Raw genomic sequence first — 55788 nt, forward strand, 5'->3', positions numbered from 1 at the left:
GGCATGTCGGTGCAGCGTCCGGTGGCGGAACGGTGGCTCTCCATGACGGGTTGCCCGATTACCGAGGGATACGGCCTTTCGGAAACCTCGCCGGTTGCCACGGCGAACCGCTGCAACAATCGCGAATTTTCCGGCATGATCGGCCTGCCGATCTCCTCGACGGACCTCGCCATCCGCGACGATGACGGCAACGACGTCGAACTGGGTGGCGTTGGCGAAATCTGCATCCGTGGCCCGCAGGTCATGGCCGGTTACTGGAACAGGCCCGACGAGACCGCAAAGGTGATGACGGCGGACGGCTTTTTCCGCACCGGCGACATGGGTTACATGGATGCGCGCGGTTATACCAAGATCGTCGACCGCAAGAAGGACATGATCCTGGTTTCCGGCTTCAATGTTTATCCCAACGAGGTCGAGGAAGTGGTCGCCATGCATCCCGGCGTGTTGGAATGCGCAGCGGTCGGCGTGGTCGACGAGCATTCCGGCGAAGCGGTGAAAATCTTCGTGGTGAAGAAGGACCCGAACCTGACGGAAGCGGACGTGAAGGCGCATTGCATCACCAACCTCACCAACTACAAGCGGCCGCGTTTCATCGAGTTTCGAACGGAATTGCCGAAATCGAATGTGGGCAAGATTCTGCGGCGCATGCTGCGGGAGTGACAGGTCGAACGACTTGGGTAGGCTGAAACCGCGTTGCATCACTGCGACACCGCTGAACCAAGTCCAACCGGCGCATGCCCAAAACAATGGACGCACGCACCAAGGTGAACTAGCTGTAGCCCTTGGCTGGCAACGTGGAGCGTGCGTGCGTATCACCCCTTATCATCGGATCATTGCCGTCGCGGCAGTGCTCGGCGTTCTTTCGAGCTGCGCCGGCCGGCCTGAAGGCGTGCTGATCCCGACGGCTGCCGCATCCGTTTCCGGCACCTCCAAGGTCGATGTTCTGGTCGCCACCACTCGCCGCCCATCGGAAACGCCCGGCGTGCTTTATTCCGGTGAGCGCGGTGCCGAACCGGCCATTACCGAAATCGCCGTTTCCATTCCGCCCGACAGCGCGCGTGAAGTCGGCCAGGTTCAGTGGCCGAAAAAACTGCCTGCCAACCCGGACAAGGAATTCGCCACCCTTTCGGTGACCCCGATGCAGAAACCGCAGGCGCATCGCTGGCTGCACGATCACCTGCCCAAAAGCAAACGAGTGATGGTGTTCGTTCACGGTTTCAACAACCGGTATGAAGATGCCATCTATCGTTATGCGCAGATCGTGCATGACAGTGGCGCAGACGTGGCGCCGATCCTGTTCACCTGGCCATCGCGCGGCAGCATCTTTGCTTACAATTACGACAAGGAAAGCACCAATTTTTCGCGCGATGCGCTGGAAGACATGTTGCGCACCATTGCCCGCAACCCGGAAGTGGGTGAAGTCGTCGTGATGGCGCATTCGATGGGGTCGTGGCTGACGGTGGAGGCCTTGCGCCAGATGGCCATCCGCGATGGCAGAGTGTCACCGAAAATCCAGAACGTCATCCTCGCCTCGCCCGATCTGGACGTCGATGTTTTTGGTCGCCAGATTGCCGAAATCGGCCCCAAGGGTCCACATTTCACCCTGTTCGTTTCGCGTGATGACCGCGCACTAGGCTTGTCGCGCCGTATTTCCGGCAATATCGACAGGCTCGGGCAGGTCGATCCGACAGTCGAGCCTTATCGATCCGAATTCGAGAAACAGGGCATTGTCGTTCTCGACCTGACAGCCTTGAAGGGCGGTGATCGCCTCAACCACGGCAAGTTCGCCGAAAGCCCGGAAGTGGTCAAACTGCTGGGCAACCGCCTGATCGCCGGTCAGACGGTGACCGACAACGATGTCGGGCTTGGTGACCGGATCGGTGCCGTGGCGCTTGGTACCGCCCAGACGGTGGGCGGGGCGGCAAGCGTTGCCGTCAATGCGCCGATCTCGATCTTCGATCCGGCCACACGCCGCAATTACGGCGATCAGGTCGATCGCCTCGGCCGCTCCGTCGGCAATACGGTTGAGACCGCCGTCGGCCGCTGATCGATATCTTTTATCCGGCTCATTAAACGCGCCCGCTTAGGTCACCTTGGCGGGCGCGACAAGGCTTGATTTGCCCGGCAAAGCGAATAGGTTCCCGTTCGTCCTATCCGTACCTCCCATTCCGCACTCCCCGTGCGCACCGTCAGGAGCAAGCCCATGCAGGCGATCGTCGAAAAACTGAAATCCACCGCTGCCGCCACCAAGGCCACCGATATCCGTGCGGCCTTCGCGGCCGATCCGCAGCGTTTCGAGAAATTCAGCGTTTCCGCCGAAGACCTCACCATGGATTTTTCAAAGACTGCGGTGAATGCCGAAATCCTGGCGCTTCTGGTCGAACTGGCGGAAGCCGGCGGCGTGGCCGAGAAGCGTGAAGACATGTTCTCCGGCGTTGCCATCAATTTCACCGAGGACCGCGCCGTCCTCCACACCGCGCTGCGTAACCGCACCAACAATCCTGTTCTGGTCGACGGCAAGGATGTGATGCCGGACGTCAATGTCGTGCTGGCCGCCATGGGCGAGTTTGCCGACGGCATCCGCTCCGGTTCGCTGAAGGGCGCCACCGGCAAGGCGATCACCGATGTGGTCAATATCGGCATCGGCGGCTCCGACCTCGGCCCGGTCATGGCGACGCTGGCGCTTGCCCCGTTCCATGATGGCCCACGCGCCCATTTCGTCTCCAATATCGATGGCGCCCACATTGCCGACACGCTGAAACTGGTCGAGCCGGAAACGACGCTGTTCATCGTCGCTTCCAAGACTTTTACCACCATCGAAACGATGACCAATGCCCAGACGGCCCGCAAATTCGTGGCCGACGCCCTGGGCGACGACGCCGTTCAGCATCATTTCTGCGCCGTTTCCACAGCGCTCGACAAGGTTGCCGCCTTCGGCATCGATCAGGAGCGAGTATTCGGCTTCTGGGACTGGGTTGGCGGTCGTTACTCGATCTGGTCGGCCATCGGCCTGCCGCTGATGCTTGCCATCGGCCCGGAAAATTTTGGGCATTTCCTCGACGGCGCGCATGCGATGGACACGCATTTCCGCACCGCGCCGACGGAAAAGAACCTGCCGATGCTGCTCGGCCTGATTGGTTTTTATCATCGCAATGCGCTGGGATACCCGACCCGCGCCATCCTGCCCTATGACCAGCGCCTGTCGCGTTTCCCGGCCTATCTGCAGCAGCTCGACATGGAATCCAACGGCAAGGGCGTCACCATCGACGGTACACCAGTCGAGGGTGAGTCCGGCCCAGTTGTCTGGGGCGAACCCGGCACCAATGGCCAGCATGCCTTCTACCAGCTGATCCACCAGGGCACGAGCATCATCCCGGCCGAGTTCATGATCGCTGCCAACAGCTTTGAGCCGGAACTGCGCCATCAGCACGATCTACTGATCGCCAATGTGCTGGCGCAGTCGGAAGCACTGATGAAGGGCCGCACCTTCGAGGAAGCCAAAAAGCAGCTGACCGACAAGGGCATGGACGACAAGAAGGCCGACTTCATCGCGCCGCACCGCGTGTTTACCGGCAACCGCCCGTCGATTACCTTTGTCTACGACAAGCTGACGCCGTTCGCCTTCGGCCGTCTGGTGGCGCTCTACGAACACCGCGTCTTCGTGGAAGGCGTGCTGTTCCGCATCAACTCCTTCGACCAGTGGGGCGTGGAGCTCGGCAAGGAACTGGCAACCGGTCTGCTGCCGGTGGTGGAAGGCAAGGAAAGTGCTGCCGGCCATGATTCCTCGACGCAAGGTCTGGTGAAGACGCTGGCAGGGCTGAAGAAGTAAGCGATACAAAATCGCTTTTATGCTTAGATGGTCCCGTCAGGTCAAATATCGGGCGGGATCATCATGAAATTTTGGGGCAAGGCATTCGCTGTGCTGACGGCTCCAGCCCGCAAACTTGGGCGGTGGATCGAGAGTGAATTGATCGGCGGCTCTGCACTTGAACAGCCGACACTCATCCGTAACGAAATACTGAAACTTCGAGCATCTGCGGCCGACAGGCTTTCAACAGCCTGCTTTTCTGTCGGTGCGGCAGGTGTTGTCGCGCCACTATTCGCTCCCATATTTCAGAACGGGCCGACGATTCCCAAGACCTATACGGAAATGGTGTTGATTTTCGGCGCCACCCTGATTTGGCTGACAATGGGCTTCGTGCTACATATGATCGGCGAAGCTTTTCTGCTCAAGCTCGGAGACAAGTGAATGGATGCACTCACGCTTTATGCCGGCAGCGGAGCGGTGCTTTTAGTCATTGCACTGCTCGTTCTCTATCGCCTGCGTCATAGCTGACGCAGGCGTCTGGGCCTGATCTTACAACCCGATTTCCTCCGCAAACGGCGGATTGGCGCCTGCCCGCGAGACGGTGACGGCAGCAGCCTTTGCACCCAGCGCCAGCGCGCTCGCAATCTGGTCTTCGGTCAGGCTCGCCACCTGCATCTTGGTCAGCAGGTTCTGCATCTTCAGCGAGGCAAGGATGCCAGCGTCAAACGTGTCGCCTGCACCGACCGTATCGACCACCGTCACGCGTTCGCTCGGCACCGTGACCTTGTGGGCGGCTGTGTAACCGACAGCGCCTTCAGCACCACGGGTGACGACAACCAGCTTTGCGCCGTGATGCAGCCAATGGCGGGCGAGCGTATCCTCGTCGCCTTCCATGCCGAACCAGGCAAGGTCCTCGTCGGAGAATTTGACGATGTCCGACATCGCCGCCATGCGATTGATGCGGGCGAGATGGGCAGGCTTGTCCTTGATGAAGCCGGGGCGGATGTTGGGATCGAGGGAGATGACGCGCGTTTCATGTTCGCGCTTCATCAGCGCTTCGTAGGTCGAACCGCAGGGTTCCGGGATCAGGCTGATCGCGCCAAAATGCAGCGCTTCGCAATCGTCGCCGAGTGCCGGCAAATCGGCTTCGGTGATCATGCGGCCGGCCGTGCCTTCGTCATAAAAGGCATAAGTCGCGTGACCGTCGACCAGTTTCACAAAGGCGATCGTCGAGGGGCGGGATGCCAGTGCGCAATAGCTGAAATCGACATTGCTCTTGCGCAGCGTGTCGCGAAGAATGTCACCCATCATGTCGTCGGCGAGGCCGGTGAAAAACCCGGTATCAACGCCGAGGCGGCCTAGCGCGATTGCCGTATTGAACACGGCACCACCGGCATAGGGCGAAAACGCCGGTTCGCCGAGCGTCGTTTCACGCGGAAGCATGTCGATAAGGGCTTCGCCGCAGCACAAGATCATGGATTTCCCTCCCGAGGAATAACCTGTTTGGCACAGGAATAAGCGAGCTTTTGACAATTGACCAGAGCAAAAGCTCGCTTTGAGTATGCATGTTAGCGTGGCAGTTCGCTGATGCCGCCGTTGCGGGCGGACCATGCCAGCGGCGCATCAAGAAACGCTTCGACTTCCGACAGCGTCTTTTCGTCGAACAGCTTCTGGTCACGCGCAACGGCGAGAACATTGCGCCAGGTGGCGATGTGGTGGAACTGCACCTTGCCATCGGCAAAGCGCAGCGCGCCTTCATCGAAGATGCCGTAATAGAACAGCGCCATGCCGTGATCGACGACGCCGCCGGCTGCGCGAATGGCGTCGATGAACTTGAACATCGAACCGCCGGCCGTGGTCAGGTCCTCGATGACGAGAACGCGCGAACCTTCCGGCATGTTGCCTTCGATCTGGGCATTGCGGCCGTGGCCCTTCGGCTGTTTGCGGACATAGATCATCGGAAGGCCGAGACGGTCCGCCAGCAGTGCCGCGAAGGGAATGCCAGCCGTTTCGCCACCGGCAATACAATCGAACTTTTCAAAACCGGCATCACGCAGCAGCGTGGCGACCGCAAAATCCATGATGGTGGAACGAACACGCGGATAGGAAAGCAGCTTGCGGCAGTCGATATAGACCGGGCTCATCATGCCAGAGGCAAACTTGTAATGCTTTTCCGCATTGAAATGCACCGCCCCGATTTCCCACAGCATCTTTGCCATGAGTTCTGCCATGACCGTGCGATCGGTAAATGTGGTGTGCATGTCTCGTGCTCCGTTAGATCCGTTGCGGCGGCATAGCAGCAAGAAGGCCGCGCTTCCAGTGAAACGCGGCCTTCAGAACCTAAAACTGCTGGGAACGTCAGGCGCTGGTGCGGACCTCATCGAGATCAATCGCATGCAGGAAGCCCGCGACCTCCACCCGATTTCGGCCGGCACGTTTGGCTTCGTAAAGCGCGCCGTCGGCGAGATTGAGCACGGCATCGAAGCTGCGGCCTTCAGCGGCGCCAAAAGCAACGCCGGCACTGGCGGTGCAGGACACGGACTTTTCGCCGACCGCAATCATCCGTTCGGCAAAACCGCGGCGGATCCGCTCGGCAATCCGTTCGGCACGCCCCGGCAGGACATTTCGGACGATGACCACGAATTCCTCGCCACCGAGACGCGCAACGGTATCCCGCTCGGCCTTCACCTTCATCTCCTCGGCAAAGGCGCGGATGACCATATCGCCTGCCGCATGGCCGTGCTGGTCATTGATCGATTTGAACCGGTCGATATCGAAGACGATGACGGCAGTGGACTGGTCGATCCGGACGGTACCAAATTCCTCGAACACGGCACGGCGATTGAGCAGCCCGGTCAGGGGATCGGTCAGGGCTTCACGGCGATGGAAGGCAGCGAGACGCCACTGGTGCAACGCCAGCGAAAACGCACCGACGCCGGTCATGCTGGCAATGCAGATGGCGATATTGAGCTTTTCCGCCCAGTTCTGCGGCGCATGGCCGATCACCCATTGCTGGTCGCGGATCAGCACGAAGGCGCAAAGGGCGAAGGAAACACCAGCCGTCGCATATAAAGAGGCCATGCCGACCAGCGGACCCGGCGCTTCGTGCCGAACGAGCCAGTATTCGCGTGCCGCGGCGGTCAGGAGAACAGCGGTGGTGACATTCATCACGATGATCGAAATGCCGTCATATCCCATCAGCATGGCCGGCAGGCCCAGCAGCATGACGATGGAGCCTGCAACCAGAGAGACGCGCAACGGCGAACGCCCGGAGCGGAATTGGCAGCCGGCTGCATACATGACGGAAAAGCCCGCCATGATGAAGAAATAGGAGATGGCGCCGATGACCAGCCCAGCCTCCAGCGTATAGGCGCTGTAGCAAAAAATGCCGACGATGGTTAGCGCCAGACTGACCACCCAGGTGAGCATGAAGCTGTCACTACGACGCGATGCCCAGGTCGCGAAAAGCGCCACCAGCAGGCAGATCGCCGAGAATCCCAGCGCAAGCAGAAGTGAATTGTAATCGAGCATCATGCCTCGCCGTGTCCCCGACGGGCATCATGACCCGCCATTCCCCAAGGCGAATATCCGCCCTCACGTTGGGCGGTAACTTAGGACCTGATTCATGATCAAAATATTACCGGCATTGCTAAAATGCCTGTCATTTTCAACCATTACTGGGGGGATTTCTACCCTATCTTACACAACCGCCCAGTGTATCGGGAACATCGGATCAAACACGGTCACCGGCCCGGCGCCTGTTTCGATCTTGGCGGGAAAGGAAACCGGCTCGGCCTGCTTTTCCAGCGTGATGCGATCTTCGTTCGGCGCAAGGCCGTACCATGCCGGTCCATTCAGCGAGGCAAACGCTTCGAGTTGATCGAGCGCACCATCCTCTTCGAACACATGCGCAAGGCAGCTCATGGTGTTGATCGAAGTGTAGATGCCGGCGCAGCCGCAACCGCATTCCTTCAGCGGATCGACATGCGGCGCCGAATCTGTGCCCAGGAAGAAACGGCTGTCGCCCGAGGTGGCTGCAGCACGCAGGGCAAGGCGATGGCTTTCGCGCTTGGCAACCGGCAGGCAGTAATAATGCGGACGAATGCCACCGACCAGAATGGCGTTGCGGTTGATGATCAGGTGGTGGGTGGTGATGGAGCCTGCCAGATTGCTCGCAGCGGACTTGATGTAATCGATACCGTTGGAGGTAGTGACATGCTCCATGGTGATCTTCAGTTCGGGTAAGCGCTTGCGCAGCGGATCGAGCACGGTTTCGATAAACACGGCTTCACGGTCGAAGATATCAACCTCCGGCGTGGTAACTTCGCCATGTACGCAGAGTGGCAGGCCGATCTTTGCCATACGCTCCAGCACCGGCATGGCCTTGTCCATGTCGCGCACACCGCCATGCGAATTGGTGGTGGCACCGGCGGGATAAAGTTTGACCGCATGAATAAGGCAGCTGGCCTTGCCCGCCTCGACATCGTCGGCATCGGTATGCTCGGTCAGATAAAGCGTCATCAGCGGCTCGAAACGATCGCCGGCCGGCAGGGCCGACATGATGCGCTGGCGATAGGCTTCTGCGTCCTTGGTCGTCACCACTGGCGGAACGAGGTTCGGCATGATGATGGCGCGGGCAAAATGCCGGCTGCTATCGCCAATCACGCCTTTCAGCATATCGCCGTCACGCAGATGCAGGTGCCAATCATCGGGGCGGCGGATGCTGATGCGGGTCATGGGAAGCGGCCTTTTTCGTGAAGATCACCTTCGCCATACCACCGAAAGCTAGAGCGAAACAACCACGCACCAAAGCGTGATTAAAATTCTCGACTACGAAGAAAACGAAGTCATTTCATACCGCTAACCAGCGTTTTTAGCCCGTTTCACCTCGATTCGCTTTAACATACGCAATGAAATCCGCGCCTCTCGGCGGAACCGACGCCCAATTTCGACGTTCGTTCATCAATCTTTAAGTGATGACAGGTCGGAGGCGAGGATGAATTCCCGTTCCAATAAAATCAATAGAATGATTATGCTGACCACAGGAAGTGCGGTCGCATTGTGCATGCTGACCGTCTCCCTGAACGCGGAGCAACGCGCCAAGGTCGAACACACGGCCGCTCTACAGAGCGATTGTGACCGCATGGCAGGCAGCGCCTACGACAAGGACCGAAACGCTACATTTGCACCTGTCGATGTCAACGATATCGATGTGCAGGCAGTCGGTGTTTGTCGCACTGCCTTCGAGGCAACTGGCAATCCGCGTTTCGCTTACCAGCTCGGTCGCGCGCTGAACAAGACGCAGGAGCCGGATGAAGCCATGGCAGCCTATGAAGCCGCCGTCGATGGTGGATATTCCGCTGCTAAGGTCAATTTTGGCATGCTGATGGGACGCCTTGGCGATGCGCAATCCGAATTCCGCCTTTACAACGAGGCTGCCGCCAGCGGCAATGTGCTCGCACAGTATAATCTTGGTGTGGCCTATCGCGACGGGATCGGTACGCAGGTGAGCGGCGAGCAGGCCCTGCACTGGTTCGAAGAAGCTGCCGTCGGCGGCGATGATACCGCCGCCTTCAACATCGGCTCCATCTATGATGAGGGCAAGCTTGTGCCGGAAGACAACCAGACGGCTATCGCATGGTACGATCTGGCGGCACAGCGCGGTTCCACGGACGGCATGATCAATCTCGGCCTGATGTACGAAAACGGCGAAGGCATTGCAGCCAACCCTGAACGTGCTGCCGAAATGTTCCGAGCCGCTGCCGACAAGGGTGATGTGTTCGGCGCCTACAAGCTGGCGCAGTTGCAAGATCACGGCGTGACGCCGCCTGTTCCACAGCAGCCTGATCAACTGGGCGAAAGCGTCAGCACGCTTGTTCTCAAGCAGGGCGATGTCGAGCCTTTTGGCGCCAAGCCCAAGGATATCTAAAGGCCCCGGAGCGCTGCCCGCTCCATCCCGGGCCCAAGCGTTCCAAGAGCCCGGACCGGTCATGCCGGTCCGGGCTTCTCTCTATTTACGCGTCTGGTATATCGCCCGCGGAAGGCCCCCACACATCGGTCATGGCAAAACCCGCGCTGAGCGGATCGAATGGATCGAGCGCCACCTGATGTAGCCCGAAGGTGAAACCCCGGCCAGCGATGGTCGGCACGATGGCGGGCTTGCCGGCGATCGTGGTTTCCCGCTCGAGACCGACCTCGAATTCCGAGCCGATGATCGAGCGCGACGTGAAGACGTCGCCGACCTTGACCTTGCCGCGCGCATGCAGTGCTGCAAGATTTGCAGAATTTCCGGTGCCGCAAGGAGAGCGATCCGCTCTGCCCGGCCACATGGTGGTGCAGGTGCGCACGGCGCCATCGGCATCCACATCGCGGAACATCACATAAGCGATGCCCGAAATGGCGGGAATTTCCGGATGGACGACCGGCAACGCGTCATTGGCGAGCTGCTTGATGACCATGCCGGCGCTGACGAGTGCCGCCGCATTGCCCTTGGAAATGGTGAGCCCGATCTGGCCGACATCCACAAGCGCGTAAAAAATGCCGCCGTAACAGACGTCGAGGCTGATCTCGCCCCATTCAGGCGTCGAGAGCTTCTGGTCAAGCACGTGCACGAAGGACGGCACCATGGTGAGCTTGACCTTTTCGCAGCGACCATCTCGGCAAGTGGCAACGGCCCGCACAAGCCCGGCCGCCGTTTCCAACGTCACAACGGTTTCCGGCTCCTGCATCTCGACAATACCGGATTCCAGAAGCGCGGTCGTCACGCAGATCGAGTTCGAACCCGAGCTTGCATGCGCCTGATCCGGTTGCAGGATGACAAAGGCGGCATCGGCGGCGGGGTCGGTTGGTGGCAGAAGAAGATTGACGGAGCCGAGTGGCATGCCGCGCGGTTCGAGGCAAAGAAAACGGCGCAGTTCCTGTCCCTTGGGATCGCTGTTGAGCCATGCCAGCTTGGCGGCTGTCGTCTCGCCCGGGATCTTTGGCACGCCGCCGATCGCCACGCGACCTATTTCACCTTCGCAGTGGACGTCCAGCAGCTGGATCGTACGCTTCCACCTCATTTACGTCTTCCTTATATGAGCAGGTCTATTTTGCCATTGTCTGCATCGCTGATCGGGTGCAGTAGTGCGGATAGTTCTAGACCGGTCCAGCAACGCAAATCGAGGGAAAAGCGTCGGATGCTCGCCATATTCGGAAAAGCCGCCTTGTCTGCAGGCGCTGCTATTCTCGATGTCTATCGCAATGGCATGGACGTCTCGCTGAAAGCCGATGCGAGCCCGGTGACGCAGGCCGATGAAATCGCGGAGGAGATCATCGTTGCGGCGTTGAGCGAGGCTTTTCCGAACATCCCGGTGATCGCCGAAGAGGCGGTTGCTGCCGGCCATGCGCCCGAAATCGATGATCGCTTCTTTCTGGTCGATCCTCTGGATGGAACGAAAGAATTCATCACCAAGAATAGCGATTTCACCGTCAATATCGCCCTGATCGACGGGGGCGTGCCGGTGGCCGGCGTCGTTTATGCGCCGGCACTTGGCGTTGCCTATGCCGGCGAAGGCGACAGAGCTTGGAAAATGGCTGTTTCGGACGAAGGCCAGGTGACCATTCGTGTGCCGATCACAAGCCGCACGGTGGTGAGCCCGCCTGTCGGACTGATCAGCCGCTCGCATTGCGATGCGAAAACCCATGCTTTCGTTGCCGAACATGCGGTCAAGGAATGTCGCAGCATCGGTTCGTCGCTGAAATTCTGCATGCTCGCCGAGGGTGGCGCTGACGTCTATCCGCGCTTCACCCGCACGATGGAATGGGACACCGCGGCAGGCGATGCCGTCTTGAGGGCAGCAGGCGGCAGAACGCTGGGGCTGGACGGCAAGCCGCTCCTCTACGGCAAGCGCAACCAGGCGCATGACAGCGACTTCGCCAACCCCTCCTTCATCGCCTGGGGAAGAGCCGCCGAAACGGCCTGACCCTCACACGGCAACGGAATGACGTGCCGCGCCCTGCCCGAGATAACGGTCGAAACGTGATGCAATGGTACGCACGAAGGCCTGCCCCTCCGGCGTGACCGAAAATAGGTCTCCATCAAATGCTGTCATGCCGTCACCATCCTGCTGGTGCACCTGAGCCGCCTCCGGCCGCAGCACCGAGGCCGCAGGGCCGAAACGTCGCTCCAGATCGCTGACGGAAAAGGCATAGGCGCACATCAGGTCCTCAATGGCGGCGCCGACGACACGGTCGATATCCGTCAACTCCTTGCCCCTCAGGACCGGAAGGCGGCTTTCCTTCACAGAACGCATATATTCGCCGGTCGCCACGATGTTCTGCACATATCCGCGACCGACCTTGCCGATGGAAGACGCGCCAAGCCCGACGAGGCCGGGGGCGGCATCCGTGGTATAACCCTGGAAATTGCGATGAACCTCGCCGGCTTCCAGCGCTGCCGCAAGGCTGTCGCCGGGTTTTGCGAAATGGTCGATACCCACCGCCAGATATCCGGCCTGCGCCAAGCGCTCACTGACGAGGCCTGCCATGGCGAAACGATCCTGCACACCCGGCAGCGCCTGCTCATCGATCAGCGTCTGGTGCTTTTTCATCCACGGCACATGCGCATAACCAAAAATGGCAAAACGATCCGGCTTCATGGCAAGCGACAATTCAATGGTGCGCTCAACGCTTTCCATCGTCTGGTTCGGCAGGCCATAGACGATATCGAGATTAACGCCGCCGATGCCGAGCTCGCGGAGCGTCCCGACGACAAAGGCCGTCTGCTCGAAGCTTTGAGGGCGATTTATAGCCTTCTGCACCGCTTCATCGAAATCCTGCACACCGATGCTGGCGCGGGTGACGCCGAAATCGCGCCATGCGGTGAGTTTTTCCTCATCAACGAAACCGGGATCGATCTCGACGCTGATTTCGCAATTTCCGATGATATCGAAATGCTCATCGAGCGCCTCGCGAAGGCGCTGCAAATCCTTGGGCGCAATCATGGTCGGGGAGCCGCCGCCAAAATGGATGGCGATCACTTCACGCCGCTCTTTTAATGCCGCTGCTACGAGGCCAATCTCCAGAAGCAGCGCATCGAGATAGGCCGCGAGCGGATCGTAGCGCTTCACCTGCTTGGTGTGACAGCCGCAATACCAACAGAGTCGATCGCAGAAGGGCATATGCAGATAAAGGGAGAGCGGGCCATCATGTTCGCCAAGCCAGACCGCATAGTCGTCCGGACCGATGCCTGCATGGAAATGCGGCGCCGTGGGATAGCTGGTGTAACGGGGTACGGGTGCGGCATAGCGGGCAACGAGATCCGGGTGCATGAAGGGCTCCTTTTCAGCCCTAAAATTATGCCACCCTTGCGGACAATTCCTTGACTTCGATCAAGTCTACGCCGCCATCCCCAAACCGCCCGCGATGATGTAAGCTTTGTGGTCCAGTCAAGGTTCGCCAATTGTGCGGCACATTCGAATCGGAGTTTCGCAATGTCTTTGATTCAGGAACCACTTTTGCCGGCGCCACGACCTCATCCCGAAGAAATCAGGTCGGATTTCGAAATGCGATTCGGAAAACACATCACCATGCAGGCCAGCGCGCGAATCACGCCTGCCGGGGTGATCAGCGCAGGTATCGCGGTGGCGGTGATGACATTGGCGCTGGGATATGTCGCCGGTTCGGCATGGCGTAGAAAATAACAAGCCAACCGACGTTGAGCGCAACAGGGCGCTTCTTTGGTTACGACTTCAGCGTTATTTCAAGAGAAGTGAAATGGCGCACCCGAAGAGATTCGAACTCCTGACCCCCAGATTCGTAGTCTGGTGCTCTATCCAGCTGAGCTACGGGTGCGTCTGTCGGCGGTGTGTCCCGCCTCGTCAGCGGCGTGTTCCGCTGGCGTGGCGATCCTCTAAAACGTCCCGGAAACGAATGCAAGCGATTTTGCCGCCCGATTTGTCATTTTATCGACATAAGTCGTGCGTAGCATTGAATTCATTACGAAAAACGTATCAGGCCCGGGCCCGATAGTCTTCGAAGGAAACCGGGCGATCCGGAATCTCGATACGGAACTGGGTTCCCGGTCCCGGCTTTTCCACCAGACCGATCGTACCGCCATGGGCCAGAACCAGTTCGCGGGCAATCACGAGGCCAAGGCCAGTGCCGCCGGAGCGGGCCGAACCGCGAAATGCGGAGAACAGATTTTCCCGAGCCTTGCGCGGCATGCCGGGACCGGTATCGTCGATTGTAATCCCCACCACACTGCCGACACGCTGCGCCGTGACGCTTACGCGGCGACCGAGAAGCGGATCGACGTCATCGGACTGGGCGAGCGCCTGCACGGCGTTACGGCAGAGATTGTGAATGACGCGGAACATTTGCTCGCTGTCGGCATCCACTTCGAGGTCAGCGGGGATCTGGTCGAGATATTCGATATCGCCATCTGGATCGAGCGCCAGCATATCGCGCACTTCCTGACACAGGCCACCGAGACGAATACGACGACGTTTTGGCGCGGCTTCGCGCGCCTGGCCGTAAGCCAGAACCTCGGTCGAATACTCGACGGCGCGGTCGATCGTGCGCAGAAGTTTTGGCGCAAAACTGCGCACCATCGGATCCTCCACATCCACCAACCTGTCCGACATCAGCTGTGCGGAGGCGAGGATGTTGCGCATGTCGTGATTGATCTTGGAAACGGCCAGACCAAGGTCGGCGAGGTTCTTCTGCTGTTTCAGCGTGCGCTGCAACTCGACCTGCATGCTGGTCAAATGGCGGCCGGCAACCGCAAGCTCGCCCTTTTCCTTGCCTGGACTGAACAGGCGCCCCGGATCCTCCGGGTGTTCGGAAAAAATCTGCATGCCGCGTGTCAGTCGCCGAATCGGCTTGATCATCATGCGATTGATGGAAACGTAGATCAGGAAGGCGGTGATCAGCGAGATCATCAGCGACAGGATGAACATGTCGCGGGAAAAGCTCAGCATAGCCTTGTGCAAGGCTTTGTCGCTCATCACCAGTTCGATGATCATGTCGCTTTCGCCGATCGGCCCGTAAACGCGCATGATGCGGTTACCGCCGAAGACCAGTGTTTCGAGCGAGTCACGCATGGAGATGAGTGGCGTCTGGGCGGCAAGGTCGATCTGTTCATCGACCTGGGGCGGCACGTCGATGGCCGCCAGAAGACGCGAGGTCCCGTCCTTGCGCAACGCGATGACCTTGGTGCCGGTCGCCAGCAGCGTATCATCCTGCACCGCGCGCGGCAGTTCGGCAGGCTGCAGGCCGTCGATGACGATGCCGGCAGCGGCTGCCGTATCCAGCCTGTCACGCAGCCAGCCATCACGCATATTGGCGACGGTCGGCACAAAGATCAGGATTTCGGCGAGCATGACGAAAATGACCGTGAGCCACAGAAGGCGCCCCGACAGGCCGCCGAAGACGCGCGGCATCGGATCCAGCGGCAAATCGGCCGCCGATCGCGTCTCGCCTTCCCGAGGCAGAACAGCCGCGTCGTCTGTCATGCAATTCTCCATGGCATGCAAATCGGCGAAAATCATTGCGCCGCAGAGGCCGCATATTAGCGGCACGGCGCGACTTTTCCAATCCTTTGCCCAAACACGTTGCGCAAAGCAAAAACGGCGGCCGTTATATCGGCCGCCGTGGTTTTCTCACATGGATATTTTACACTCAGAACTCTTCCCAACTGTCTCCTGACGGGGCCGCGACTGCCGCGGCAGAACCGCCGCCACCGAAAGCACGGGCAAGCGTGCCGACCATCTTGCGGGCCGGAGAAACACGTGGGGCCGAATGACCATCGGTGGCCACGGCACGGACGGCGCCTGAGACTGCGGCACGCGGCGCAGATGTCGCAGCCGAACCGGCTCCCGTGCCGATATCGAAGCGGGAAACGAGACCGAACAGATGGCTGGCTTCGGACGAAAGCTTGTGAGTTGCGGCAGAGGTTTCCTCCACCATGGCAGCATTCTTCTGGGTCACCTGATCCATCTGGTTGACGGCCGTGTTGACCTCCTGAAGACCCGTTGCCTGCTCGCGGGCAGCCGTGGCAATCGAGTGGATATGATCGTTGATGCGATGGACACGGCTTTCGATCTCGGTCAGCGACTCTCCGGTTTTCTGCACCAGCGTCACGCCGCTCGACACTTCCTGGCCGGATTTGGTGATCAACGACTTGATATCCTTGGCGGCATTGGCCGAGCGCTGTGCAAGTTCGCGGACTTCCTGGGCCACGACGGCAAACCCCTTGCCCGCTTCACCTGCGCGCGCCGCTTCCACACCCGCATTCAAGGCCAGAAGATTGGTCTGGAAGGCGATCTCGTCAATGACGTTGATGATCTGGCTGATTTCACCGGATGCCTGCTCGATGCGGCCCATGGCTTCGACGGCACTGCGCACGACCGTGCCGGACTGGGCAGCACTCTGCTTGGCTTCCGTCACCATGGTGCTGGCTTCCTGGGCGCGTTCGGCGGAGTTGCGCACCACGGCCATGATCTCGTCCAGCGCGGCAGAGGTTTGTTCCAGCGCCGCCGCCTGCTGTTCGGTGCGCTTGGAAAGGTCGTCGGTTGCCGCACGCAATTCGTTTGAATTGTCGTTGATCGAGGTCGTGGCGCTCCGCACGTCCTTCATCGTGGTGCGCAGGTTGCCCATGGCGCCATCGACATTCTGCTGCAGTTCCGCAAAGTTGCCCCGGAATTCGCCGCGCATGGATTGCGTCAGATCACCTTCAGCTAGACTTGCGACGACACGGCGGACTTCCGACACGCCGGTATCGACACTGCCGACCAGCTGATCGACATCACGACCAAAGGCATCGAGACCCTGATCGCCGAAGGAATGATTGATGCGGCGGGTAAAATCGCCACCCACGGCGGCGGTCACAACCTCGGCCATGCGCCGGCGGAATTCTTCGTTCTTGCCACGCATATCCGCCTCGCTGGCATTCATGCGCGATACTTCGAGGCCGTTACGCTTGAACACTTCGACGGCGGCGGCCATGTCGCCGATTTCGTCCTTGCGGCCGACGGATGGCACCTGCGTGTTGAAATCGCCATCTGCGATGCGGGTCATTGCGCCCGTCAGCTCGACGATCGGGTTACTGAGGTGGCGGCGACCGGTAATCAGACCAAATGCCGCGCCGATCAGGACGCCCAGCATGGTGACGACGGAGACGAGGATGAGAACCGTCTCGCTGAACATGTGCAGGCCTTCACCGATGGCGGTCAGCTCTGCCTGATCCGCTGCAACGACCTTGTCGATGCTTGCTTGAAAAGCCTTGCGGTTTGCGCGGTTGGCTTCGTTGTTACCTTGTACTGCGGCGGCGGCCGGTCCCTGCTCACGCACAAGACGGACCGTTTCGGAACGGAATTGTACGAACCCGCGCGACTGAGCGGCGATCGCGTCGAAGTCCGCACGCTGTGCAGCGGGAACAAGCGACTGCCATTCCGTGATGACCTTGGCCATTTCGTCGAGATTGGTAAGCAACCCTTTCGCAAAAGGCTCGGCGCTGGCGGCGCTGTCTGCGGCGTAGATGCCGCGCGCTTCCATGACGACGGCGGTCACGACACGGTTCAGATGCTCGCCATGATAAACACGGTCAGAAGCCGCCTCGGAGATATCCACGCGATTTTGATATTCCAGGATTGCGAACAGCGACAGGCCGCCGATTGCAAAGGCAACGAGGCTCATCAGGCCTACAAGTAGATTAATTCTGCCACGAATTTTCATGGAACCTCCCCCACAAGGCACGACGGTTACGGAAAGGCACAGAACAAATCTGGGCAACTCGAACCTGAGACAGCAGGTTTATCATCGGCAATTTAATAAAAACTTTCGCGAATAAATAAATCGACAGGATATATTCTTTAATATCAAATACATCCCAAGATATACTTGAACTCAAAAATCAACCCTGAAGAGAAAATATTGCTTCGCACAACAAAACCGCAAAAACCTGCTGCAGCGCAATATCTGATCATGCTCTTCACAAGTGTGCTTTAAGCCCTTCGGCAATTGACTTTCGAGCGCCTCTGCCCTTATAAGCCCGCCAACGTCCGGCCAAACGGTCTCGCGTAACAGCGAGCCTGTGCCAGAACGTTTCTTTCGCAACGCTCTTGCTCTTAGAAGCAAACCCAAGAAGGGCCGCACACCGCGGTATTAAAAAAATGAAGCGTACCTACCAGCCGTCCAAGCTTGTTCGCAAGCGTCGTCACGGTTTCCGCTCGCGCATGGCCACCAATGGCGGCCAGAAGGTTCTGGCAGCTCGCCGCGCACGCGGCCGCAAGCGTCTTTCGGCCTAAGGCCGGCTGCCCGATGACAAACCGGGCGACCAAAGACGACAAACCTCAGAAAAATGCTGTCGGGCGGCTGAAAAGCCGTCCGCAGTTTCTGCGTGTCCGGGAGGGAGAGCGCCGCAAGGGCAAATTCTTTCTTCTGGAAGTACTCGATCGCCAGGAACCGGATACCGGTGCGCGCGTCGGGTTCACCGTCACCAAGAAGCATGGCAACGCGGTCGAGCGAAACCGCATGCGCCGCAGGCTGAAGGCAGCCGTTGGGCACAGTGCCGCAATTGCAATGAAAGACGGACACGATTATGTCATTGTCGCCCGACGCGAAGTGCTGACGGCGAAATTTGCCGATCTGGAGGCCGCGCTTTCCCAGCGCATCGAGAGCCGCCCGAGACATGGCACCCCTAGGAACTCCGCCCCAGGAAAGCATGATGGAAAAAAACCGTAATTACTTCATCGCGATCGGCCTATCGGTCGTGATCGTCCTTGCCTGGCAGTTCCTATACATGGGCCCACGGATGGAAGCCCAGCAGCGCGCTGAAGAAGCCCGTTTGGCTCAGCAGGCGCAGCAGCAGACCATCACTTCGGAAAGCCCGGGCGCGACCTCGCCGACGACCGGCCTTCCGGGCGCAACACAGGCACAGGCGACCGCCACCCGCGAAGAATCGCTTGCAAAGTCGCCGCGCGTCGCCATCGACACGCCTGCTCTTTCCGGCTCGATCAACCTGACAGGCGCGCGCTTCGACGACCTGAAGCTGCGCGAGTACCACGAGACCGTGGATGACTCGAGCCCGCTGATCACCCTCTTCTCCCCGGCGGACACGAAGGACGGCTATTACTCTGAAATTGGCTTCGTCAGCACAGAGGCCGGCACCGTACCGAACGACAAGACACAGTGGACCGTCGCCAGCGGCGACAAGCTGACCGTTCAGACGCCGGTGACGCTCACCTGGACCAACGACAAGGGCGTTGTCTTCACCCGCAAGATTTCCGTCGACGAGCATTACATGCTGACGATCGACGACAAGATCGACAACCCGACCACGGATGCCGTCAACATCGGTTCCTACGGCCGCGTCACCCGCTACAACAAGCCGGCAACACCTTCCGTCTGGGTCATCCACGAAGGTTTCCTCGGCGTTGCAGGCGCTGACGGCAGCTTGTCCGAAAACACCTATTCCAACATCGAAAAAGAAAACGTCACGCATCCGAAGGCGACCGGCGGCTGGCTCGGCATTACTGACAAGTATTGGGCTTCCGCTCTCGTGCCGCCTCAGGGCGTTCCATACGAGTCGCGTTTCTCGCATTTCACCGATGGTCAGCCGCGTTATCAGGCCGACTTCAAGACCGACAGCGTCACCATCCAGCCGAATGGCTCGACCGAGTTGAAGAACCTGGTTTTCGCCGGCGCCAAGGAAGTGCCGTTGATTGCGCAGTATGAAACGCAGTTCTCGATCCCGCTGTTCGACCGCATGATCGACTGGGGCTGGTTCTGGTTCTTCACCAAGCCGATGTTCCAGCTGATGGACTTCTTCTTCCGTCACGTCGGCAATTTTGGCGTCGCCATCCTGCTCACCACCATTGTCGTCAAGGCGATCTTCTTCCCGCTGGCCAGCAAACAGTATGCTTCGATGGCCAACATGAAGCGTGTTCAGCCGCGGATGGAAGAACTGAAGGCGAAGCACGGCGACGACCGCATGGCCCTTCAGAAGGGCATGATGGAGCTGTACAAGGAAGAAAAGATCAATCCGATCGCCGGTTGCTGGCCGGTTCTTCTGCAGATCCCGGTGTTCTTCGCGCTCTACAAGGTCATCTACGTGACCATCGAAATGCGCCACGCACCGTTCTTCGGCTGGATTCAGGACCTTTCCGCTCCGGACCCGACCTCGCTGTTCAACCTGTTCGGCCTCCTGCCGTACGATGTGCCGCACGCGCTGATGATCGGCGTCTGGCCTCTGATCATGGGTGTCACCATGTTCGTGCAGATGCGCATGAACCCGACCCCGCCGGATCCGACGCAGGCAATGATCTTCACCTGGATGCCGGTCGTGTTCACCTTCATGCTGGCAAGCTTCCCGGCTGGTCTCGTCATCTACTGGGCATGGAACAACACGCTCTCGGTGACCCAGCAGGCGATCATCATGAAGCGTCACGGCGCCAAGATCGAACTGTTCGGAAATCTGGCGAGTATTTTCAAGAAAAAGCCCGCCGAGGAGAAACCGGCGGAAGACAAGAAATAAAATCGACAAACCCCGCTTCGGCGGGGTTTTTCTTTGAGCGTTAAAGACTGCCCCTCCCCCGCAAAACTTGACATTGCCCGCCAAAACCACCAAGCCCGGACCTTCAGATCAAAGACAGGACACCAAGACCAATGCCCGCAGACGGAAACATGGACGCCAAGCCACTGTTCGGCCGCCCCTGGATTTTCATCCGTGGCGTGCCCTCGATGGATTTCCTGCCGCCGGAAGGCCCGCTGGAAGTGGCCTTTGCCGGCCGCTCGAATGTCGGTAAGTCTTCGCTGATCAATGCGCTGGTGGCCAAGAAGGGGCTTGCCCGCACATCGAACACGCCGGGCCGTACGCAGGAACTCAACTATTTCGTTCCCGACGGCTATTCCGGCCAGGAGGGCGACATGCCGCCGATGGCGATCGTCGACATGCCCGGCTATGGCTACGCGCAGGCTCCTAAGGAACTGGTCGATAACTGGACAAAGCTGGTGTTCGATTATCTGCGTGGCCGCTCCACGCTGAAACGCGTCTATGTGCTGATCGACAGCCGCCACGGCATCAAGAAAAACGACGATGAAGTGCTGGATCTGCTCGACAAGGCAGCGGTGTCCTATCAGGTCGTTCTGACCAAGACGGACAAGATCAAGGAAGCCGGCGTGCGCCGCTTGCTTGAGGAAACGACGGAGAAGATTCGCAAGCGTCCTGCAGCCTTCCCGGAGGTTCTGGCAACCTCTTCGGAAAAGGCGGGTGGCATTGACGATCTTCGTCGCGCCATTGGTGTTGCCGTGGGGAAACCGGCCTGACGGTTTGCTGTGGGGACGGCAGGGGGAATACCGTCAGACCGGTTGAACGGCCGAGTTCGGGGCAGAAGCGGCCGTTATTCTGGTGACATGGCAGGTGCGCCTCACGGCCCCCGCCATGCCAAATATCTCAGTTACATTTTCTTCGGCAGAAGCACCGCGTCGATGACGTGAATGACGCCGTTCGACTGCTTGACGTCGGCGATGGTGACATGGGCAACGCCGCCGTTTTCATCGGTCAGCGTGATCTTGCCCATGGACTGCTTGGCCTTCAGCACGCAGCCGCCGACGGTCTTGACGTCATGCGTGCCCTTGTCGTCCTTGATCATCTTTTCGATGGCCATGGACATGGCATTGGCGGCAACGACATGGCAGGTTAGGATCTTGGTGAGCTGCGCCTTGTTTTCCGGCTTCAGCAGCGTGTCGACCGTGCCCTTGGGCAGCTTTGCGAAGGCTTCGTTCGTCGGTGCGAAGACGGTGAAAGGACCCTTGCCCGAAAGCGTATCGACCAGACCGGCAGCCTTGACGGCAGCAACCAGCGTGGTGTGATCCTTCGAATTGACTGCGTTTTCGACGATGTTCTTGTTTTCATACATGGCGGCGCCACCGACCATGGGGTTCTTGGCCTGCGCCGCGCCAGCAGCAGCCACCACGCCGACAATTGCCAGCGCGCGAATAACGGATTTCAGCATTTCAGAAGTCCTCTTCCACAATTGATCCGGCGGTCGCGGCGGGCTGCCGGAGCGCTGGTTCCTCATCCTCGGAACATAAGAAGAGACGGACAGGACGTGAAAAGAGTTTCATCCAGAACGAGTGCTTCAAACAAAAAATCCGGCGATTGCGCGCCGGATTTTTCAACTGCGTAAGCGAGACGTTAACGCGTCAGGGAACGCGCGTCTGGCCGGCTGCGATGACCGGGCCGGTTGCCGTGCCCGTCGGCGAACCACCGTAGGGTTCGAGGCTGACCGCGAGCGTCACGCCTGCCGCGATGCGACTGCGCATGGTTTCCGGTATCTCGATCTCGCCGTCGCCGTTCTGCGGCAGAACGCCCAGAGATACAGCCGGATCGTTGCCGGAAATCATCCAGAGTTCGAGCGATTTCTGGTCGCTGGGACCAGCAGCCACCGGCGTCACTGAAAGACGGCCACTATCGGCCTGATAGCTGGCGACGAGGCTGATGGCATTACCCTCACCCGACATCTGCGCCACAAGCGGCTGACCCGGCGCTTGGCGGCCGAACGGCGCGTTTTGCAGCACAACCGTACCGGCCAGAAGGATGATGGAAAGCACTGTCATCGAACGCCACAGCGTCACCGAACTCCAGATGCCGGCAAAACCAGCCTTCGCGGGCTTCGGAAACAGCCGCGCCTCGATACGGGGATAGACGCCCGCACGCGGGTTCGACAATTCGTATTCGTCATTGAAGCTCGACAGGTTTTCCGACCACCGGCCAACCATGGCTGCAAAAGCCGTGTCGCGCGACATGCGCGCCTCGACGTTGCGACGCTCCTCCAGCGACAATACGCCGAGCACATATTCCCCGGCAATCACCTGGTCGCGGGCTCTATCACCTTCGCTCTGGTCGCGCGTTGTCATCTGTCCAAGCACTCTCTCAGCTTCAATAGGCTCCGCCGCAGCCAGGTGCGCATCGTATTGAGCGGCACGGCGTGGCGGTCTGCCAGTTCCTGGTAACTCAAACCCTCCACATAGGCGCTTCGAACGGCGCCTGCGCGGTCAGATTCCAACTCTTCCATGCACGTGTCAATGCGCTTGCCTTCGCCTTTCAGCACAGCAGCCTGTTCGGGATCGGCACCGCTGTCGGCAATGTCCCACCCTTCTTCATCGATATTGCTGGCCACCGGTTTGCGGGCGCGCAGCAGATCGATCGAATGGTTGCGGGCAATCGCCATCAGCCAGCCAAGCGGATTGATACCGCTCGACGCAAAACGATCGGCGCGGTGCCAGATCTTGACGAAGATTTCCTGAAGGGCGTCTTCGGCATCGGTTCTGTCTTTGAGAATACGAAGGCAGACGGAAAAAAGTTTCGGCGAGGTTGCACTATAAAGCGCCGAAAACGCCGCCCTGTCGCCAAGGCTTACGCGCGAAATCATCCCCGCGAGGTCTTCACCCGCCATGCTTGCATCCCCTTTGCGTCCCTATCCCGCAAAGGTTGGCCAATGGTGCACAATGTCAATATACCCAATCGCTAAATCTGCGCAGGAATTGTTTTCACCGTCAAAAACATGCGTTAAAAGGCGGCACTTCACATGTAGGGAAATTTTCCATGACGGCTTCCGAAAGCGAACTCCAGGCTCAGTTGCTTGCACAGGCTTTGCCCTACATGCAGCGATACGAGAACAAGACCATCGTCGTGAAATACGGCGGCCATGCCATGGGCGACAACGCGCTGGGCAAGGCCTTTGCTGCCGATATCGCCTTACTGAAACAGTCGGGTGTCAACCCCATCGTCGTTCATGGCGGCGGCCCGCAGATCGGCGCGATGCTGACCAAGATGGGCATCGAATCGAAATTCGAAGGCGGCCTTCGCGTTACCGATGCCAAGACGGTCGAGATCGTCGAAATGGTTCTCGCCGGTTCGATCAACAAGGAAATCGTCGCGCTGATCAACCAGACCGGCGAATGGGCGATCGGCCTTTGCGGCAAGGACGGCAACATGGTGTTTGCCGAGAAGGCCAAGAAGACCGTGATCGATCCCGACAGCAATATCGAGCGCGTGCTCGATCTTGGTTTCGTCGGCGAAGTGGTCGAAGTCGATCGCACGCTGCTCGACCTGCTGGCCAAGTCCGAGATGATCCCGGTCATCGCACCGGTCGCTCCAGGTCGTGACGGCGCCACCTACAACATCAATGCCGATACGTTTGCCGGCGCAATCGCCGGTGCGCTGCATGCCACCCGCCTTCTCTTCCTCACCGATGTTCCGGGCGTGCTCGATCGCGACAAGAACCTGATCAAGGAACTGACCGTGGCGCAGGCGCAGGCCCTGATCAAGGACGGCACGATTTCCGGCGGCATGATCCCCAAGGTCGAGACCTGCATCGATGCCATCCGCTCCGGCGTTCAGGGCGTCGTCATCCTCAACGGCAAGACCGCCCATTCTGTGCTCTTGGAAATCTTCACCGAGCACGGCGCCGGCACGCTGATCGTTCCCTGATCATCCCATAGGTCACGACAGGGCGAATAGCCCGACCGGCCGCATATCGCCTTCGTGGCGCAGGAGCCATTTCTTGCGCCACAGACCACCACCGAACCCGGTCAGCGAGCCATCCGAACCGATGCACCGGTGGCACGGAATGACAACCGGGATGCGGTTGGCATTGTTGGCCTGAGCCACCGCCCGAAACGCCGTCGGCTCTCCGATCGCGCGGGCCAGATCGCCGTAAGAACAGGTTTCTCCTAGCTGCACGTCCTGAAGAGCCTGCCACACGCGCCGTTCGAATTCCGTGCCTTCGTAGTGAAGCGGCACGCGGAAATCGAAGTTTTTGCCCGCAAGATAGTCTGTAAATTCCTGCGAAAACTGCTCAAGCGCATTGCTGCTGCCCGGAATAATGTGCGCATTCAGCTTGCGCTCCAGCCGTGACAGCGCATTGACCCGCGTTTTCTCGTCATGGAATTCGACAGCGTAGAGATGCGTCTCGCTGGTGGCGGCGAGGATTGGGCCGATCGGCGTTTCGAACCATTTTGCAAACAGGCCGATCTCTTCCATCCCGTCGCTTCTCCCGCCTTTTCGCGCTGGCCTTTATTTCAGCGGCAGTGCATAACCGCGCCATGCCTCACCTGAAGACAGTTCCCGACGCCGCCGATTTCGCCCATGTCACCGAATGGGTGTTCGATCTCGACAATACGCTCTATCCGCATCACATCAATCTGTTCGCACAGATCGATACCAACATGACCGCCTTCGTGGCGGAACTGCTGAAGATGGAACCGGCGGAAGCAAAGCTGCTTCAGAAGAAATATTACCACGAACACGGCACGACGCTGAAAGGCCTGATGCTCAATCATGCCGTCGATCCGGCTGCCTTTCTGGAGCGCGCGCATGCCATCGATTATTCGCTACTGCAGCCGCACCCGGAACTGGGCGATGCGATCAAGGCGTTGCCGGGCCGCAAATTCATCCTCACCAACGGTACCGTCCCGCATGCGGAAGCGGCTGCCGGTGCGATGGGCATTCTCGACCAGTTCGACGACATCTTTGATATCGTCGCGGCCGACTACCTGCCGAAGCCGGCCAGCGCCACCTATGACAAGTTCGCGGCGCTGAACAAGGTCGATACGAAGCATGCGGCCATGTTCGAGGACCTGCCGCGCAACCTCATCGCACCAAAGGCACTCGGCATGCGCACCGTGCTATTGGCCCCTGAGGTGACAGCCGATATCGTGATCGAACGCTGGGAAAAGATCAGCGACGAAGACGTGCATATCGATTATCTGACGCAGGATCTGACGGGCTTCCTACAGGCGCTTCAACAGAAGTGAAGGCTGGCGGGCAGCGACCCGCCCCTTGGGCACCTTACCGAAAGTTCATCCACCTTACCGATGTTTAAGTGGTTCTCCCCGGAGCCGGCCCCTATCTTGAAGCTGTAAGAAGCAATCAGGAAGGAAACATCATGAACGCCAAGAAGATCGCACTTGCTGCCCTTGGAGCCGCTTTTGTGTTCGGCGCCACCGCTCCCGCAAGCTTTGCGGCTCCGGGCGATCGCGGCCCGAATGGCCATGGCCCGCGCCATGAAATGGGCGGCCCGATGATGAAGGAACGCGCCTTCATCTACCTCCTGAAAAACGCCGATGCTGACAAGGACGGCAAGGTGACGAAGGCGGAACTGACCGCATTCGAAGAAAAGAAATTTGCTGAGATCGACGCCGACAAGGACGGCTCGCTGACGCCGGGCGAATTCCGCGCCTACCGCAAGGCCGCCATGGAAGCGTTCCGCAAGGACCATCCGCGCCCCGAGCGCGAGGACGCCAAGGCCGACGGAGACAAGAAGCCGTCCGGCGAGCGCGCCGAAGGCAAGGAAGGCAAACGCCATCATGCCAAGGGCCCCGGCCGTCATGGCAAGGGTGGTCCCGCCATGGGCTTCATCCGCTTTGCCGATACCGATGAAAACGGTCAGGTGAGCAAGGCCGAAGCCACGGCCGCCACGGAAAAATTCTTCGCCTTCATGGACACCAACAAGGATGGTGCCATCAGCATCGACGACCTGCCGGACCGCCCCCTCTAATATCCGGCAGAGCGTTGCAGAACCCGCCCCTTTCCCCCGAGGGGCGGGTTCTTTATTTTTCGAGACCTGGCGATGATCAGATCGGCCGGCTTTCAAGATCGGCAACGCGATCAACCAAACCGTCCATCTTGTCCTCGATACGGCCAAGCGTGCCTTCGAGTTTCGACTGAAGATGCGCCAGCGCGCCGGTCAGTTCCATCTTGACCATGACCTCCAGGTCATCCTTCAGCTCGATTTCCCGGCGCTCCAACCGGCATGAAAAATCGTAGGTCTGCAAAGTAAGCGTCCGAATATCGGCCACATCTTTTCGCAGCCCACGAACCTCCTCGTTCGTGCGCTGAAGCAGCTTGGCGATGAAATTCAGATCGATGACGTCGTGGCTCATGGGATAAACCTCTCAGCTCATCCTAGTTGTAATTTAAAGACGCCGCAATCGAACTCGCCTACAGCCCGTAAAACTCCGAAACGACCTTCCAGGCCTCGTCCGCCGTCTCGACAAAATTGATCAGCGACAGGTCTTCCGGTGCGATCGTGCCGAAATCGGCGAGCGCATCGAAGTTGATGATGCCGCGCCAGAATTTTTCGGAAAACAGGATGAAGGGGATCGGCTCCATCCGCTTGGTCTGGATCAGGGTCAGCGCCTCGAACATCTCGTCCAGCGTTCCAAAGCCGCCCGGGAACACCACCACGGCTTTTGCCCGCGTCAGAAAATGCATCTTGCGGATGGCGAAGTAGTGGAAATTGAAGCTGAGTTCCGGGGTCACGAACCGGTTAGGCGCCTGCTCGTGCGGAAGAACGATGTTGAGACCGATGGTCGGGGCTCCGGCTTCCGAAGCGCCACGATTGCCGGCCTCCATCACGCCCGGACCACCGCCCGTCACCACAACATATTCCTTGAAATCGTCAATCCGCGACTGTTCGGCGCACAGCGCCGCGAATTTGCGGGCTTCCTCGTAATAGACCGAGGCGGCAGTCAGGTTCTTGCGCTGCACCTCGTTGCGCGCCGCCCATGGCTCGGCACCGGGCGCTGGAATACGGGCACCACCGAACAACACGACGGTGGACTTGATGCCCATTTCCTTAAGCGATAGCTCGACCTTCAGAAGTTCGAGCTGCAGGCGCACGGGACGCAGTTCTTCGCTGCAGAGAAAGTCCTCGTCGGCATAGGCAAGGCGATAGGAAGGAGACAAGGTCTGCGGGGTTTTGGGAACTTCCTTCGCCTTGCGCTTGTCGGTGCCGCTATCCTTGAGAGGATCCCATGAACCGTCGGCACGCCGTGCGGCTTCGTTTTCAGTCTTTGTCATTCCATTCCCTCAGTACCAAATCGCATTGACGCCTGATCGGTGGTCGCTTAGACCAAAGCCCATGTTTTTGCCAGACGGCAAGGCCATCTCCATCTTCACGATATCGCGTGACGTTTAAGGATTCCCCATGAGCAGCTTCGACTTCGCCGCCCTCGAAAAGACAATCGAGACCGCCTTCGACAACCGCGACAACGTCAACGTTTCGACCAAAGGTGAAGTGAGCGATGCGGTCGAGACCTCTTTGAACCTGCTGGACTCTGGCCAGGCCCGCGTCGCGGTTCGTGGCGAAGACGGAAACTGGACAGTCAACCAGTGGCTCAAGAAGGCCGTGCTTCTCTCCTTCCGCCTCAACGACATGGAAGTCGTCAAGAACGGTCCGGGCAATTCCACATGGTGGGACAAGGTTCCGTCCAAGTTCGAAAACTGGGGCGAAAGCGAATTCCGCTCTGCCGGTTTCCGCGCCGTGCCGAACGCCGTCGTGCGCCGCTCGGCCTATATCGCCAAGAACGTCGTGCTGATGCCGTCCTTCGTCAATCTCGGCGCCTATGTCGATGAAGGCACGATGGTCGACACATGGGCGACCGTCGGCTCCTGCGCGCAGATCGGCAAGAACGTGCATCTTTCCGGCGGCGTCGGCATTGGCGGCGTTCTGGAGCCGATGCAGGCCGGCCCGACCATCATCGAAGACAATTGCTTCATCGGCGCCCGCTCGGAAGTCGTCGAAGGCTGCATCATCCGCGAAGGCTCTGTCCTCGGCATGGGCGTCTACATCGGCAAGTCGACAAAAATCGTCAACCGCGCCACCGGCGAAGTCACCTTCGGCGAAGTGCCGCCTTACTCGGTCGTCGTTGCCGGCTCGATGCCGTCGGGCAATGCCACCATGCCGAATGGTCTGGCCGCCCCGCATCTCTATTGCGCCGTGATCGTCAAGACGGTCGATGAAAAGACCCGTTCGAAGACCGGCATCAACGAGCTGCTGCGCGACTGATCCCAACTCTTCTCAAGGTTTTATACATGTCCGTTGCAGATCCGGTCGCAAACCTGCAGGCGCTGATCCGTTGCCCTTCCGTCACCCCGGCGGAAGGCGGCGCGCTCACCGCGCTCGAAGCCATGCTGAAACCACTCGGTTTCACCGTCGAGCGCATGGTGGCAAGCGAACCGGGCATGCCGGACATCGAAAACCTCTATGCCCGCATCGGCACCGACGGGCCGCATCTCATGTTTGCCGGGCACACGGATGTCGTGCCGCCCGGTGACGAGGCTTCGTGGAGCCACCCGCCCTTTGCCGCCGCGATCGCCGATGGTGAACTGTTCGGCCGCGGTGCAGTCGACATGAAGGGCGGCATTGCCTGCTTTGTCGCCGCCGTTGCCCGCCACATCGAACAGCATGGTACGCCAAAAGGCTCGATCTCGTTCCTGATCACCGGTGACGAGGAAGGCCCGGCCGTCAACGGCACGACAAAGCTGCTGAAATGGGCCACAGACAAGGGCGAGCACTGGGACGCCTGCCTCGTCGGGGAGCCCACCAATCCGGACGTGCTCGGCGACATGATCAAGATTGGTCGTCGCGGTTCCGTGTCCGGCAAGGTGACTGTGCACGGCGTGCAGGGACATGCCGCCTATCCGCATCTCGCCGACAATGCCGTGCGTGGCGCGCTGTCATTGGCCTCGGCGCTGATGGACCCGCCATTCGATGCCGGCACACCGGAATTCCCGGCCACCAATCTGGAAGTGACGACACTCGATGTCGGCAATCCGGCCACCAATGTCGTGCCGGAGAAGGCGACGTTCGCCTTCAACATCCGCTTCAACGACACATGGACGGCCGATACGGTGAAAGCCGAAATCCTGCGCCGTCTGGATGAGGCCGCCGCAAACAACCCGCTGCGCCCCGGCCGCGACGCTACCCGATACGATATCACCTGGGCCGAACGCCCAAGCCACGTCTTCCTCACCCGCAACGACGCGTTGATCGGTTCGCTCACCGCCTCGGTTGAAAGCGTGACGGGCAAGCGTCCGCAGCTTTCCACGACAGGCGGCACGTCCGATGCCCGTTTCATCAAGGATTATTGCCCGGTGGTGGAATTCGGCCTTGTCGGCCAGACCATGCACATGGTGGACGAGCGCGTGGCGGTGGCCGATCTCGAAACACTGACCCTTATCTATGGCGACTTCATCACCCGGTGGTTTGCCGATGCCGTCGTTTCATGAGGTTCGCAGCTATCTCTACGGCATCTGGCTGCTGATCAAGGGCGATCCACGGGGCGTTCACTTGTTGGATACGTCCGAACGCGGCATGTGGCAGTCCTTCTGGGCGATCCTTTGGTGCCTTCCGGCCTTTGCCGTTTATTGCGTGATACAGCGCATGGACTATGTCAGCGCAACGGGGCCGGACGGCCAAATGTCCACCTTGCCGTATGTTACCGTTTTGGCGGCTATCGAGGCCATGCGCTGGATCATACCGCCTGTTCTCATCGCCTGGCTGTGTTTTGCTTTGAAGCTTCGTCCGCAACTGCGCGTGCTGATCGTTGTGTTCAACTGGAGCACGCTACCGATCTTTGTGATCAACGCGATCGTCCTCCTGTTGTTTCTTCTGCCACTGCAACATGAAGAGTTCGCGATGCAGTTCTGGCTTGGTCAACTTGCGATTTTTCTCATATTCGGCGTTCTCGAACTGGCTGCAACCGTGCGCGCGTTCCGGAACGTGATAGGCGGATATCCCTTCAAGGCACTCGCTTTGGCCATTCCCGGTGTCGTACTGCTGAACTATCTTGCCGTAACCTTGGAAAAGGCAGCCGGCATACACATTGATTATTGAACAAGCCGCAGTCTGTAGAGAGTTTATCCGTGCCATCGTTTACTGAACTCCAGCATTACATCTCCGGCCTGTGGTTGCTGGTCAAAGGCGACGCGCAGGGTTTTCGCCGTCTCGACCTGACAGACCGAGGCATGAACAGGTCCTTCTGGGCGATCGTCTGGTGCCTGCCGCCCATGTTGATCTCGTGGAACTGGGCGCGGCTGGCGGTGCTGGAAGACAGCCCGCCCGGCACGAAACTCGGGCTGCCATTCTTCTTCAAGCTAGGCCTGATCGACGCCATGAACTGGATCATGCCGCTGATCCTTGTTGCCGTGCTCTGCATGACACTCGGCTTGCGTGGTCGCTTTCCCGCCATCGTGGCCATCTCGAACTGGCTGTCCGTTCCGTTTTCCTACGGTTATGCGGTGCTGATCGTCATCGCCTTCCTGCTGCCGGGCAGTGAAGGTTTTGTCGCGCTGCTGTGGCTGGCACTCTTGCTCGGCCTGGTGTTTTCGCTGTCGCGCATCCTGCGGATGATTCTTGGACCGCAGCCGCTTATCGTCGCCACCACGGCAATGACGCTGATCATTCCGTCGTTACTGCTCTCGGATGCCTTGCAGTCATTTCTGGGCGTGGCGCCCTAATCAGGTTCCATCCTGGTAGCAAGGATCGCCGGGATATTCGACCTTCATGAAATACAGCCCTTCCGGCGGCGCCACCGGTCCACATTCCCTGCGGTCACGGGCTTCAAGCGCCTTGCGCACGTCATCCGGCGTCACCTTGCCTTCGCCCGCGATCTTCAGCGTGCCTGCAAAGGAGCGGATCTGGTTGTGAAGAAAACTCTGGGCGCTGGCGCGGATTTCGATCAGATCGCCGACACGGGTTACATCCAGACGATCCAGCGTGCGGACCGGGTTTTTCGCCTGACAGTGGGTGGAACGGAAGGTGGTAAAGTCATGGTGGCCGACCAGCATCTGCGCGGCGGCATGCATGGCCTCATGGTCGAGTTCCTTAGCCACCCACCAGGCACGGTTCTTTTCCAGCGCCAAGGGTGCCGGGCGATTTAGGATTCGATAGAGATAATGCCGCTTGAGCGCGGAAAAGCGGGCATCGAACGTGTCATCGACGGCCATGACCTCGACGATCGATACGGCTTCATTCGCCATCATCAGATGGGCGTTGACGGCATTGCGCAGCTTGTGCGGCAACCATTCGCGCGACAGATCGGCATGGACCACCTGACCACGCGCATGCACGCCGGAATCGGTGCGCCCGGCGCCACGAATGGATACGGTTTCGCCGGTCAGCTTGAGAATGGCCTTTTCGATGGCCGATTGAACGGAGTGACCGTTGTCCTGACGCTGCCAGCCGACATAGGCGGTGCCGTCATATTCGACGACCATGCGAAAGCGCGGCATCAGGCTTCCCCGGCAGACGACGGCAGAATGGTGCCGGCCGCAATCGGCGTTCCACGCAGGAAATCGCTAGCATCAAGCGGCTTTCCACCCGCCTTCTGCAGGCGCGTGAGACGCAACGCACCTTCGGCACAGGCAATCAGGACGGCACTATCTGCCAACACTTCACCGGCCTCGCCCTGTCCCCCGGAGACTTCGGATGCCAGCACCTTCACACGTTCCGGCTTGCCGTTGATTTCCAGTTCAAACCATGCCCCCGGAAACGGCGAAAGACCGCGAATGTGGTTGTGCACGTCGCGCGCGGGTCTTGAAAAATCGATGCGGGTTTCGCTCTTGTCGATTTTGGCGGCATAAAGCACATCCTCTTCCGGCTGAACCGTCAGCGGTAGGTCGTCCGCCTCCAGCTTTTCCATTGCCTCCACCATGGCGCGTGCACCGACCAGCATCAGCTTGTCGTGCAGTTCGCCGGCCGTCATCGCCTCGCTGATGTCCACTTCCTTCGTCAGCGCCATCGGGCCGGTATCGAGGCCCTTTTCCATCTTCATGACGATTATGCCGGTCTTTTCGTCACCGGCCATGATAGCACGCTGGATGGGAGCGGCACCGCGCCAGCGCGGCAGAAGAGAAGCATGGCCATTGTAACAGCCGAGCTTCGTGCCTTCGAGAATGGCGACCGGTAGCAGCAAGCCATAAGCGACAACGACAGCGACATCAGCATTGAGGGCCCGAAAGGTTTCGCGATCTTCCTCGGCCTTGAAGTTGAGAGGCGTCAGGACCGGAATGCCGAGAAGTTCGGCGGCCTGATGCACGGGCGATTTGGTCAGATCAAGCCCGCGCCGTCCCGCCGGACGCGGCGGCTGGCTGTAGACGGCGACGATCTCATGACCTGCCTCTTTCAAAGCCCGAAGCGTCGGCACTGAAAAATCCGGAGTGCCCATGAAGATGATGCGAAGAGACATGGTCGGATCCGTCCTTGTTCATGGGCATGGAAAGATCGCGGCCGAAAGCGCCGCAATCAGAGGCCAACTCAGGTCAGACCTTCGCCTTGGCGGCCTTGGTGAATTTCTTGATCACCATCTCGCGTTTCAGACGCGAAATATGGTCGATGAACAGAATGCCGTTCAAGTGATCCAGTTCGTGCTGGAAGCAGGTGGCCAGAAGACCATCGGCCTCCAGCGTATGCTCCTTGCCGTCGCGGCCGATATGTTTGACCGTCACCGTCGCCGGACGCTCGACCTCGGCATAATATTCCGGGATCGACAGACAGCCCTCTTCGTAAACCGAACGCTCGTCGGAAGACTTCACGATTTCCGGATTGATGAACACCATCGGCTGGGCCGGATCACCTTCCTTGGCGACATCGATAACCAACAGGCGGCGCGGCACACCGATCTGGATCGCGGCAAGGCCGATGCCGGGAGCATCGTACATGGTTTCAAGCATGTCATCGGCGAGCTTCAACACCGCGTCGTCGACGCGTTCTATGGGGGCGGATACCGTGCGCAGCACTGGATCGGGCAAGATAATAAGCGGCTTGATCGTCATGGCCTCCCATTATCCCATCTTTTCGGCAGGGAAAACAAAAATTGAAGCCTTGGCTTTGCCAACGCGTGAAAGCTGATGAATGGCACCTTGTTTTGGCAGTCCATCGCAATTTGTTCCTGTTTTGATCTTTCCGACGAGAATAAATCTGCTAGGCTTGCCATATGGAAACCCAAAACTCCCTTCTGGCTGCGCTGGCCGGCAATCCGATCCTTGTTGCCGCTGTCGGCATCGCCGTTCTTCTGTTTGTGCTCGCCCTCGTCATGATGGCGTCGGGCAGACGTGCCGCCGCTTATGCGCAGGACGAAGCGGCGCGCCGGGCGGCGGAAGCGGATGCCCGGCTTGCGGAAGTCTTGAGGCTGCAGTCAGAAATGCAGGGCCGCATGGCAGCGATGGGTGAGGCGCTGAGCAGCCGCCAGTCGGAACTTAACCGCGCCGTCAGTCAGCGTCTCGACGGCATGAGCCATCGGCTGGGTGCGACCATCACCGAACAGACCAAATCCACCCACGACAATCTGCGCGCTTTGCAGGAACGGCTTGCCGTCATCGACGCAGCACAGAACAATATCCAGACGCTTGCCAAAGATGTTGTCGGCTTGCAGGCGATCCTTTCCAACAAGCAGACACGCGGCGCCTTCGGCCAGGGCCGTATGGAGGCGATCGTTGCCGACGCGCTGCCGCAGGGGGCTTATGGTTTTCAGACAATGCTTTCCAACGGCACGCGACCGGACTGCACGATATCAATGCCGAACGGCGCGCCGCCACTGGTGATCGACGCAAAGTTTCCGCTGGAAGCCTGGAACGTTTTTCGCGAGGCGACCGATCCGGATCTCCGCCGCAATGCCGGGCAGCAGTTCCGCCGCGACCTTGAAGTGCACATCAAGGACATCGCCGAAAAATATCTGATTCACGGCGAAACACAGGAAACCGCCTTTCTTTTCGTACCGTCGGAATCGATCTTTGCAGAAATTCACGAGCATTTTGAGGGCGTGGTGCAGAAGGCGCAACGTGCCCGTATCGTCATCGTCTCCCCTTCCCTGCTGATGCTGTCCATCCAGGTCATACAGGCTGTGCTGAAGGACCAGCGCATGCGCGAACAGGCTCATCTGATCCAGGGCGAGGTGGCGCTGCTGATGGACGATCTCGGCCGCCTGGATGATCGCACCCGCAAACTGCAGAGCCATTTTTTGGCAGCGCAGAAGGATGTCGAGCAGATCCTGACCTCCTCCGACAAGCTGAACCGTCGCGGCGCCAAGATCGGTGCGCTGGAGCTCGAGGCGCCCGCACCACACAATAACGGCATTGAAAACCATAAGCCGCAGCCGTCGCATGGCGTCGAAAGCCGCACCGGCCTGCTGAAACTGAGGGTGGTTGACGAGGACTGACACTGTCGGGCAGTGTCGCCCGCAAAACATCGGCATCGAACGCGTTCACAGGTTTTTCATGATCACTGTCCTCGGCTCCATCAACATGGACCTCATCGCCAACACGCCACGCCTGCCGGCGCCTGGCGAAACCGTTGCCGGCACCGGCTTTTCCACGGCAGCCGGCGGCAAGGGCGCCAACCAGGCACTAGCAGCCCGGCGCGCCGGCAGCGGCGTGCGCATGGCAGGTGCGGTTGGTAAAGACGAGTTTGCCAAGCCGGCACTAGAATTGCTGGAAGAGGCCGGTGTCGATCTTTCCGCCGTTGCCCGCAGCAGCGAGCCAACCGGCACGGCACAGATCCTGGTCGGTGGCGACGGCGAAAACATGATCGTTGTGGTGCCCGGTGCCAATGGCACCATCGATGACGATCAGGCCCATATCGCGGTTGGCACGATGCGGGCCGGCAGCCTGTTGATGCTGCAGCTTGAAATTCCGGCAGCAAGCGTCGAACGCGCTCTGCTTTCGGCCCGTGCCCAGCATATCGTCAGCATTCTCAACACCGCGCCGCTGACGCCGGAAGCAGCCGAACTGGCGAAACTGGCGGATGTCGTGATCGCCAATGAGACTGAATTTTCGCTTCTGGTCGGCAGGCAGATAACGCAGGCCGATGAGCGCGAAACCGCCATGCGGGAATGGCATTCCGAACGCGGTCAGGCACTGATCGTGACCCTTGGTGGCGACGGTGCGATCGCAGTCCGCAACGGTGTCGTGCACAGGGTAAAGGGGCTGGACATCACTCCGGTCGACACAGTCGGGGCTGGCGACACTTTCTGCGGCTACCTGGTTTCCGGCATGGAGCAGGGGCTGGATTTCCCCGACGCGCTTCGCCGTGCGGCCATCGCCGGTTCGCTTGCCTGCCTGAAAGCCGGCGCCCAACCGTCGATCCCGACGGCGGAACAGGTTGCCTCGCATCTTTGAGCAATTCCCTTGCTGCAGGCTTCTTCGGCGCTTGCAGCGGAGCGGCTTATTTCCCATATGATGTCTGAAACCGCATGCCAATTTCGGGTGCGGGCATGGTCGCTTGAATTCAAGGACTGAAACGACATGAGCCGAAGCACCACCTTCGCAAGCCCTCTCTTTTTGGGTTTCGACGCGATGGAGAAGACCCTCGAGCGCCTTGCCAAGGCGAATGACGGGTATCCGCCGTACAATATCGAGCGCATTGCTGCGGATGCGTGTGGCGTGGAGCGCCTGCGAATCACCATTGCCGTGGCCGGTTTTTCCGAAGAGGAACTTGAGGTTACCGTCGAGGAAAATCAGCTGATCATTCGCGGCCGCCAGATCGACGTACCGGACCGTGATTACCTCTATCGCGGCATTGCCGCGCGCCAGTTCCAGCGGGTGTTCGTGCTGGCAGATGGCATGCAGGTTGGCGGCGCGGGATTGCGCAATGGATTGCTCTCGGTCGATCTCATTCGTCCGGAACCGGAGCGCATGGTGCGAAAAATTAATATTTCCGTCTCAGAGTAGGTCAACGGCGACGATGCCGGAATGCCCTCAAGACGGAGGCTGGAATGCTGCTTAAAGAAGCGACTGCGCGCCTGACGCAGAATGAACTTGTGGATCTCGGCGCCGGTGAAGTCGGCTATATCCGCAGGATGCGCTCAGAAGAAGTGTCGCGCTGTTTTCCGGAAGCTCCCGATATCGATCCGGCACTCGACCTCTGGGCGCTGTTCGGCGCCGACGGCACGCCGATCCTTTTGAGCGACAACCGTTCCAGCACCTTCTTCAAGGCCGCGGAAGACGAATTGCGCACCGTCAGCCTTCACTAAAAATACTTTGGCGCGGCTGTCTGACAACAACCGCGCCATTATTGTCTCTACCAACCTTATTGCGCGTCAGACGCGTTTGAAGGTGAGATAGGCCGAGGAACGACCTTCGCGCTTGGCCTTGGCCTCATAACGCGTGCCCGGCCAGCCGGCAAAGGGCGTCAGCCAGTCCGATGGCTCTTGCGCCGTCCAGGCGAAGCCACCGTGATCGTGGCAATGCGTCAGCGTCCAGTTCACATAGGTATCGATATCCGAGGCGAAGCAGAACATGCCGCCCGGCTTCAGCACGCGGTGAAAACGGGTCAGGTTGACCTGCGAAACAAACCGACGCTTCCAGTGCTTCTTCTTCGGCCACGGGTCCGGATAGAGAAGGTCGATACGATCCACACAGGCTTCCGGCATCCAGTCCAGAAGCTGCGTGGCATCATCGGCGTAAACGCGAACATTATTCAGATCCAGTTCGCCGACGCGGCCAAGCAGTTTTGCCATCGAATTGACGAAGGGTTCCACGCCGATAAAGCCAGTTGTCGGTTCTTCCTGCGCGCGGTGCACCAGATGTTCGCCACCGCCAAAGCCGATCTCCAGGCGGGTACGTTCCGGCGTGAACGGAAACAGTTCAGCCAGATCCTTTGGTGCCTCGGCACTCAGATCGACGGAAAGCGCCGGCAGGACCGTGTCCATCGTTTCCGCCTGGCGTTCGCGCAAGGGCTTGCCCTTGCGTCTGCCGAAAAAGGCTTCGGTCGCGCGGGTGGGATGCGATGGTTCGGTCATGGTCGGTCTTTCGAAATCAAAAAGCGGATATCTCCGCGAAGAGATACCCGCTTTACAGTTTTTTGCGATGGTCCGTAAAGGCCGATCAGCCGACCTTCAGGGCTTCCTTTAGCGGCTTCACGAGATCGGTCTTCTCCCAGGAGAAGGAACCGTCACGGCCGTTCTTGCGGCCGAAATGGCCGTAGGATGCGGTCTTGGCATAGATCGGCTTGTTGAGGTCGAGGTGACGACGAATGCCGCCCGGCGACAGGTCCATGGTCTTGCGGATGGCCGCTTCAACCTGGTCTTCGGTGACATTGTTGCCGGTGCCGTGCAGATCGACATAGATCGACAGCGGCTGGGCAATGCCGATCGCGTAGGAGATCTGGATCGTGCAACGCTCGGCAAAGCCGGCTGCGACCACGTTCTTTGCAAGGTACCGGGCGGCATAGGCTGCCGAACGGTCGACCTTGGTCGTGTCCTTGCCGGAGAATGCGCCGCCGCCATGCGGGGCCGCACCGCCATAGGTGTCGACGATGATCTTGCGGCCAGTGAGGCCTGCATCACCATCCGGGCCACCGATGACGAACTTGCCGGTCGGATTGATGTACCACTTGCAATCCGCATCGATCGGCAGGTCGCCAATGGCTTCGCGGATAAAGGGTTCGACAACCTGGCGAACCTTCTTCGAATCCCAGCTGGTATCGAGATGCTGCGTGGACAGAACGATCGAGGCGACACCCGCCGGCATGCCGTTTTCGTAACGCACCGTCACCTGGCTCTTGGCGTCCGGGCCAAGCTTGCCGGCATCGCCCTCGCCCTTCTTGCGGGCGGCGGCGAGCAGCGCGAGGATCTTGTGTGCGTAATAGATAGGGGCCGGCATCAGATCCGGCGTTTCCTTGCAGGCGTAACCGAACATGATGCCCTGGTCGCCGGCTCCCTCGTCACCCTGCTGGTCGGCTGCGCTATCGACGCCCTGCGCGATGTCGGCCGACTGAGAATGAAGAAGTACGTCGATCTTGGCGGTCTTCCAGTGGAAACCGTCCTGTTCGTAACCGATGTCACGAATGGCCTTGCGCGCGGCAGACTTGAACTTCGACGGATTGATGACGTCGTCGCCGTTCTTGTCCTTCTTCATCAGGCTGGGCGGCAGGCGAACCTCACCGGCAATCACGACGCGATTGGTGGTCGCCAGCGTTTCGCAGGCAACACGCACCGTCCAGGGATTGACCCCCGTCTTTACGGCTTCGCGATAGACCAGATCGACGATCTCGTCGGAAATACGATCGCAAACCTTGTCCGGATGGCCTTCAGCAACGGATTCGCTGGTGAAGAGGTAGTTGGCACGCATGTTGGGATTCCCCTCAAGAACAACTCGGCGAATGTGTAGTGACTTCGTCCTTTGAAGACAAGAACACAACGACATAAATATATCTTTATGCGATGATTTCGCGAAAATGAGGCAGGCTTGCGACAGTCGGAAGCCATGAATCGTCGGCCGACAATAAAAAAGCGGCCGTGAGGCCGCTTTCAAATACGCAGTCTTGGGAGGAAAGCGTTATTCGGTATCTGCTTCGGCGGCGAGCGCCTTGACCAGATCAACCAGACGGCGACGAACCTTCGGGTCGGAAATCTTTACGAACGCGCGGTTGAGTTGCAGACCTTCCGAGGAGGACAGGAAGTCGACAACATAGTTCGAGCTGGACGCTTCAGCCATTCCGGACTGGCCATTGATCTGGTCGCCGGGCGCATCTTCGAAGAAGAACGACACCGGTACATTCAGTATGCTCGAAATATTCTGCAGGCGGCTGGCACCTACACGATTGGTACCCTTCTCGTATTTCTGGATCTGCTGGAAAGTAATGCCAAGGCTTTCGCCCAGCTTTTCCTGACTCATACCCAGCATCGTGCGACGAAGACGAATACGACTACCAACATGAATGTCAATCGGATTCGGCTTCTTCTTATTTTCAATCATCTCACAGTCCTAGTTAGGTTGCTATCAATCCCCATAACCCGTATCCCGTGTGTAGATAGGCTCATTGCTAATTTAGCTGCACGCAACATAAACGAGGAAGCATATGGCAACACGATAGGCTGCGAACACTATGCAATTTTGGGGGTTTTTGGTCAATTGACGCGAGATTTAAAACCCTGACGGGAAATCGCTGCAATCAGAAACATTGCAGCCGCAATCAACCATAGGTGCGTTTGACGGCTGAAATTGTTCCAATGAGAGACAGCTCCACCACCAATGGTAGAATCAATCACGCTTTTGTGATTAAGATCTAAACCTGTTGATATACGTCCGAAGGGGTCTACCACCGCCGATATGCCGTTGTTGGCATCCCGAATCAACGGAAGACCCGTCTCGATTGCACGCACCCGCGCCTGCTGAAAATGCTGGTATGGACCCGGCGTGATGCCGAACCATGCATCGTTTGTTATATTGAGGATAACACTCGCCTTTTCGGCTTCAAGAGAAATTTCGTCCGGAAAAATCGCCTCATAGCAGATCAGCGGATAGAAGCTGACACCGGACGGCAGCGTGATCAGCGACCGACGGCTACCCGCCGTATAACCACCCGGCATATCGACGACATTGCCGACGCCGATAGAGTTAAAGAAGTCTTCGTAGGGCAGGTACTCGCCGAAAGGTGTTAAATGCACCTTGTCGCTGGCGCCGATAATCTGGCCCTGACTGTCAATTGCGTAGACCGAATTGTAATAACGCGGCGGCCGCCCCGGCCCGGCATCTTCGGCGCGAACGGCACCGGCAATCAACACCTGGCCGTCCTGCAGAACATCGGCGATGCGCGCCAGGGCGTCCTGGTTCTGTGTGAGGATGAAGGGCAATGACGTTTCCGGCCAGACGATCACATCGGGCCGCTTGACGCCCTCGGACGGTGGAGCAGAACTGAGCGCCAGATGCTCCTCGAAGATCGCCACACGATCGCTATTGTCCATCTTGCGGGCCTGGTCGATGACCGGCTGAACGAGGCGCACGGAGACATCCTGCTGCGGCCGCGCTGCCATCATTGCATCCGCGCCATGCAAGCGCCATGCGCCATAACCGAGATGAGCGGCAAACAGCAGGACGGCGATCGCCAGACCACCGACCATCCCCTTGCGGGTACCGATCAATGCGGGAGCCGCAAAGATAAAGACGGCGAGCATGGAGAGGCCGCCAATGCCGACGATGCCGGCCGATTGCATCATCATGGGGATCGGCATGATGCCATAGGCGATCGTGTTCCACGGAAAGCCGGTGAGAATGAAGCTGCGCAGCCATTCACCGATGCCGAAGCCAAGCGACAGTGCCGCCAGCCGGCCTAGACCATCGGACCAGAGGATGCCGGCAATCGCCGCCGCCAGCCCGTAAAAAAGCGCAAGATAGGCAGGCAGACCGAAAACGGCGAGCGGCAGCGCCCAGGCAAACTCATCGGAATCCACCAGCAGCGCATTGCCGAGCCACCAAAGGCCGGCCACGAAATACCCGAAGCCGAACAGCCAGCCGAGAATGAAGGTGGAGCGGAAACGCCGGAAGAACCCGCCTTCCGAGCCCGCAGTCGAGCCATCCATCAGCCAGACCAGAAGCGTGAAGGAAACGAAGAAGGCGGCAAAAAAGCCCACCGGCGGCAGCGCCAGGGCACCGATTGCACCGGCCGCAATCGCCAAAAGCGCCCTTTGCCAGCCCCATAGAAGCATGACCTTGCCTGCAAGCCGCTCCATTCACACCCTCATATCGCCCGAATCAAACCCGCGGCAGTGTTCCAAAAAAACCGCCTCTTGTCGTGCAGCTTGTCCGTGCAGTTTTCCGAAGGCCTTGAACGCAAAACGGCACGCCGTGGCGTGCCGTTTTGGTTTGTTGGTTCAGGCACATCAGGTGCGCGGCTGCTCCACGCGCGGCGATTGCTGGGGCACGATACCGTTGATCGGCGTCACGTCGGATCCGGCGGAAACATCGACTTCCGGACCGTGCTCAAGATCACTCTTGATACGACGACGGGCAGCGGCACGCTTGCGAAGGATGCGGACGCGCTTGATGCGACGCGGATCGGCCTCGAGGATCTGGAATTCAAAGCCCGGAACTGCCTGCACGACTTCGCCACGCACCGGGATTCGACCCAGCGCGGAGAAAATAAGGCCGCCGAGCGTATCGACGTCTTCGAGCTGCACACGCACATCGAAATCTGGTCCGATCGCCTCGGAGATTTCTTCCAACTCGACGCGGGCATCGGCGACGAACACATCGTCGCTGACCTGCGAGAACATGACTTCGTCATCGTCATGTTCGTCCTCGACATCGCCGATGACCATCTCGACGATATCCTCGTGGCTGACGAGACCGTCGGTACCGCCATATTCATCGATGACCAGCGCCATCTGCGTGCGCGCGGCCTGCATGCTGCTCAAAAGTTCGGAAGCGAGCATGGACGGTGGCACAAACAGGATTTTTCGCACGAGGCCAGCATCGGCAACCGTCTTGGTGAGATCGACGCGGCCGAGATCGAAAGCGGCCTTGGCAGTGCGCACAGGCTTTTCGGCCACGTCGCCATCTGCTGCGACATCCACCTGCACGGTGCGCGGCGCAGCGCCACGGCGCTTGTTGCGTGCCTGCTTGGCCAGATAGGAGAGAAGGTCGCGGATATGCACCATGCCGCGCGGATCATCCAGCGTATCGGCATAGACCGGCATGCGCGAACGCCCGGTTTCCTCGAAATGGATCAGAAGGTCGCCGAGTGTCATCGTCATGTCGACGGCTTCGATATCGGCGCGGGGGATCATCACATCTTCAACGCGGACTTCGCGGAAGCGCAGGATGTTGTGCAGCATCGCCCGCTCTTCGGGCGAGAACGCGTTGCTGACGGCCGCATCGGTCAGCAGCGCGTCGGCCAGGTCCTCACGCAGTCTTTCGCCCTGCGAGGGCCTCAGCAGCCGGACGGCGCGAGACCAGAAGGACGACTGGGTGCGGTTGGAATTTTCGTGACGTACCGGACTTCCGCCCTCTTCTGAGGAGGACGATTCCGCATTGCCGTCACGGGCGGCAGCATTGCTCGAATGATCGTTCATTGTTCCAGACTATATTATCGGGTCTTGTCCCGCATAAGGGTCAGATAAGCCAAGTGTGGCCAAAATGCGAGTCTCCAGTCCCTCCATCTCTTCCGCCTCCTCCTTTTCGAGGTGGTCGTAACCGAAGAGATGCAGAAACCCGTGCACCATCAGATGCGTCAGATGATCGTCGAAATCCTTGTCGAGATCAACCGCCTCGCGTGCAACGGTTTCGCGTGCAATCACGATATCACCCAGCATGGGGCCGGGTTTACCACCCGGTTGCAGCGGATAGGCAGGGAATGACAAGACATTGGTCGGCTTATCTTTTTGCCGCCATTCGGCATTGATCTGCCGAATGGATTCGTCGTCGGTAAAGACGAGAGAAATTTCTATCGGCAGCGGCGGAAAAGGCTGTTTTTCGTGTTCCGAAAGATAGGTAGCGGCGGCCTGGAGCACCTTTTCGCTGATTGCGTAGAGGGTTTCTTCGTCCGGCCAGCCGCCTTCTTCGACGCTGATCTGTATATCGAGTTCGGGCATAAAAATTCTCGACCGCTTATCTGCGGTCGAGATCCTCGCTTTCCTCATGGACGGCATATTGCGCGTCATAGGCACGCACGATGCGCCCAACCAGCGGGTGACGCACGACATCCGTATCCTGGAAGCGGATGACGGAAAGCCCTTCGACACCCTTCAGGATATGCAGCGCCTCCACCAGACCGGATTTCACGCCGCGCGGAAGATCGACCTGGCTCGGGTCACCGGTGATGATCATGCGACCGTTTTCACCCAGACGCGTCAGAAACATCTTCATCTGCATGGATGTGGTGTTCTGCGCTTCGTCGAGGATGATGGCGGCGTTGGACAGCGTGCGGCCACGCATGAAAGCCAGTGGCGCGATTTCGATGACACCAGCGGTGATCGCACGATCCACCTTGTCGGCCGGGATCATGTCGTAAAGCGCATCGTAAAGCGGACGCAGATAGGGATCGACCTTTTCCTTCATGTCGCCCGGCAGGAAGCCAAGGCGCTCGCCTGCTTCGACAGCGGGGCGCGTGAGGATGATCTTGTCGACGGCGCCGCGTTCCAGAAGCTGGGCGGCGTGGGCGCAGGCGAGATAGGTCTTGCCCGTGCCGGCTGGGCCGACGCCAAAAACCAACTCGGTACGCTCAAGGGCACGCATATACGCGTCCTGCGTCGGCGTGCGGGCCTGAATGGTCTTCTTCTTGGTGGAAATCTGGCTCATCGACAGCCGCGCCTTCTTTTCCAGCGTCGGCAGTTGCAGCTGATCGTCGGCCGCCTGCGCCATGCGAATGGCGCCCTCGACGTCGGAGATTTCGACCGATCCGCCCTTTTGAAGTCGCTCGTAAAGCGTATCGAGAGCACGACGCGCCTGATTGGTCGCCGTCACTTCGCCCGAGATCGTCACGGAATTGCCGCGGGCGCGGGCATCCACGTTGAGGCGCTGTTCCAGAAGTTTGAGGTTCTGGTCGAACTGCCCAAACAGTTCGCTGGCGAGCCTGTTGTTCTCGAACGTCAGAATGAAGTGATTTGCGTCGGTCGCGGCTGGGCGTGGCTGGCGCGCTGATGAAGAAACCAATTCACGTTCGACCAATAGGCAGGCTCCTGTTGTTGATGGTGCCTATTTAAGCCCCTGCCCGCTCGGCAAACAAGCTGTTCGGCCCCGTTCCTGTGATTCGTACCTGAATAATGTCACCGATTTGCGATTCTTTTGCATCAACATTCACAGACTGAAGCCACGGCGACCGGCCAATCAGCTGACCCGGCATGCGGCCCGGCTTTTCCAAGAGCAGATCGATGGTCTTTCCGACGCAACCTTCCGCAAATTCCTGCTGCTGACGCAGGAGCAGAGCCTGCAATCGTTCCAGCCTTTCGGTCTTCACCGCTTCATCCACCTGAGAACCAAGCTCTGCGCCGGGTGTTCCCGGACGGGTGGAATATTTGAACGAATAGGCCGAGGCGTATTTCACGTCCTCGACGATTTTCAGCGTGTCTTCAAAGTCCTGATCGGTTTCACCCGGAAAACCGACAATGAAATCGCCCGACATGGCGATATCGGCGCGGGCGGCGCGGATACGCTCGATGAGGCGCAGGTATTCGGCGCCGGTGTGGCGGCGGTTCATGGCTTTCAGAATACGGTCCGAACCGGCCTGAACCGGCAGATGCAGGTAAGGCATCAGCGCACGCAGATCGCGATGCGCCTCGATAAGACAGTCATCCATGTCGCGTGGATGACTGGTCGTGTAACGCAGGCGGGCAAGTCCGGGAATTTCGGCGAGACGATAGAGAAGCTCGCCAAGGCCCCACTCACCGCCCTTCGGGCTTTCACCGCGCCAGGCATTGACGTTCTGGCCCAGCAGAGTGATTTCGCGCACGCCAGAATCCACCAGACGCATGGCTTCGTCGATAATCTGCGAGACCGAACGAGAGACTTCCGAACCGCGCGTGTAAGGCACGACGCAGAAAGTGCAGAACTTGTCGCAACCTTCCTGCACGGTGAGGAACGAGGTGACGCCGCGCGAGCGGGCCCTTGCCTTGTCCACCTTCGGCAGGTGTTCGAACTTGTCCTCGACGGCATAATCCGTCTCGACCACGCGTTCACCCTGACGTGCGCGAGCCAGCGCCTGCGGCAGACGGTGATAGGTCTGCGGACCAACCACGACATCGACTGCCGGTGCACGGCGCAGAATTTCCTCACCTTCGGCCTGGGCGACGCAGCCGGTGACGCCGATCATCAGTTCGCGGCCATGTTCGGCGCGGGTGCGCTTCATGTCGCGCAGACGTCCGAGCGCCGAATAGACCTTGTCGGCGGCCTTTTCGCGGATGTGACAGGTATTGAGCAGGATCAGGTCCGCCTCACCCATTTCCTCGGTCGGAACGTAGCCTTCGCTCGCCAGCGCATCGCTCATGCGATTGCTGTCGTAAACGTTCATCTGACAGCCGTAGGTCTTGATGAAGACCTTGCGGGCGTTGCTGGCAACATCGGCCTTTTCGGCCGCGTCCGGGGAAATGACGGTGATCTGGTTCATGGCCGCTCTCTACCGCAAAATCGGCCGGATTTGAAGGGCTGTGTTAGGACGTCCCTTCTTCGGCCGGCTCCAAACCCGTTTCGGCGATTTCGACATCCGGCGTCGTCTTGCGCACACCATAAAGCCGATCCCGCAACATGCGCTTCATCGAGGCTATAACGGCGGCGCTCAGGTGCTTACGATTATCGCCTTCACGAAACGGGATGGCCTCGCCGAAATCCACATCCACATCAATGGCTTCGGCGCGAAAAATGCCCATCAGATGCGGTAGCAATTCGATACTGCCGGGCCATGCGGCGATCGGACGGTGGTAACGGCCCATCGGCATGCCATAGATGCCGGTATAGGCGATCGTCACCGGCTGCACATAAACGATCTTGTCCGGTGTGTGCGGCACGGCGGCGGTGGCGGCGCCGAAAAGCGATGATTTGACATCGAGAAGGCGGTTACCGTCCGATGTGGTGCCTTCCGGGAACAACACGACGATTTCGCCACCGGTCATGCGCTGGGCGATTTCATTGACCTGTTCACCGGTGCGGCGTTTCTGTTCGCGCACCACGAAAATGGTCTTCTGGAGTTTTGCCAGCGTTCCGAAGACCGGCCAGTCCGCCACTTCGATCTTGGCGATATAGGCGACATCGGCGACCGCGCCGAGAACCAGAATATCTTTCCACGATGCGTGGTTGGCCGAGAGCATGACGGGGCGGCGACGCTCGACGGAGCCATGCACGCGGATGCGGATGCCCATGAGCCAGCAGGCGATACGGTGCCAGATACGGGGAACGTAACGACGGATTTTCAGGTCAAAGGCAAGGCCGACAAGCTGAAACGGCAAAAGGACCAGTGTCGTCAACACGAGCCCCGTGATGATGAAAAAGATCCGTATCCAGGTGATCAAGGATCGTCCTTGTCGAGCGGGATGCCGTAAAGCTCGAGCCTGTGGCCGACGAGGCGAAAGCCGTGCTCGCGGGCAATGCGTTCCTGAAGGGCTTCGATCTCTGCCGAATGGAATTCGATGACCGTGCCCGATTGCACGTCGATCATGTGATCGTGGTGTTCTTCCGGCACGGTTTCATACCGCGAGCGGCCATCGCGAAAATCGTGGCGCTCGATGATACCCTCATCCTCGAACAGTTTTACCGTGCGGTATACGGTCGAGATGGAGATGCGCGGATCGACCTTGGAGGAGCGGCGATACAGCTCCTCGACATCCGGATGATCGTCCGATTCCTGCAGCGTGCGGGCAATGACGCGACGCTGGTCGGTCATCCGCATACCCCGCTCGGCACACAGTTCCTCCAGAGATTTGGTAAGATCTGTCACGTCGTTCGGTCCTGCTTCATGCGTTTATTAGAGGACGGGTCTAGCCAAGATCGCGGCGCATGACAAGCGCCGCCGATTTGCTCCCATCGGCAGATTCATAATAGGCCGGCCGGGTGGCGACCGTTAAAAATCCGAGCCTGCGGTAGAGGCCGATTGCGGCAACATTGCCATCTTCCACCTCGAGAAACATGGTCTCTCCACCACGTTCCGCCGCTTCCCGAATGGCCGATTGCATGAGACGCCAGCCAAGGCCGGTGCGACCAACCTTCTCCGAAACGGCGATGGTCAGGATCTCCGCTTCGCCGGCCACTTCACGGGCGAGAACGAAACCGCCAAGCGGCCGACGGAAGAAGGCGTTGGTCTGATAAGCGACGAAACCGAATGTACTGTCCTGCGACAGAAGGCTGTGGACTTCACCATCGTTCCAGCGGCGGGCAAAACGAAGGCCATGCAGTTCGGATACGGCCCGGCAATCCTCTGACTTCATCAAGGCGATATCGAATGTGGGTTTCAGGCTCAGGTAATCGTCGTTCATGCGCGTCTCAGGAGCGGGCCAATGCGAATCCGATCTGAGGTTTAGCATCCGGCCCGCGAAGGTAAAGCGGTTTCGGTTTTGCACTGCCGAAGGGTTTTGTCGCACCGAGCTTTGCCACAGTGGCAATATCGAAGCGATCCGGCACGGTTTTGATGCCGGGTTCGCTGATTTCACCGGTTGCTGCGGCAGCGATTGCGACGGCGCCAGTACCAAAAATGGTTGCGCTGTGATGTGTGGCAAGAGCGGTGACGGCTTCCGGCGGCAGTGCCTGCGCTTCTTCAAGTGGCAAGCCATCGGCGCCAAAGGGCTGAGCGTAAATCTCGCCGCGCTTGGCATCCATGGCGGCGATGACCGGGTGACCGGCAGCGCTGGCCAACTGGTGGACGGCCATGGTTTCCAGTGTGGTGATGCCGACGGCCTCAATGCCGAGCGAGAGCGCAAAACCGCGAGCGGCAGCAACACCGACGCGAATGCCAGTGAACGAGCCGGGGCCGATGGTGACGGCGATGCGGCCCACATCCTTCAGCGTGATGCCGGCTTCTGCCAACGCGGCCTCGATCTGCGCCATCAGCTTTTCAGCGTGGCCCTTGCCGATCATCTCTGTCTGTACGGAGAGGATTTTGTCGGCCGTCGCGTCATAGAGCGCGACAGAACAGTCGATGCCGGCGGTGTCGAGGGCAAGAACGATCATAAGAGACTACCGGCAGTTTGTGCGCCGACAAAGCCGGCGCCAGTTTTATCAGAGAGCTTCGACGGCCTGGACTTCCGGCACAAAGTGCTTGAGCAGGTTCTGCACACCATGCTTCAGCGTGGCGGTCGAAGACGGGCAACCGGCGCAGGCGCCCTTCATGTTGAGGTAGACGGTGCCGTCCTTGTAACCCTTGAAGGTGATATCGCCGCCATCCTGGGCAACAGCCGGACGGACGCGGGTTTCCAGCAATTCCTTGATGGTGGCAACGACGGTTTCGTCACCTTCCTCAAAAAACTCGCCTTCTTCATCGGTCGCCTCAGCCATGGCGGAACCGCCGCCCATGACCGGCTGGCCGGACATGAAGTGTTCCATGATCGAACCGAGGATGGCTGGCTTCAGATGCTGCCATTCGGCATCGTTCTTGCTGACGGTGATGAAGTCATAACCGAAATAGACGCCGGTTACGCCCGGCACGTCGAACAGACGGGCAGCAAGCGGAGACTTTTCAGCCTCGGCGGCAGAGCGGAATTCGGCGGTGCCGTTTTCCAGCACGACCTTGCCCGGCAGGAATTTCAGGGTGGCCGGGTTCGGGGTGGCTTCCGTCTGAATGAACATTTTATGTCTCCCGGCGAAAACGCGTTCGCTCGTTTAGAATTCTTCCAAAGAAGATAAGACCGTTCAGGTTTGCGTTCAAGTGCGCCTTTGCACAAACAAGGTCAAGAGCGAAGAAACAAAAGCGACCTCAGGCCAGCGCGTCGATTTCCTCGTCGGTCAACGTGCTGGGGAGTACGGTGACGGGGATGGGGAAGGCTGCAGTGCGACCGGCAATCGAGGTAACGAGCGGGCCAGGTCCCTCCTTTGCGGAACCGGCGGCAAGCACGAGAATGGCGATATCCTGATCCTCTTCGATCAGGGAATTGATCTCGTCGGCGGCATTGCCCTCACGGATCACCACTTCCGGATCGATGCCGATACTCTCCCGCACACGCTGGGCCGCCTTGGCCATGACAGCCTCGGCCTCTTCACGAGCTTCGGCGCGCATGATCGCCTCGACGCCAAGCCATTGCTGAAAATCACCTTCAGGGATGAGATAGAGCAGCAGCAACGCGCCGTTGGAATTTTTGGCGCGGCGACCGGCGTAATGCACGGCCTTTTCGCATTCCGGCGTGCCATCGATGACCGCCATGAACTTTCGACGGTGCCCTTCAAGGCGCGAAAGCCGAGTTGAAACCATGCCGATCCCCCTGATGCGCTGACACGACCTGTCTGGTCGTGATGGACATTATACAATTCGGCAGGGATGTAAAAGCAGGGTGCTTGAGAGGCGCTCCCACCTCTCCGTCGTCATCCTCGGCCTTGAGCCGAGGATCTGCTGAGGCCCATTGCTGACGTAATTAGATCCTAGGGACAAGCCCTAGGATGACGATGTGTTTTTGGAAACCACCGGCCCTTGCGGGCCGGCAGCCAGGGTCACCGCAGGAAACCGATGATGTCGGAAACTTCGTTCATGGTCTTTTCGGCGCGGGCACGGGCGCGTTCGCCGCCATCCTTGAGGATCGCGTCGATATGCGTCGTGTCGTCCATCAGGCGGCGCATTTCCGTGGTGATCGGGGCAAGCACCTCGACCGCCAGATCGGCAAGCGCCGGCTTGAACACCGAAAACTGCTGGCCGCCGAATTCGGCAAGCACATCAGCCTTAGTACGATCCGAAAGCGCCGCATAGATGCCGACGAGGTTGCCGGCTTCGGGGCGACCTTCGAGACCATCGACTTCGCTCGGCAAAGCGTCCGGATCGGTCTTGGCCTTGCGGATCTTCTTCAAGATCGTGTCGGCATCGTCCATCAGGTTGATACGCGACAGATCCGACGGATCCGATTTCGACATCTTCTTGGTGCCGTCCTTGAGCGACATGACGCGCGGCGCCGGGCCACCGATCAGCGGCTCGACCAGCGGGAAATAGCCATGGATCGGTTCTTCGCCGACGATCATGTCGACACCCGTTCCGGTCTCGCGGATTTTCGGGCCGAAATCGATGTTGAAACGCTGGGCGATATCGCGCGCCAGTTCCAGATGCTGCTTCTGGTCATCACCAACCGGCACATGGGTTGCGCGATAAACGAGAATGTCAGCAGCCATCAGGCTTGGATAGGCGAGCAGACCAAGCGAGGCGTTTTCGCGGTCCTTGCCGGCCTTGTCCTTGAACTGCGTCATGCGGTTCATCCAGCCGATGCGCGCGACACAGTTGAAGATCCAGGCGAGCTCCGCATGCTGCGGCACGGCCGACTGGTTGAACACGATGTGTTTGACCGGATCGATGCCCGAGGCGATGAAGGCTGCGGCGATAGAGCGGATCTGGCCCTTCAGGTCGTCATGGACGAGCTGGGCGGTAATGGCGTGGAGATCGACGACGCAATAGATGCAGTCGTTGTCTTCCTGCAGCGCCACGAACTTGCGGATGGCGCCGAGATAATTTCCGAGATGGAGATTGCCCGTTGGCTGTACGCCGGAAAATACGAGCGGCTTAAACGTATTCATGTCGTCCTCATCAGGCTTGTGGAAGGCCCCAGGGCATGGTGAGCAGGACGGAAGACCCGGCCTTGGCGCTCATGTCGCCCATGTTGCTAACGGCCGGGCTTATGCACGGCGGATGGGGCAGGATCAAGAGGGCTGCAACCACCGTCAGATGCATTTTGACGTGATGTATGAGCCATGTGCCAAGCCGGACAAGATTTGGAACGGCTACTACCGGAAGGCTGAAACAACCGCCCCGCCCCCTCACAATGAGGCGATCTTGTCCGTCAGTGCCACCCACCCGCCGGGTTCCATGATGAGTGCTGCGATATCGTATTTGCCCAGCACGGCGAGGGCCGAGCGGCGGGTATAGAGTTCCGTCACGAGGCTGGTGGCGGGGCCGGCGTCGCGGTGAAAGTAAAAACTCTGGCGGGCGTCGTGAACCGCACGGTCGAAATCGCGTGACGGCAGACGCGATTGCGGCGGATCATGCGCTTCCAGCGCCTCGCGGGCGGCGGAAAGCCCCATGCCGGTCAGGCGCGGCGGGCGATCGGTCTCTCGCAGTTTTTCATTGGCCTTTTTCAATCCCATGCCGGTGAGCCGGGGGGGACGCTTGCGGGCAAGATAATCCTCACGCGCGAAAAAGTCGGCAGGATCGAGCTTGTGCATGCGACAGAAGGCGGAAAACTGCTCCTGATAGGCACGCCAGTGGATTTCCAGCGCCAGCTTTGCGCAGTTCTTGGCGTGATAGGCCTTGTCGAACGTCTTTGCCGCCGATGTCGCGCCGTTGATGCCGGCATTGACGCTGGCGGTAACGATCTCACCCAGAACCGGAATGGAGCCGGTTACGAGTTTTGCACCCTCTATGCCCGACTTGTGTGCCTTGACCTTGATGACCTCGCGCACGAGTTCCGACAGGGTGACGCCACGTTCCGCACCGCCGCCGAGCGCATCGATTTCACGAGCGAGAATTTTCAGCTTGGTCAGATGGGCAGCCGTCGAGCCAGTGGTGTTGGCCTGCCGCGCAATCGACAGCGCGTTGACGGGCAGCGTGCCCATCGAGGCGGCGACTGCCACCGTGCCTGCAATGCTGAAACCGTTGCCACCGAATTCCTTTACCCGGCGACGCTCCAGATATTTTAACGTGGCGGGGCTTTCGGTGTTCAGGTCTCCCCGGCTGTGACCGTGGCCGACAAAAAGCGGATTGGGTGGGGCCGAAACGCTTTTGGTCGCCTTGTAGCTCTTCTGTCCGCTATCGGCGACCATCTGAGCCAGACCTGCATAACCGGAACTGGCACCGCCATTGGCCGAACCGAAGGCGACATCAAGACAGGTGTTAACGACGTCGGTGATGGCGAGCGGCGCGTCCTTCTTGTCGTATGTGCCCTTCTTGTCCCCCTCAGCCTGCACCTTGTCGGCCATGGAGGGGATAATATTCTTGTTCACCGATGGCGGACTGCGCTTGAAAGGATTGAGGGAAGACGCGTCTTTAGAAAAACCAAACATCGATATCGGCCTCTTGCTATCGGCGCATCGACGTTTTTTTACGAAAATTCGAATGTTTTTCGTGGTCGATGCAGAAGGAGGAGCCGGCACCGTGCGATCGGTGCCATATCCATCGGTGAAATGCACGGCGTATCAGGGGAAACTGGAGCAGGCTGGCGCGGTGTCAACCGCCGGATTATGAAGGATTTTTACAGAAAATATGACGCGCCTTGAAGCGCCGGACATTTTGAGGTTTTCCCGTCGAACTCAATTCCGAAAACGCACCTTAGAATACCACATCAGTAGTAAAAAAATGCGTAATTCTTAACGAATGTTCATCATTATGGCGCTTCACTTACTAATTTAGAGCATTTCTGCCCTTATTGCCGTCACTTTTAGAAAAGAAATACCCCGAAATCAGCTTTCCGTTCACCATGAGTGACGGATACGGTTTCGGAGTCCAGAATGCGCATTTTTTACCGCGTCGCGCTTGCCTGCCTTGTGACAGCCAGCGTCGTTTTTTCAGCCATTTCCGCAGACGCGGCGGATAAAAGCGGCAAGCGCCGTGGCACGACTTTCAAGCATGATTATTCAGCCGCCTACACGGTTCAGCGCGTCAGCGTGCGCACTGCCTGTTTCCCGGAAAAGCTGGAGGCAATCCTGGCGCATATCCGCGCCAAGACCGGCAAAAAGCCAATGGTGACATCCGGCCACCGCCCTCGTTCCGGCACATCGCAGCACAGCCGCTGTTACGCCGCAGACATCCGGGTGCCGGGTGTTTCGGAAAAGGCGATCCTGGCGGCTGCCGCCGGCGCACCGGGCATTGGCGGCATCGGCCGGTATTGCAACGGCATCGTGCATGTCGATATCGGCCCAAAACGCCGCTGGGCGCATTGTGGCGGCAAATCCAAGGGCAAGGGTGGTTTGGCAAACCTGAAGCGTCACCACCGCAAAAGCTGATCAGACTTCCGGATCCACCGGTGTCGCCACCTTCTTCGGCTTGCGCTTGAGATTGCGGCGGATCATGCCGAGATCGGCACCGCCGATCAAAAAGGCGATTGAGAAATAGACCAGCATGGATATGGCAATCAGCAACCCGAGTGCTGCGACTTGCTGCAGGAAGTGTGAGCCGGAGGCAAGCCAAGGACTGGCGTAACGCAGAGCGTAGGTCAAAGCCACGGCCATGATGCCGGCCGAGACCAGCAGTAGTGCTGTGCGGCGGGCGAACGCCCATTCCCATTTCAAATGGCCGCGCCAGACCAGCGTGGAAAACAGGAAGATCGTGTTAATCCATCCGGCAGCGGCTTCGGCCGTCGCGATGCCGCGTTCCTCGATCAGCGGGAACAGCGAGATGGCGAGGCCCGAATTGACGACGACGGCCATCATGGTGAAACGCATCGGCGTCTTGGTATCCTCGCGGGCATAAAAACCGGGCTGCAGCGCTTTGATCAGCACGAAGCCGGGCAGGCCGAGGCCATAAATGGCGAGGATGGAGCCGACGACGGCAGTGTTTTCGGCGGAAAATGCACCACGTTCATACAGCACACGGATGATGGCATCCGACAGAACCCAGAGGCCAGCGGCGGCCGGCAAGGTCAGGAACAGCACGAACTCGATCGAACGGTTCTGGATATTGGCGGCTTCCTTGAGATTACCACCCTTCAAAGCACGGGCCAGTTCCGGCAGAAGCACGACACCGACGGCGACACCAACCACACCCAAGGGCAGCTGATAGATACGGTCGGCATATTGCAGGGCGGCGATCGCGCCTTCCTTGCCCGAGGCGATGGCCTGGCCGATGATCTGGTTGATCTGGGTGACGCCGCCGGTGATGGCGGCGGGGACGGCGAGCACCAGCAGACGCTTGACGTTGGGCGTCATGCGCGGCCGGCGGAAGCCGATTTTTATGCCCGCATGGCGCACGCCGAAATAGACCACGGCCAGCTGCAGAACACCGGCGACCAACACGCTCCACGACAGATACCAGGCGGTTGAAAGTGGATCGGCACCGGTCCACAGCGCGTAAAACAGCGCGGCAATCATCACCACATTCAAAAAGACCGGTGCTATGGCAGCGGCAAAGAAGTGATGCAGCGAATTGAGCATGCCGCTCATCATCGCCGTCAGCGACATGCACATCAGGTATGGGAACATCACCACTGCCAAACGGATGGTGATCGATGTCTTTTCCGGATCATCAGCGAAACCGGGAGCGATGATCCAGGTGACCAGCCACGGCATGGCCAGTTCCATGGCGATGGTGATGATCATCAGCGCCGAGAAGAGAACGCCGAACACTTCCTCCGAAAACCGCTTGGCGCCCTCGACGCCATTGGCCTCGATCTCCTTCGAAAACAGCGGCACAAAGGCTGCGTTGAACGCGCCTTCCGCAAACAGACGACGGAAGAGGTTGGGGAAACGGAAGGCCGCGTAAAACACATCGGCCATCGGCCCGGTGCCAAGCGCTGCCGCCATCAGGGTTTCGCGGGCGAAACCAAAGATACGGCTGCCGAGCGTGGCACCGCCGACGGTGGCGAATTTTTTCACAAGGCTCATGCGGGGGCTCACCGGGAGGTTCGATTCGTGGGGGTGTTATAGCGGGAGGTGCGGCGGACGGCCATCTTTTGTGGGAAGGAGTGAAGGCTGACCGTGTCTTACTGGGCCGGTCGTGTCTTGGCTTGCTATCAGTTGAATTGAAAACAGGTCGTTTTTCGGGAAAGGTGAGGCCGGAGACGCCGTATGGATGCGTTTTGGCAGTGTAGCCAGACTGACATAGAAGAGAGGACTTTATGGTTTCGAACCGACCGGATATTCAAGCCGAGCAACTGGCCTGGTCAGGAGAACAGAGAACTGACGGGTTACTCAAATTACATGCCTTCCGGTTCGAAGTTTTTGACCTTCCAGCATTGGACGGCGAAGGCGACCATCTCGACCATGCAGGCGAGATAATGGTCGTTGCCGTAAGCGATGCAGGATCAGCCATCCAAAAAATGGCAGCAGAGCGTGCACCGAATGGTTTGATCACACGGCAAGACCTCGCTGATTTGAATGCCGATCTTCAGAAAATGGCTAACCAACTGGCAGACGCCATATCAGCACTGACGGATGCTGCGTGATGGGTGGAAAACGAAAATAGGCTTGCGCAAGGTCAGGCTTACAATGTCATCATCGAAGCAGGTAACCCGGCATGATGCCGGATTGTTTGTCTGGACGCTTCATCCAGCGACCGCCAGAAACCATAGGCAAACAAGGCCCTAACGTTTCTCTGGGTTCAGTTACCGACCCTGCGTACCATCGGTACGCCGGGTTTGGTTGAATCATACAGGCTAAACGACGTCGCCTGCGCCGCGATTGTCATAGCAGCCAGAGCGTTTACCCGATGAAACTCATCGACCGTGATCTGCCCACCAAGCGCCGGGTGAAGCTTCGGAGCATAGATCTGCCCGGCGGTTTTCGTTGGTGATCTTCATGCCGACGATATCAGTCACGTAAAACGTATCGATGACCTTTTCGCAGAATGTGGTGATGTGCGGCTGATTTCGCCGCCAGTCTTTTCTTGAGACGGTCGCCGAGAGCCGACGAAAACAATCATCGGGCCTATCTCGGCGACCAAATGTTACAGGCCCGCCAGATCAGAGGTCGAGTTCTGCCTTGACGGCCTCAAGTCCGGGTTTGCCGTCCACCGTGGTGACGCCGGCAAGCCATGGCTCGATTGCTGCACCATTGGCCTTCAGCCATTTGGTGGCTGCGTCTTCGGCATCTTCACCGTCGTTGAGAATGCCGCCCA

General features: G+C 59.1%; 60 protein-coding genes and 1 tRNA gene (2 of these 61 running past the window's edge). 25 read left to right on the forward strand and 36 right to left on the reverse strand.

The window, feature by feature from the left end:
- The 4 genes from GAO09_RS01030 to GAO09_RS01045 form a co-directional block, all read left to right on the forward strand.
- Positions 1 to 660 carry the 3' end of a long-chain fatty acid--CoA ligase gene (locus tag GAO09_RS01030; RefSeq protein ID WP_153352210.1) on the forward strand. It extends 1041 nt beyond the left edge of the window, so 660 of the gene's 1701 nt are visible here — the last part of the coding sequence; the start codon falls outside the window, past its left edge; the stop codon is at positions 658 to 660.
- A gap of 145 nt (positions 661 to 805) precedes the next feature.
- The gene (locus GAO09_RS01035) at positions 806 to 2047 is read left to right on the forward strand and encodes an alpha/beta hydrolase (RefSeq protein ID WP_324184944.1); all 1242 of its coding nucleotides are present in this window, start codon (positions 806 to 808) and stop codon (positions 2045 to 2047) included.
- Positions 2048 to 2203: 156 nt separating this feature from the next.
- Positions 2204 to 3829: a glucose-6-phosphate isomerase gene (gene pgi / locus GAO09_RS01040; RefSeq protein ID WP_153352211.1), complete on the forward strand. Its 1626-nt coding sequence runs from the start codon at positions 2204 to 2206 to the stop codon at positions 3827 to 3829.
- Between the two features lie 63 nt (positions 3830 to 3892).
- On the forward strand, positions 3893 to 4249 hold the full coding sequence (locus GAO09_RS01045; protein WP_153352212.1) for a hypothetical protein: 357 nt from the start codon (positions 3893 to 3895) through the stop codon (positions 4247 to 4249).
- Between the two features lie 108 nt (positions 4250 to 4357).
- Here GAO09_RS01045 and GAO09_RS01050 read toward each other — a convergent pair whose 3' ends face one another.
- The 4 genes from GAO09_RS01050 to pyrC form a co-directional block, all read right to left on the reverse strand.
- Positions 4358 to 5284 (reverse strand): carbohydrate kinase family protein, encoded by a 927-nt coding sequence (locus GAO09_RS01050; protein ID WP_153352213.1) that lies wholly within the window; start codon positions 5282 to 5284, stop codon positions 4358 to 4360.
- Between the two features lie 92 nt (positions 5285 to 5376).
- Positions 5377 to 6069, reverse strand: coding sequence for an orotate phosphoribosyltransferase (locus tag GAO09_RS01055; RefSeq protein ID WP_153352214.1), 693 nt, complete (start codon positions 6067 to 6069; stop codon positions 5377 to 5379).
- A gap of 97 nt (positions 6070 to 6166) precedes the next feature.
- Complete coding sequence (locus GAO09_RS01060; RefSeq protein WP_153352215.1) at positions 6167 to 7342, reverse strand: GGDEF domain-containing protein; 1176 nt, start codon at positions 7340 to 7342, stop codon at positions 6167 to 6169.
- Between the two features lie 165 nt (positions 7343 to 7507).
- The gene (pyrC, locus tag GAO09_RS01065) at positions 7508 to 8545 is read right to left on the reverse strand and encodes a dihydroorotase (protein ID WP_153352216.1); all 1038 of its coding nucleotides are present in this window, start codon (positions 8543 to 8545) and stop codon (positions 7508 to 7510) included.
- A 289-nt stretch (positions 8546 to 8834) separates the two neighbouring features.
- On the opposite strand from pyrC, the gene GAO09_RS01070 reads away from it, so the two are divergent.
- A complete protein-coding gene (locus GAO09_RS01070) occupies positions 8835 to 9737 on the forward strand; it encodes a tetratricopeptide repeat protein (RefSeq protein ID WP_209018564.1) in 903 nt (300 codons plus the stop codon).
- Between the two features lie 85 nt (positions 9738 to 9822).
- Here GAO09_RS01070 and GAO09_RS01075 read toward each other — a convergent pair whose 3' ends face one another.
- On the reverse strand, positions 9823 to 10869 hold the full coding sequence (locus GAO09_RS01075; RefSeq protein WP_153352218.1) for a proline racemase family protein: 1047 nt from the start codon (positions 10867 to 10869) through the stop codon (positions 9823 to 9825).
- Between the two features lie 117 nt (positions 10870 to 10986).
- On the opposite strand from GAO09_RS01075, the gene cysQ reads away from it, so the two are divergent.
- A complete protein-coding gene (cysQ, locus tag GAO09_RS01080) occupies positions 10987 to 11772 on the forward strand; it encodes a 3'(2'),5'-bisphosphate nucleotidase CysQ (protein WP_153352219.1) in 786 nt (261 codons plus the stop codon).
- Between the two features lie 3 nt (positions 11773 to 11775).
- Here cysQ and hemN read toward each other — a convergent pair whose 3' ends face one another.
- On the reverse strand, positions 11776 to 13119 hold the full coding sequence (gene hemN, locus GAO09_RS01085) for an oxygen-independent coproporphyrinogen III oxidase (protein ID WP_153352220.1): 1344 nt from the start codon (positions 13117 to 13119) through the stop codon (positions 11776 to 11778).
- Between the two features lie 234 nt (positions 13120 to 13353).
- Between hemN and GAO09_RS01090 the strand changes: the two genes are divergently transcribed.
- Entirely contained in the window at positions 13354 to 13491 is a 138-nt protein-coding gene (locus GAO09_RS01090; RefSeq protein ID WP_235937877.1) for a hypothetical protein, read from the forward strand.
- 74 nt (positions 13492 to 13565) lie between these two features.
- Here the strand turns inward: GAO09_RS01090 and GAO09_RS01095 are convergent.
- From GAO09_RS01095 to GAO09_RS01105, 3 genes are all read right to left on the reverse strand, one after another.
- Positions 13566 to 13642 (reverse strand) — tRNA-Arg (locus GAO09_RS01095).
- 158 nt (positions 13643 to 13800) lie between these two features.
- The gene (locus GAO09_RS01100; protein WP_235937903.1) at positions 13801 to 15231 is read right to left on the reverse strand and encodes a sensor histidine kinase; all 1431 of its coding nucleotides are present in this window, start codon (positions 15229 to 15231) and stop codon (positions 13801 to 13803) included.
- A 238-nt stretch (positions 15232 to 15469) separates the two neighbouring features.
- Entirely contained in the window at positions 15470 to 17524 is a 2055-nt protein-coding gene (locus GAO09_RS01105; RefSeq protein ID WP_153352223.1) for a methyl-accepting chemotaxis protein, read from the reverse strand.
- A gap of 437 nt (positions 17525 to 17961) precedes the next feature.
- Between GAO09_RS01105 and rpmH the strand changes: the two genes are divergently transcribed.
- From rpmH to yihA, 4 genes are all read left to right on the forward strand, one after another.
- A complete protein-coding gene (gene rpmH, locus GAO09_RS01110) occupies positions 17962 to 18096 on the forward strand; it encodes a 50S ribosomal protein L34 (protein ID WP_132276568.1) in 135 nt (44 codons plus the stop codon).
- Positions 18097 to 18109: 13 nt separating this feature from the next.
- Positions 18110 to 18532, forward strand: a complete 423-nt coding sequence (gene rnpA, locus GAO09_RS01115; RefSeq protein WP_153352224.1) for a ribonuclease P protein component — start codon at positions 18110 to 18112, stop codon at positions 18530 to 18532.
- Positions 18516 to 20324: a membrane protein insertase YidC gene (gene yidC / locus GAO09_RS01120; RefSeq protein WP_153352225.1), complete on the forward strand. Its 1809-nt coding sequence runs from the start codon at positions 18516 to 18518 to the stop codon at positions 20322 to 20324. Before rnpA ends, yidC begins: the two co-directional genes overlap by 17 nt.
- A gap of 131 nt (positions 20325 to 20455) precedes the next feature.
- Entirely contained in the window at positions 20456 to 21115 is a 660-nt protein-coding gene (yihA, locus tag GAO09_RS01125; RefSeq protein WP_153352226.1) for a ribosome biogenesis GTP-binding protein YihA/YsxC, read from the forward strand.
- Positions 21116 to 21246: 131 nt separating this feature from the next.
- On the opposite strand, the gene GAO09_RS01130 is transcribed toward yihA, so the two are convergent.
- The 3 genes from GAO09_RS01130 to GAO09_RS01140 all read right to left on the reverse strand — a co-directional run bounded on the left by GAO09_RS01130 (position 21247) and on the right by GAO09_RS01140 (position 23247).
- The gene (locus tag GAO09_RS01130) at positions 21247 to 21804 is read right to left on the reverse strand and encodes a fasciclin domain-containing protein (RefSeq protein WP_153352227.1); all 558 of its coding nucleotides are present in this window, start codon (positions 21802 to 21804) and stop codon (positions 21247 to 21249) included.
- Between the two features lie 190 nt (positions 21805 to 21994).
- On the reverse strand, positions 21995 to 22708 hold the full coding sequence (locus tag GAO09_RS01135) for an anti-sigma factor (protein ID WP_153352228.1): 714 nt from the start codon (positions 22706 to 22708) through the stop codon (positions 21995 to 21997).
- Positions 22705 to 23247, reverse strand: coding sequence for a sigma-70 family RNA polymerase sigma factor (locus tag GAO09_RS01140; protein WP_153352229.1), 543 nt, complete (start codon positions 23245 to 23247; stop codon positions 22705 to 22707). The genes GAO09_RS01135 and GAO09_RS01140 overlap by 4 nt, the downstream gene beginning before the upstream one ends.
- Positions 23248 to 23396: 149 nt before the next feature.
- Here GAO09_RS01140 and argB point away from each other — a divergent pair, with 149 nt between their 5' ends.
- The gene (gene argB, locus GAO09_RS01145) at positions 23397 to 24284 is read left to right on the forward strand and encodes an acetylglutamate kinase (RefSeq protein WP_153352230.1); all 888 of its coding nucleotides are present in this window, start codon (positions 23397 to 23399) and stop codon (positions 24282 to 24284) included.
- 12 nt (positions 24285 to 24296) lie between these two features.
- On the opposite strand, the gene GAO09_RS01150 is transcribed toward argB, so the two are convergent.
- Entirely contained in the window at positions 24297 to 24836 is a 540-nt protein-coding gene (locus GAO09_RS01150; protein WP_153352231.1) for a methylated-DNA--[protein]-cysteine S-methyltransferase, read from the reverse strand.
- 62 nt (positions 24837 to 24898) lie between these two features.
- Here GAO09_RS01150 and GAO09_RS01155 point away from each other — a divergent pair, with 62 nt between their 5' ends.
- Positions 24899 to 25609 carry a pyrimidine 5'-nucleotidase gene (locus GAO09_RS01155; protein WP_153352232.1) on the forward strand — a complete coding sequence of 237 codons (711 nt, stop codon included), beginning with the start codon at positions 24899 to 24901 and terminating at the stop codon, positions 25607 to 25609.
- Positions 25610 to 25740: 131 nt separating this feature from the next.
- Positions 25741 to 26352 carry a CREC-EF hand family protein gene (locus GAO09_RS01160; protein ID WP_153352233.1) on the forward strand — a complete coding sequence of 204 codons (612 nt, stop codon included), beginning with the start codon at positions 25741 to 25743 and terminating at the stop codon, positions 26350 to 26352.
- A 76-nt stretch (positions 26353 to 26428) separates the two neighbouring features.
- Here GAO09_RS01160 and GAO09_RS01165 read toward each other — a convergent pair whose 3' ends face one another.
- Together GAO09_RS01165 and GAO09_RS01170 are read right to left on the reverse strand one after the other, a co-directional pair.
- Positions 26429 to 26737, reverse strand: coding sequence for a hypothetical protein (locus GAO09_RS01165; protein WP_153352234.1), 309 nt, complete (start codon positions 26735 to 26737; stop codon positions 26429 to 26431).
- A gap of 58 nt (positions 26738 to 26795) precedes the next feature.
- Complete coding sequence (locus GAO09_RS01170; RefSeq protein ID WP_153352235.1) at positions 26796 to 27656, reverse strand: LOG family protein; 861 nt, start codon at positions 27654 to 27656, stop codon at positions 26796 to 26798.
- A 127-nt stretch (positions 27657 to 27783) separates the two neighbouring features.
- On the opposite strand from GAO09_RS01170, the gene dapD reads away from it, so the two are divergent.
- From dapD to GAO09_RS01190, 4 genes are all read left to right on the forward strand, one after another.
- Positions 27784 to 28644, forward strand: coding sequence for a 2,3,4,5-tetrahydropyridine-2,6-dicarboxylate N-succinyltransferase (dapD, locus tag GAO09_RS01175; RefSeq protein WP_153352236.1), 861 nt, complete (start codon positions 27784 to 27786; stop codon positions 28642 to 28644).
- A 26-nt stretch (positions 28645 to 28670) separates the two neighbouring features.
- Entirely contained in the window at positions 28671 to 29867 is a 1197-nt protein-coding gene (gene dapE / locus GAO09_RS01180) for a succinyl-diaminopimelate desuccinylase (protein WP_153352237.1), read from the forward strand.
- 154 nt (positions 29868 to 30021) lie between these two features.
- Positions 30022 to 30474, forward strand: a complete 453-nt coding sequence (locus GAO09_RS01185) for a hypothetical protein (protein ID WP_153352238.1) — start codon at positions 30022 to 30024, stop codon at positions 30472 to 30474.
- 29 nt (positions 30475 to 30503) lie between these two features.
- On the forward strand, positions 30504 to 31097 hold the full coding sequence (locus GAO09_RS01190; protein ID WP_324184947.1) for a hypothetical protein: 594 nt from the start codon (positions 30504 to 30506) through the stop codon (positions 31095 to 31097).
- Here GAO09_RS01190 and truA read toward each other — a convergent pair whose 3' ends face one another.
- From truA to def, 3 genes are all read right to left on the reverse strand, one after another.
- The gene (gene truA / locus GAO09_RS01195) at positions 31098 to 31871 is read right to left on the reverse strand and encodes a tRNA pseudouridine(38-40) synthase TruA (protein WP_153352240.1); all 774 of its coding nucleotides are present in this window, start codon (positions 31869 to 31871) and stop codon (positions 31098 to 31100) included.
- Positions 31871 to 32827: a methionyl-tRNA formyltransferase gene (fmt, locus tag GAO09_RS01200; RefSeq protein WP_153352241.1), complete on the reverse strand. Its 957-nt coding sequence runs from the start codon at positions 32825 to 32827 to the stop codon at positions 31871 to 31873. The genes truA and fmt overlap by 1 nt, the downstream gene beginning before the upstream one ends.
- A 73-nt stretch (positions 32828 to 32900) precedes the next feature.
- Positions 32901 to 33413, reverse strand: a complete 513-nt coding sequence (gene def, locus GAO09_RS01205) for a peptide deformylase (protein WP_153352242.1) — start codon at positions 33411 to 33413, stop codon at positions 32901 to 32903.
- A 161-nt stretch (positions 33414 to 33574) separates the two neighbouring features.
- Here def and GAO09_RS01210 point away from each other — a divergent pair, with 161 nt between their 5' ends.
- The 4 genes from GAO09_RS01210 (at position 33575) to GAO09_RS01225 (ending at position 36607) form a co-directional block, all read left to right on the forward strand.
- Positions 33575 to 34795, forward strand: coding sequence for a DNA recombination protein RmuC (locus GAO09_RS01210; RefSeq protein ID WP_153352243.1), 1221 nt, complete (start codon positions 33575 to 33577; stop codon positions 34793 to 34795).
- A 58-nt stretch (positions 34796 to 34853) separates the two neighbouring features.
- Positions 34854 to 35753, forward strand: coding sequence for a ribokinase (locus GAO09_RS01215; protein ID WP_153352244.1), 900 nt, complete (start codon positions 34854 to 34856; stop codon positions 35751 to 35753).
- Positions 35754 to 35879: 126 nt separating this feature from the next.
- Positions 35880 to 36305, forward strand: coding sequence for an Hsp20 family protein (locus tag GAO09_RS01220; protein WP_153352245.1), 426 nt, complete (start codon positions 35880 to 35882; stop codon positions 36303 to 36305).
- Positions 36306 to 36349: 44 nt separating this feature from the next.
- Positions 36350 to 36607: a BQ00720 family protein gene (locus GAO09_RS01225; RefSeq protein ID WP_112733747.1), complete on the forward strand. Its 258-nt coding sequence runs from the start codon at positions 36350 to 36352 to the stop codon at positions 36605 to 36607.
- A 66-nt stretch (positions 36608 to 36673) separates the two neighbouring features.
- Here GAO09_RS01225 and trmB read toward each other — a convergent pair whose 3' ends face one another.
- From trmB to GAO09_RS01305, 16 genes are all read right to left on the reverse strand, one after another.
- A complete protein-coding gene (gene trmB, locus GAO09_RS01230) occupies positions 36674 to 37375 on the reverse strand; it encodes a tRNA (guanosine(46)-N7)-methyltransferase TrmB (RefSeq protein ID WP_153352246.1) in 702 nt (233 codons plus the stop codon).
- Between the two features lie 85 nt (positions 37376 to 37460).
- A complete protein-coding gene (metK, locus tag GAO09_RS01235) occupies positions 37461 to 38705 on the reverse strand; it encodes a methionine adenosyltransferase (protein ID WP_153352247.1) in 1245 nt (414 codons plus the stop codon).
- A gap of 207 nt (positions 38706 to 38912) precedes the next feature.
- Positions 38913 to 39332 (reverse strand): helix-turn-helix domain-containing protein, encoded by a 420-nt coding sequence (locus GAO09_RS01240; protein ID WP_153352248.1) that lies wholly within the window; start codon positions 39330 to 39332, stop codon positions 38913 to 38915.
- A 152-nt stretch (positions 39333 to 39484) separates the two neighbouring features.
- Complete coding sequence (gene lnt / locus GAO09_RS01245) at positions 39485 to 41086, reverse strand: apolipoprotein N-acyltransferase (protein WP_153352249.1); 1602 nt, start codon at positions 41084 to 41086, stop codon at positions 39485 to 39487.
- Positions 41087 to 41236: 150 nt separating this feature from the next.
- Positions 41237 to 42427 (reverse strand): hemolysin family protein, encoded by a 1191-nt coding sequence (locus GAO09_RS01250; protein WP_153352250.1) that lies wholly within the window; start codon positions 42425 to 42427, stop codon positions 41237 to 41239.
- A gap of 9 nt (positions 42428 to 42436) precedes the next feature.
- The gene (gene ybeY / locus GAO09_RS01255; protein ID WP_153352251.1) at positions 42437 to 42946 is read right to left on the reverse strand and encodes an rRNA maturation RNase YbeY; all 510 of its coding nucleotides are present in this window, start codon (positions 42944 to 42946) and stop codon (positions 42437 to 42439) included.
- A 16-nt stretch (positions 42947 to 42962) separates the two neighbouring features.
- Complete coding sequence (locus GAO09_RS01260; RefSeq protein WP_153352252.1) at positions 42963 to 44021, reverse strand: PhoH family protein; 1059 nt, start codon at positions 44019 to 44021, stop codon at positions 42963 to 42965.
- 31 nt (positions 44022 to 44052) lie between these two features.
- Positions 44053 to 45456, reverse strand: coding sequence for a tRNA (N6-isopentenyl adenosine(37)-C2)-methylthiotransferase MiaB (gene miaB / locus GAO09_RS01265; RefSeq protein ID WP_153352253.1), 1404 nt, complete (start codon positions 45454 to 45456; stop codon positions 44053 to 44055).
- 43 nt (positions 45457 to 45499) lie between these two features.
- Positions 45500 to 46351: a lyso-ornithine lipid O-acyltransferase gene (gene olsA / locus GAO09_RS01270; protein ID WP_324184995.1), complete on the reverse strand. Its 852-nt coding sequence runs from the start codon at positions 46349 to 46351 to the stop codon at positions 45500 to 45502.
- Positions 46351 to 46779 carry a Fur family transcriptional regulator gene (locus GAO09_RS01275; RefSeq protein WP_112733765.1) on the reverse strand — a complete coding sequence of 143 codons (429 nt, stop codon included), beginning with the start codon at positions 46777 to 46779 and terminating at the stop codon, positions 46351 to 46353. Before GAO09_RS01275 ends, olsA begins: the two co-directional genes overlap by 1 nt.
- A gap of 40 nt (positions 46780 to 46819) precedes the next feature.
- On the reverse strand, positions 46820 to 47314 hold the full coding sequence (locus GAO09_RS01280; protein WP_153352255.1) for a GNAT family N-acetyltransferase: 495 nt from the start codon (positions 47312 to 47314) through the stop codon (positions 46820 to 46822).
- A gap of 7 nt (positions 47315 to 47321) precedes the next feature.
- Positions 47322 to 48005: a tRNA (adenosine(37)-N6)-threonylcarbamoyltransferase complex dimerization subunit type 1 TsaB gene (tsaB, locus tag GAO09_RS01285; RefSeq protein ID WP_153352256.1), complete on the reverse strand. Its 684-nt coding sequence runs from the start codon at positions 48003 to 48005 to the stop codon at positions 47322 to 47324.
- A 48-nt stretch (positions 48006 to 48053) separates the two neighbouring features.
- A complete protein-coding gene (locus tag GAO09_RS01290; RefSeq protein ID WP_153352257.1) occupies positions 48054 to 48620 on the reverse strand; it encodes a NifU family protein in 567 nt (188 codons plus the stop codon).
- A gap of 127 nt (positions 48621 to 48747) precedes the next feature.
- Positions 48748 to 49239, reverse strand: a complete 492-nt coding sequence (locus GAO09_RS01295; protein ID WP_112733773.1) for a universal stress protein — start codon at positions 49237 to 49239, stop codon at positions 48748 to 48750.
- A 236-nt stretch (positions 49240 to 49475) separates the two neighbouring features.
- Positions 49476 to 50540, reverse strand: coding sequence for a tryptophan--tRNA ligase (trpS, locus tag GAO09_RS01300; protein WP_112733775.1), 1065 nt, complete (start codon positions 50538 to 50540; stop codon positions 49476 to 49478).
- Between the two features lie 240 nt (positions 50541 to 50780).
- Positions 50781 to 51962 carry a hypothetical protein gene (locus tag GAO09_RS01305; protein ID WP_153352258.1) on the reverse strand — a complete coding sequence of 394 codons (1182 nt, stop codon included), beginning with the start codon at positions 51960 to 51962 and terminating at the stop codon, positions 50781 to 50783.
- Here GAO09_RS01305 and GAO09_RS01310 point away from each other — a divergent pair.
- Both GAO09_RS01310 and GAO09_RS01315 read left to right on the forward strand, forming a co-directional pair.
- Positions 51955 to 52203, forward strand: a complete 249-nt coding sequence (locus GAO09_RS01310) for a hypothetical protein (RefSeq protein WP_153352259.1) — start codon at positions 51955 to 51957, stop codon at positions 52201 to 52203. The two genes, GAO09_RS01305 and GAO09_RS01310, sit on opposite strands and share 8 nt — an antisense overlap.
- Before the next feature lie 263 nt (positions 52204 to 52466).
- On the forward strand, positions 52467 to 52961 hold the full coding sequence (locus GAO09_RS01315) for a D-Ala-D-Ala carboxypeptidase family metallohydrolase (RefSeq protein WP_153352260.1): 495 nt from the start codon (positions 52467 to 52469) through the stop codon (positions 52959 to 52961).
- Here the strand turns inward: GAO09_RS01315 and murJ are convergent, their stop codons facing one another.
- Entirely contained in the window at positions 52962 to 54557 is a 1596-nt protein-coding gene (murJ, locus tag GAO09_RS01320) for a murein biosynthesis integral membrane protein MurJ (RefSeq protein ID WP_153352261.1), read from the reverse strand.
- A 233-nt stretch (positions 54558 to 54790) separates the two neighbouring features.
- Between murJ and GAO09_RS01325 the strand changes: the two genes are divergently transcribed.
- The gene (locus GAO09_RS01325) at positions 54791 to 55117 is read left to right on the forward strand and encodes a hypothetical protein (RefSeq protein ID WP_153352262.1); all 327 of its coding nucleotides are present in this window, start codon (positions 54791 to 54793) and stop codon (positions 55115 to 55117) included.
- A gap of 516 nt (positions 55118 to 55633) precedes the next feature.
- Here the strand turns inward: GAO09_RS01325 and GAO09_RS01330 are convergent.
- On the reverse strand, positions 55634 to 55788 hold the 3' end of the coding sequence (locus GAO09_RS01330; RefSeq protein WP_153352263.1) for a choline ABC transporter substrate-binding protein. The gene runs 799 nt beyond the window's last position; the window shows 155 of its 954 coding nt (coding positions 800-954); the start codon falls outside the window, past its right edge — the gene reads right to left on this strand; its stop codon occupies positions 55634 to 55636.

It is taken from the genome of Endobacterium cereale (assembly GCF_009617585.1).
GTDB lineage: Bacteria > Pseudomonadota > Alphaproteobacteria > Rhizobiales > Rhizobiaceae > Neorhizobium > Neorhizobium cereale.

What these genes read in the sequence shown, in the direction of transcription:
- pgi (WP_153352211.1), top strand. Translation starts at nt 2,204, where the DNA reads ATGCAGGCGATCGTCGAAAAACTGAAATCCACCGCTGCCGCCACCAAG.
- GAO09_RS01045 (WP_153352212.1), top strand. Translation starts at nt 3,893, where the DNA reads ATGAAATTTTGGGGCAAGGCATTCGCTGTGCTGACGGCTCCAGCCCGC.
- GAO09_RS01050 (WP_153352213.1), bottom strand. Translation starts at nt 5,284, where the DNA reads ATGATCTTGTGCTGCGGCGAAGCCCTTATCGACATGCTTCCGCGTGAA.
- GAO09_RS01055 (WP_153352214.1), bottom strand. Translation starts at nt 6,069, where the DNA reads ATGCACACCACATTTACCGATCGCACGGTCATGGCAGAACTCATGGCA.
- GAO09_RS01060 (WP_153352215.1), bottom strand. Translation starts at nt 7,342, where the DNA reads ATGATGCTCGATTACAATTCACTTCTGCTTGCGCTGGGATTCTCGGCG.
- pyrC (WP_153352216.1), bottom strand. Translation starts at nt 8,545, where the DNA reads ATGACCCGCATCAGCATCCGCCGCCCCGATGATTGGCACCTGCATCTG.
- GAO09_RS01070 (WP_209018564.1), top strand. Translation starts at nt 8,835, where the DNA reads ATGATTATGCTGACCACAGGAAGTGCGGTCGCATTGTGCATGCTGACC.
- GAO09_RS01075 (WP_153352218.1), bottom strand. Translation starts at nt 10,869, where the DNA reads ATGAGGTGGAAGCGTACGATCCAGCTGCTGGACGTCCACTGCGAAGGT.
- cysQ (WP_153352219.1), top strand. Translation starts at nt 10,987, where the DNA reads ATGCTCGCCATATTCGGAAAAGCCGCCTTGTCTGCAGGCGCTGCTATT.
- hemN (WP_153352220.1), bottom strand. Translation starts at nt 13,119, where the DNA reads ATGCACCCGGATCTCGTTGCCCGCTATGCCGCACCCGTACCCCGTTAC.
- GAO09_RS01090 (WP_235937877.1), top strand. Translation starts at nt 13,354, where the DNA reads ATGCGATTCGGAAAACACATCACCATGCAGGCCAGCGCGCGAATCACG.
- GAO09_RS01100 (WP_235937903.1), bottom strand. Translation starts at nt 15,231, where the DNA reads ATGCCGCGCGTCTTCGGCGGCCTGTCGGGGCGCCTTCTGTGGCTCACG.
- GAO09_RS01105 (WP_153352223.1), bottom strand. Translation starts at nt 17,524, where the DNA reads ATGAAAATTCGTGGCAGAATTAATCTACTTGTAGGCCTGATGAGCCTC.
- rpmH (WP_132276568.1), top strand. Translation starts at nt 17,962, where the DNA reads ATGAAGCGTACCTACCAGCCGTCCAAGCTTGTTCGCAAGCGTCGTCAC.
- rnpA (WP_153352224.1), top strand. Translation starts at nt 18,110, where the DNA reads ATGACAAACCGGGCGACCAAAGACGACAAACCTCAGAAAAATGCTGTC.
- yidC (WP_153352225.1), top strand. Translation starts at nt 18,516, where the DNA reads ATGGAAAAAAACCGTAATTACTTCATCGCGATCGGCCTATCGGTCGTG.
- yihA (WP_153352226.1), top strand. Translation starts at nt 20,456, where the DNA reads ATGCCCGCAGACGGAAACATGGACGCCAAGCCACTGTTCGGCCGCCCC.
- GAO09_RS01130 (WP_153352227.1), bottom strand. Translation starts at nt 21,804, where the DNA reads ATGCTGAAATCCGTTATTCGCGCGCTGGCAATTGTCGGCGTGGTGGCT.
- GAO09_RS01135 (WP_153352228.1), bottom strand. Translation starts at nt 22,708, where the DNA reads ATGACAACGCGCGACCAGAGCGAAGGTGATAGAGCCCGCGACCAGGTG.
- GAO09_RS01140 (WP_153352229.1), bottom strand. Translation starts at nt 23,247, where the DNA reads ATGGCGGGTGAAGACCTCGCGGGGATGATTTCGCGCGTAAGCCTTGGC.
- argB (WP_153352230.1), top strand. Translation starts at nt 23,397, where the DNA reads ATGACGGCTTCCGAAAGCGAACTCCAGGCTCAGTTGCTTGCACAGGCT.
- GAO09_RS01150 (WP_153352231.1), bottom strand. Translation starts at nt 24,836, where the DNA reads ATGGAAGAGATCGGCCTGTTTGCAAAATGGTTCGAAACGCCGATCGGC.
- GAO09_RS01155 (WP_153352232.1), top strand. Translation starts at nt 24,899, where the DNA reads ATGCCTCACCTGAAGACAGTTCCCGACGCCGCCGATTTCGCCCATGTC.
- GAO09_RS01160 (WP_153352233.1), top strand. Translation starts at nt 25,741, where the DNA reads ATGAACGCCAAGAAGATCGCACTTGCTGCCCTTGGAGCCGCTTTTGTG.
- GAO09_RS01165 (WP_153352234.1), bottom strand. Translation starts at nt 26,737, where the DNA reads ATGAGCCACGACGTCATCGATCTGAATTTCATCGCCAAGCTGCTTCAG.
- GAO09_RS01170 (WP_153352235.1), bottom strand. Translation starts at nt 27,656, where the DNA reads ATGACAAAGACTGAAAACGAAGCCGCACGGCGTGCCGACGGTTCATGG.
- dapD (WP_153352236.1), top strand. Translation starts at nt 27,784, where the DNA reads ATGAGCAGCTTCGACTTCGCCGCCCTCGAAAAGACAATCGAGACCGCC.
- dapE (WP_153352237.1), top strand. Translation starts at nt 28,671, where the DNA reads ATGTCCGTTGCAGATCCGGTCGCAAACCTGCAGGCGCTGATCCGTTGC.
- GAO09_RS01185 (WP_153352238.1), top strand. Translation starts at nt 30,022, where the DNA reads ATGGACTATGTCAGCGCAACGGGGCCGGACGGCCAAATGTCCACCTTG.
- truA (WP_153352240.1), bottom strand. Translation starts at nt 31,871, where the DNA reads ATGCCGCGCTTTCGCATGGTCGTCGAATATGACGGCACCGCCTATGTC.
- fmt (WP_153352241.1), bottom strand. Translation starts at nt 32,827, where the DNA reads ATGTCTCTTCGCATCATCTTCATGGGCACTCCGGATTTTTCAGTGCCG.
- def (WP_153352242.1), bottom strand. Translation starts at nt 33,413, where the DNA reads ATGACGATCAAGCCGCTTATTATCTTGCCCGATCCAGTGCTGCGCACG.
- GAO09_RS01210 (WP_153352243.1), top strand. Translation starts at nt 33,575, where the DNA reads ATGGAAACCCAAAACTCCCTTCTGGCTGCGCTGGCCGGCAATCCGATC.
- GAO09_RS01215 (WP_153352244.1), top strand. Translation starts at nt 34,854, where the DNA reads ATGATCACTGTCCTCGGCTCCATCAACATGGACCTCATCGCCAACACG.
- GAO09_RS01220 (WP_153352245.1), top strand. Translation starts at nt 35,880, where the DNA reads ATGAGCCGAAGCACCACCTTCGCAAGCCCTCTCTTTTTGGGTTTCGAC.
- GAO09_RS01225 (WP_112733747.1), top strand. Translation starts at nt 36,350, where the DNA reads ATGCTGCTTAAAGAAGCGACTGCGCGCCTGACGCAGAATGAACTTGTG.
- trmB (WP_153352246.1), bottom strand. Translation starts at nt 37,375, where the DNA reads ATGACCGAACCATCGCATCCCACCCGCGCGACCGAAGCCTTTTTCGGC.
- metK (WP_153352247.1), bottom strand. Translation starts at nt 38,705, where the DNA reads ATGCGTGCCAACTACCTCTTCACCAGCGAATCCGTTGCTGAAGGCCAT.
- GAO09_RS01240 (WP_153352248.1), bottom strand. Translation starts at nt 39,332, where the DNA reads ATGATTGAAAATAAGAAGAAGCCGAATCCGATTGACATTCATGTTGGT.
- lnt (WP_153352249.1), bottom strand. Translation starts at nt 41,086, where the DNA reads ATGGAGCGGCTTGCAGGCAAGGTCATGCTTCTATGGGGCTGGCAAAGG.
- GAO09_RS01250 (WP_153352250.1), bottom strand. Translation starts at nt 42,427, where the DNA reads ATGAACGATCATTCGAGCAATGCTGCCGCCCGTGACGGCAATGCGGAA.
- ybeY (WP_153352251.1), bottom strand. Translation starts at nt 42,946, where the DNA reads ATGCCCGAACTCGATATACAGATCAGCGTCGAAGAAGGCGGCTGGCCG.
- miaB (WP_153352253.1), bottom strand. Translation starts at nt 45,456, where the DNA reads ATGAACCAGATCACCGTCATTTCCCCGGACGCGGCCGAAAAGGCCGAT.
- GAO09_RS01280 (WP_153352255.1), bottom strand. Translation starts at nt 47,314, where the DNA reads ATGAACGACGATTACCTGAGCCTGAAACCCACATTCGATATCGCCTTG.
- tsaB (WP_153352256.1), bottom strand. Translation starts at nt 48,005, where the DNA reads ATGATCGTTCTTGCCCTCGACACCGCCGGCATCGACTGTTCTGTCGCG.
- GAO09_RS01290 (WP_153352257.1), bottom strand. Translation starts at nt 48,620, where the DNA reads ATGTTCATTCAGACGGAAGCCACCCCGAACCCGGCCACCCTGAAATTC.
- GAO09_RS01295 (WP_112733773.1), bottom strand. Translation starts at nt 49,239, where the DNA reads ATGGTTTCAACTCGGCTTTCGCGCCTTGAAGGGCACCGTCGAAAGTTC.
- trpS (WP_112733775.1), bottom strand. Translation starts at nt 50,540, where the DNA reads ATGAATACGTTTAAGCCGCTCGTATTTTCCGGCGTACAGCCAACGGGC.
- GAO09_RS01315 (WP_153352260.1), top strand. Translation starts at nt 52,467, where the DNA reads ATGCGCATTTTTTACCGCGTCGCGCTTGCCTGCCTTGTGACAGCCAGC.
- murJ (WP_153352261.1), bottom strand. Translation starts at nt 54,557, where the DNA reads ATGAGCCTTGTGAAAAAATTCGCCACCGTCGGCGGTGCCACGCTCGGC.
- GAO09_RS01325 (WP_153352262.1), top strand. Translation starts at nt 54,791, where the DNA reads ATGGTTTCGAACCGACCGGATATTCAAGCCGAGCAACTGGCCTGGTCA.